The organism is Thalassotalea fonticola, from assembly GCF_032911225.1.
GTDB classification, from domain to species: domain Bacteria; phylum Pseudomonadota; class Gammaproteobacteria; order Enterobacterales; family Alteromonadaceae; genus Thalassotalea_A; species Thalassotalea_A fonticola.
Window position 1 is genome coordinate 865,071 of the sequence record NZ_CP136600.1, and the last position, 57,671, is coordinate 922,741.

General features: G+C 38.0%; 49 protein-coding genes (2 of these 49 cut by a window edge). 25 read left to right on the top strand and 24 right to left on the bottom strand.

The genetic code is table 11. The features are described from left to right. On the bottom strand, positions 1–160 hold the beginning of the coding sequence (gene add / locus RI844_RS03505) for an adenosine deaminase (protein ID WP_348397085.1). It extends 845 nt beyond the left edge of the window; 160 of the gene's 1,005 nt are visible here — the first part of the coding sequence; the start codon lies at positions 158–160; its stop codon lies beyond the left edge, outside the window. A gap of 483 nt (positions 161–643) precedes the next feature. Between add and aroG the strand changes: the two genes are divergently transcribed. The 3 genes from aroG to RI844_RS03520 all read left to right on the top strand — a co-directional run bounded on the left by aroG (position 644) and on the right by RI844_RS03520 (position 2,735). Beyond that, complete coding sequence (gene aroG, locus RI844_RS03510) at positions 644–1,699, top strand: 3-deoxy-7-phosphoheptulonate synthase AroG (protein ID WP_348397086.1); 1,056 nt, start codon at positions 644–646, stop codon at positions 1,697–1,699. A 2-nt stretch (positions 1,700–1,701) separates the two neighbouring features. Continuing rightward, positions 1,702–2,088: a DUF2750 domain-containing protein gene (locus tag RI844_RS03515; protein ID WP_348397087.1), complete on the top strand. Its 387-nt coding sequence runs from the start codon at positions 1,702–1,704 to the stop codon at positions 2,086–2,088. 209 nt (positions 2,089–2,297) lie between these two features. Further along, on the top strand, positions 2,298–2,735 hold the full coding sequence (locus RI844_RS03520; protein ID WP_348397088.1) for a universal stress protein: 438 nt from the start codon (positions 2,298–2,300) through the stop codon (positions 2,733–2,735). Between the two features lie 25 nt (positions 2,736–2,760). On the opposite strand, the gene RI844_RS03525 is transcribed toward RI844_RS03520, so the two are convergent. The 3 genes from RI844_RS03525 to RI844_RS03535 all read right to left on the bottom strand — a co-directional run bounded on the left by RI844_RS03525 (position 2,761) and on the right by RI844_RS03535 (position 6,334). Continuing rightward, the gene (locus RI844_RS03525) at positions 2,761–4,002 is read right to left on the bottom strand and encodes a Y-family DNA polymerase (RefSeq protein WP_348397089.1); all 1,242 of its coding nucleotides are present in this window, start codon (positions 4,000–4,002) and stop codon (positions 2,761–2,763) included. Further along, the gene (locus RI844_RS03530; protein ID WP_348397090.1) at positions 3,990–4,403 is read right to left on the bottom strand and encodes a LexA family protein; all 414 of its coding nucleotides are present in this window, start codon (positions 4,401–4,403) and stop codon (positions 3,990–3,992) included. Before RI844_RS03530 ends, RI844_RS03525 begins: the two co-directional genes overlap by 13 nt. Positions 4,404–4,504: 101 nt before the next feature. Next, positions 4,505–6,334 (bottom strand): SLC13 family permease, encoded by a 1,830-nt coding sequence (locus RI844_RS03535; RefSeq protein ID WP_348397091.1) that lies wholly within the window; start codon positions 6,332–6,334, stop codon positions 4,505–4,507. 273 nt (positions 6,335–6,607) lie between these two features. Here RI844_RS03535 and RI844_RS03540 point away from each other — a divergent pair, with 273 nt between their 5' ends. Continuing rightward, the gene (locus tag RI844_RS03540; protein ID WP_348397092.1) at positions 6,608–7,960 is read left to right on the top strand and encodes a leucyl aminopeptidase family protein; all 1,353 of its coding nucleotides are present in this window, start codon (positions 6,608–6,610) and stop codon (positions 7,958–7,960) included. A 130-nt stretch (positions 7,961–8,090) separates the two neighbouring features. Here RI844_RS03540 and RI844_RS03545 read toward each other — a convergent pair whose 3' ends face one another. Beyond that, the gene (locus tag RI844_RS03545) at positions 8,091–10,229 is read right to left on the bottom strand and encodes a winged helix-turn-helix domain-containing protein (protein ID WP_348397093.1); all 2,139 of its coding nucleotides are present in this window, start codon (positions 10,227–10,229) and stop codon (positions 8,091–8,093) included. Between the two features lie 326 nt (positions 10,230–10,555). On the opposite strand from RI844_RS03545, the gene RI844_RS03550 reads away from it, so the two are divergent. The 5 genes from RI844_RS03550 (at position 10,556) to RI844_RS03570 (ending at position 16,852) form a co-directional block, all read left to right on the top strand. Then, entirely contained in the window at positions 10,556–13,615 is a 3,060-nt protein-coding gene (locus RI844_RS03550) for a TonB-dependent receptor domain-containing protein (protein ID WP_348397094.1), read from the top strand. Between the two features lie 133 nt (positions 13,616–13,748). Continuing rightward, a complete protein-coding gene (locus tag RI844_RS03555; protein ID WP_348397095.1) occupies positions 13,749–14,894 on the top strand; it encodes a metallophosphoesterase in 1,146 nt (381 codons plus the stop codon). A gap of 304 nt (positions 14,895–15,198) precedes the next feature. Continuing rightward, entirely contained in the window at positions 15,199–15,651 is a 453-nt protein-coding gene (locus RI844_RS03560; RefSeq protein WP_348397096.1) for a hypothetical protein, read from the top strand. A gap of 377 nt (positions 15,652–16,028) precedes the next feature. Next, positions 16,029–16,499, top strand: a complete 471-nt coding sequence (locus RI844_RS03565; RefSeq protein WP_348398311.1) for a low molecular weight protein-tyrosine-phosphatase — start codon at positions 16,029–16,031, stop codon at positions 16,497–16,499. Continuing rightward, positions 16,496–16,852 (top strand): hypothetical protein, encoded by a 357-nt coding sequence (locus RI844_RS03570; protein ID WP_348397097.1) that lies wholly within the window; start codon positions 16,496–16,498, stop codon positions 16,850–16,852. The genes RI844_RS03565 and RI844_RS03570 overlap by 4 nt, the downstream gene beginning before the upstream one ends. Positions 16,853–16,925: 73 nt before the next feature. Here the strand turns inward: RI844_RS03570 and RI844_RS03575 are convergent, their stop codons facing one another. Together RI844_RS03575 and ppsR are read right to left on the bottom strand one after the other, a co-directional pair. Beyond that, complete coding sequence (locus tag RI844_RS03575; RefSeq protein ID WP_348397098.1) at positions 16,926–17,972, bottom strand: 3-deoxy-7-phosphoheptulonate synthase; 1,047 nt, start codon at positions 17,970–17,972, stop codon at positions 16,926–16,928. A 101-nt stretch (positions 17,973–18,073) separates the two neighbouring features. Next, positions 18,074–18,883 (bottom strand): posphoenolpyruvate synthetase regulatory kinase/phosphorylase PpsR, encoded by an 810-nt coding sequence (gene ppsR, locus RI844_RS03580; RefSeq protein WP_348397099.1) that lies wholly within the window; start codon positions 18,881–18,883, stop codon positions 18,074–18,076. Between the two features lie 129 nt (positions 18,884–19,012). On the opposite strand from ppsR, the gene ppsA reads away from it, so the two are divergent. The 4 genes from ppsA to ydiJ all read left to right on the top strand — a co-directional run bounded on the left by ppsA (position 19,013) and on the right by ydiJ (position 26,031). Further along, positions 19,013–21,385, top strand: coding sequence for a phosphoenolpyruvate synthase (ppsA, locus tag RI844_RS03585; protein ID WP_348397100.1), 2,373 nt, complete (start codon positions 19,013–19,015; stop codon positions 21,383–21,385). Between the two features lie 236 nt (positions 21,386–21,621). Beyond that, entirely contained in the window at positions 21,622–22,410 is a 789-nt protein-coding gene (locus tag RI844_RS03590; RefSeq protein WP_348397101.1) for a PhzF family phenazine biosynthesis protein, read from the top strand. Between the two features lie 50 nt (positions 22,411–22,460). Further along, positions 22,461–22,886 (top strand): DUF3224 domain-containing protein, encoded by a 426-nt coding sequence (locus RI844_RS03595; RefSeq protein ID WP_348397102.1) that lies wholly within the window; start codon positions 22,461–22,463, stop codon positions 22,884–22,886. A 94-nt stretch (positions 22,887–22,980) separates the two neighbouring features. Continuing rightward, positions 22,981–26,031, top strand: a complete 3,051-nt coding sequence (ydiJ, locus tag RI844_RS03600; RefSeq protein ID WP_348397103.1) for a D-2-hydroxyglutarate dehydrogenase YdiJ — start codon at positions 22,981–22,983, stop codon at positions 26,029–26,031. 63 nt (positions 26,032–26,094) lie between these two features. Here ydiJ and RI844_RS03605 read toward each other — a convergent pair whose 3' ends face one another. Beyond that, positions 26,095–27,138, bottom strand: a complete 1,044-nt coding sequence (locus tag RI844_RS03605) for a Leu/Phe/Val dehydrogenase (protein WP_348397104.1) — start codon at positions 27,136–27,138, stop codon at positions 26,095–26,097. Positions 27,139–27,378: 240 nt separating this feature from the next. Here RI844_RS03605 and RI844_RS03610 point away from each other — a divergent pair, with 240 nt between their 5' ends. Then, on the top strand, positions 27,379–27,789 hold the full coding sequence (locus RI844_RS03610; RefSeq protein WP_348397105.1) for a DUF4826 family protein: 411 nt from the start codon (positions 27,379–27,381) through the stop codon (positions 27,787–27,789). A gap of 56 nt (positions 27,790–27,845) precedes the next feature. On the opposite strand, the gene RI844_RS03615 is transcribed toward RI844_RS03610, so the two are convergent. The 7 genes from RI844_RS03615 to RI844_RS03645 all read right to left on the bottom strand — a co-directional run bounded on the left by RI844_RS03615 (position 27,846) and on the right by RI844_RS03645 (position 33,960). Continuing rightward, positions 27,846–28,319, bottom strand: coding sequence for a GNAT family N-acetyltransferase (locus RI844_RS03615; RefSeq protein ID WP_348397106.1), 474 nt, complete (start codon positions 28,317–28,319; stop codon positions 27,846–27,848). A gap of 53 nt (positions 28,320–28,372) precedes the next feature. Continuing rightward, complete coding sequence (locus RI844_RS03620; RefSeq protein WP_348397107.1) at positions 28,373–29,521, bottom strand: cupin domain-containing protein; 1,149 nt, start codon at positions 29,519–29,521, stop codon at positions 28,373–28,375. Between the two features lie 103 nt (positions 29,522–29,624). Continuing rightward, positions 29,625–30,992, bottom strand: coding sequence for an adenylosuccinate lyase (gene purB, locus RI844_RS03625; RefSeq protein ID WP_348397108.1), 1,368 nt, complete (start codon positions 30,990–30,992; stop codon positions 29,625–29,627). A 21-nt stretch (positions 30,993–31,013) separates the two neighbouring features. Then, complete coding sequence (gene hflD / locus RI844_RS03630; protein WP_348397109.1) at positions 31,014–31,634, bottom strand: high frequency lysogenization protein HflD; 621 nt, start codon at positions 31,632–31,634, stop codon at positions 31,014–31,016. A 31-nt stretch (positions 31,635–31,665) separates the two neighbouring features. Continuing rightward, the gene (mnmA, locus tag RI844_RS03635) at positions 31,666–32,811 is read right to left on the bottom strand and encodes a tRNA 2-thiouridine(34) synthase MnmA (protein ID WP_348397110.1); all 1,146 of its coding nucleotides are present in this window, start codon (positions 32,809–32,811) and stop codon (positions 31,666–31,668) included. 78 nt (positions 32,812–32,889) lie between these two features. Further along, positions 32,890–33,345: an NUDIX hydrolase gene (locus RI844_RS03640; RefSeq protein WP_348397111.1), complete on the bottom strand. Its 456-nt coding sequence runs from the start codon at positions 33,343–33,345 to the stop codon at positions 32,890–32,892. A 24-nt stretch (positions 33,346–33,369) separates the two neighbouring features. Beyond that, complete coding sequence (locus tag RI844_RS03645; RefSeq protein WP_405054473.1) at positions 33,370–33,960, bottom strand: pseudouridine synthase; 591 nt, start codon at positions 33,958–33,960, stop codon at positions 33,370–33,372. 324 nt (positions 33,961–34,284) lie between these two features. Between RI844_RS03645 and RI844_RS03650 the strand changes: the two genes are divergently transcribed. Then, positions 34,285–36,513, top strand: a complete 2,229-nt coding sequence (locus RI844_RS03650; RefSeq protein ID WP_348397112.1) for an NADP-dependent isocitrate dehydrogenase — start codon at positions 34,285–34,287, stop codon at positions 36,511–36,513. A 186-nt stretch (positions 36,514–36,699) separates the two neighbouring features. Here RI844_RS03650 and cspD read toward each other — a convergent pair whose 3' ends face one another. Next, complete coding sequence (gene cspD / locus RI844_RS03655; protein ID WP_348389433.1) at positions 36,700–36,912, bottom strand: cold shock domain-containing protein CspD; 213 nt, start codon at positions 36,910–36,912, stop codon at positions 36,700–36,702. Positions 36,913–37,158: 246 nt separating this feature from the next. Between cspD and clpS the strand changes: the two genes are divergently transcribed. Then, complete coding sequence (gene clpS / locus RI844_RS03660) at positions 37,159–37,479, top strand: ATP-dependent Clp protease adapter ClpS (protein ID WP_348397113.1); 321 nt, start codon at positions 37,159–37,161, stop codon at positions 37,477–37,479. An 85-nt stretch (positions 37,480–37,564) separates the two neighbouring features. After that, positions 37,565–39,829, top strand: a complete 2,265-nt coding sequence (clpA, locus tag RI844_RS03665; protein WP_348397114.1) for an ATP-dependent Clp protease ATP-binding subunit ClpA — start codon at positions 37,565–37,567, stop codon at positions 39,827–39,829. Positions 39,830–39,892: 63 nt separating this feature from the next. Here the strand turns inward: clpA and RI844_RS03670 are convergent, their stop codons facing one another. Next, complete coding sequence (locus RI844_RS03670) at positions 39,893–41,002, bottom strand: arginase family protein (RefSeq protein WP_348397115.1); 1,110 nt, start codon at positions 41,000–41,002, stop codon at positions 39,893–39,895. Between the two features lie 187 nt (positions 41,003–41,189). Here RI844_RS03670 and RI844_RS03675 point away from each other — a divergent pair, with 187 nt between their 5' ends. Continuing rightward, positions 41,190–42,368, top strand: a complete 1,179-nt coding sequence (locus RI844_RS03675; protein ID WP_348397116.1) for a multidrug effflux MFS transporter — start codon at positions 41,190–41,192, stop codon at positions 42,366–42,368. A gap of 229 nt (positions 42,369–42,597) precedes the next feature. Here the strand turns inward: RI844_RS03675 and infA are convergent, their stop codons facing one another. The 5 genes from infA to ald form a co-directional block, all read right to left on the bottom strand. Then, complete coding sequence (gene infA, locus RI844_RS03680; protein ID WP_011043571.1) at positions 42,598–42,816, bottom strand: translation initiation factor IF-1; 219 nt, start codon at positions 42,814–42,816, stop codon at positions 42,598–42,600. 85 nt (positions 42,817–42,901) lie between these two features. Continuing rightward, positions 42,902–43,654, bottom strand: a complete 753-nt coding sequence (locus tag RI844_RS03685) for an arginyltransferase (RefSeq protein ID WP_348397117.1) — start codon at positions 43,652–43,654, stop codon at positions 42,902–42,904. Continuing rightward, on the bottom strand, positions 43,651–44,358 hold the full coding sequence (aat, locus tag RI844_RS03690) for a leucyl/phenylalanyl-tRNA--protein transferase (RefSeq protein WP_348397118.1): 708 nt from the start codon (positions 44,356–44,358) through the stop codon (positions 43,651–43,653). The genes RI844_RS03685 and aat overlap by 4 nt, the downstream gene beginning before the upstream one ends. 15 nt (positions 44,359–44,373) lie before the next feature. Then, positions 44,374–45,336 carry a thioredoxin-disulfide reductase gene (trxB, locus tag RI844_RS03695; protein ID WP_348397119.1) on the bottom strand — a complete coding sequence of 321 codons (963 nt, stop codon included), beginning with the start codon at positions 45,334–45,336 and terminating at the stop codon, positions 44,374–44,376. 184 nt (positions 45,337–45,520) lie between these two features. Then, positions 45,521–46,636: an alanine dehydrogenase gene (gene ald / locus RI844_RS03700; RefSeq protein WP_348397120.1), complete on the bottom strand. Its 1,116-nt coding sequence runs from the start codon at positions 46,634–46,636 to the stop codon at positions 45,521–45,523. 181 nt (positions 46,637–46,817) lie between these two features. Between ald and lrp the strand changes: the two genes are divergently transcribed. The 7 genes from lrp (at position 46,818) to RI844_RS03735 (ending at position 54,976) form a co-directional block, all read left to right on the top strand. Continuing rightward, positions 46,818–47,300, top strand: a complete 483-nt coding sequence (gene lrp / locus RI844_RS03705) for a leucine-responsive transcriptional regulator Lrp (protein ID WP_348397121.1) — start codon at positions 46,818–46,820, stop codon at positions 47,298–47,300. Positions 47,301–47,386: 86 nt separating this feature from the next. Next, positions 47,387–49,927: a DNA translocase FtsK gene (locus RI844_RS03710; RefSeq protein WP_348397122.1), complete on the top strand. Its 2,541-nt coding sequence runs from the start codon at positions 47,387–47,389 to the stop codon at positions 49,925–49,927. A gap of 8 nt (positions 49,928–49,935) precedes the next feature. Continuing rightward, the gene (gene lolA, locus RI844_RS03715) at positions 49,936–50,568 is read left to right on the top strand and encodes an outer membrane lipoprotein chaperone LolA (protein WP_348397123.1); all 633 of its coding nucleotides are present in this window, start codon (positions 49,936–49,938) and stop codon (positions 50,566–50,568) included. Next, positions 50,555–51,913 carry a replication-associated recombination protein A gene (locus RI844_RS03720; RefSeq protein ID WP_348397124.1) on the top strand — a complete coding sequence of 453 codons (1,359 nt, stop codon included), beginning with the start codon at positions 50,555–50,557 and terminating at the stop codon, positions 51,911–51,913. The genes lolA and RI844_RS03720 overlap by 14 nt, the downstream gene beginning before the upstream one ends. After that, positions 51,906–52,283, top strand: a complete 378-nt coding sequence (gene crcB, locus RI844_RS03725; protein WP_348397125.1) for a fluoride efflux transporter CrcB — start codon at positions 51,906–51,908, stop codon at positions 52,281–52,283. Before RI844_RS03720 ends, crcB begins: the two co-directional genes overlap by 8 nt. 23 nt (positions 52,284–52,306) lie before the next feature. Next, positions 52,307–53,587, top strand: coding sequence for a serine--tRNA ligase (gene serS, locus RI844_RS03730; protein WP_348397126.1), 1,281 nt, complete (start codon positions 52,307–52,309; stop codon positions 53,585–53,587). Positions 53,588–53,854: 267 nt separating this feature from the next. After that, complete coding sequence (locus RI844_RS03735; RefSeq protein ID WP_348397127.1) at positions 53,855–54,976, top strand: DUF3083 family protein; 1,122 nt, start codon at positions 53,855–53,857, stop codon at positions 54,974–54,976. A gap of 95 nt (positions 54,977–55,071) precedes the next feature. On the opposite strand, the gene RI844_RS03740 is transcribed toward RI844_RS03735, so the two are convergent. Continuing rightward, complete coding sequence (locus RI844_RS03740; RefSeq protein WP_348397128.1) at positions 55,072–57,297, bottom strand: xanthine dehydrogenase family protein molybdopterin-binding subunit; 2,226 nt, start codon at positions 57,295–57,297, stop codon at positions 55,072–55,074. Position 57,298: 1 nt separating this feature from the next. Next, positions 57,299–57,671, bottom strand: partial view of a (2Fe-2S)-binding protein gene (locus RI844_RS03745; RefSeq protein ID WP_348397129.1) — the 3' portion only. The gene runs 95 nt beyond the window's last position; 373 of the gene's 468 nt are visible here — the last part of the coding sequence; the start codon falls outside the window, past its right edge — the gene reads right to left on this strand; it ends in the stop codon at positions 57,299–57,301.

Consider the following 57,671-nt stretch of genomic DNA (forward strand, 5'->3'; position numbering starts at 1 on the left):
TGGCTTTATCTTGAATGCGCACATGAGGAAGAAAATCTTTAAAATGTTCAACAGGTAAGGCAATACCATTTTGCTCTGCTAAATCCCAAACTGTATCTGGACGAATATTACCGTCTAGGTGTCGATGTAAGTCAATAAGGGGAAGTGTGTCATTAACCATTGTCAGGTCCTATGCATAATTTTGTAAAAGTTATTATATAAAAACAAACCATTATAAATATAGATTAGTTTGCTAATTTATTGATGCTTTTATGATTTATTTGAATTAATTGCCTAATTAGAGCATTTGCGGCAATTTATCATTGGCTTGTTTATAAAACACTGTTAGATTGCACTTATACCAACTCCATTAAATAATTGACCAATTTAGAACTATGTAATAGTCGGGAGAACAAGCCAAATTTATTTTATATAGTTATTTCTATATTAAACCAATTTGGCGCAGTTATCGCGGCTATTACAAGTTCCCAAAGGGCGAGTTTAAAAGGCTTATCTACTGCGTTATTGATTTTGACAAGGGAACAACCATTCTCTGTAATCAATGCCTTGTATATAATCCTTTTAATTCTCGCTAAATGATCAATTATTTAATGGACTTGGTATTAATAACCTAACTAAGACAATTACCCGTAAAGAGAATAACATGCTTTATCAAACTGATGACGTTCGTATTAACAAACTTAAAGAACTTTTACCTCCTGTCGCTTTACTCGAGCGCTATCGTATGAATGAAAAAGTTGCGAAAAGTGTTGTTGGTGGTCGCGACGCTATTAGTAACATCTTAAATAATAAAGACGATCGTTTGTTAGTGGTTATTGGCCCATGTTCAATACACGATCCTATTGCGGCGCTTGAATATGGCAGCCGTTTAAACAAATTACGCAATAAATACAAAGACAGCCTTGAAATTGTGATGCGTGTTTATTTTGAAAAACCGCGTACTACGGTGGGCTGGAAAGGGCTAATCAATGACCCTAATTTAGACGGTAGTTTCCAAATCAATGAAGGCTTACGTATTGGTCGTAAATTGCTACTAGAATTAAACGACATGGGCTTACCAACTGCCGGTGAATACTTAGATATGATCACCCCGCAGTATATGGCCGATCTTATGTGTTGGGGAGCAATTGGCGCTCGCACCACAGAATCACAAGTACACCGTGAATTAGCTTCTGGTTTATCTTGTCCTGTTGGCTTTAAAAATGGTACTGATGGCACGATTAAAGTTGCCATAGATGCGATAGGCGCAGCCAGTGCTCCGCATCACTTTTTATCAGTAACTAAACTAGGCCATTCAGCTATTGTTGAAACCAAAGGTAACCCTGATTGTCACATCATTTTACGTGGCGGTAAAAAGCCTAATTATCAAGCGGAAGATGTTAACGCAATTACTGAACAGCTAGAATCGGTAAATTTACCTGCTAAAATTATGGTAGATTTCAGTCATGCCAACTCAAGTAAAAAGTTTGAGAACCAAATGCTTGTTTGTGATGATGTATGTACGCAAATGACCAGCGGTAATGAATCAATCTTTGGTGTAATGGTTGAAAGCCACTTGGTAGAAGGTCGTCAAGATATTGTTGATAATAAAGTTGAAACTTATGGTCAAAGTATCACCGATGCCTGTATTGGCTGGCAAGATACTGAAGTATTATTAGAGAAACTGGCGAAAGCTTCTACTCAACGTATGCAGGGCTAATTATGGTTCTAATTGATAAAAACAGTGTAAAACTTTCTGATGAGCAACGTTATGAATTGTTCATGCAGAATTTAATGAGCGAGCGTCAAACGTGGATCTTAACCGACGAACACGGCGCGGTAATGCTTACTGAAAATGAAGAAGATTACGTGCCATTTTGGCCGACAGAAGAAACTGCTTCATTATGGGCGACTGACGAATGGGACCACTGTCAGCCAAAACTTATCAGCTTTGATGAGCTAAAAGAAAAATGGTTACCGGGTATGGAAGAAGATGATTTATGTTTAATTATTTTCCCAACCACCCAACTAACCGGGCAAGTATTTTACCCTTGGGAATTCAATCAGGTATTAGATAAAAAACTCACAAAATTAGCTCGAAAGAATTAACCTCACGCAACAATAACTTCCCTAAAGGCGCCATTATAGCGCCTTTTAATTAATATCCTTTTTCATTTGATCTAGATCACATTGAGGGTGTTTAATTAAAAGAAAAGCCTCCTATACCCTATAATTTAAAGTGTAATACCGTTTAAATTTTACGGCTAAAAACACCACTGTTCTAAGCAATTTACTTGATTAAATGAAGGAGTATAGTAATGAATAAAGTTTTATATACTGTTGGTATTGACGGTAGTGAATGGAGTTACAGAGCTGTTGAGCGCGCTATACACCTTGCCGAATTTACTGATGCCAGAGTGAAGCTTGTTTATGTTTTGCAATGGCCACACATAACACCCATTAGTGTGGGCGGCGTGGACCCTTTTGTTTTTAACCGTGAAGATGAAGAAAAACGAATTAATGACAAGGTAATAAAGCCATTAATTGCTAAATTTAGTGAAAAAAATATCCCCCTTGAAAGTGAGTTGATTTTTGGTGAGCCAGTGCACGAATTGAGTAAGCAAGTTAAAAATGAACACGCCAATATGCTTTTTCTAGGGCGTAGGGGGCGTTCAGTCTTTGGAGATTTAGTACTCGGTAGTGTTGCCAATAAATTAGCTCATGTTGTTGGTATTCCCGTTGTGCTAGTGCCTTAATTATTATGGTTTTATCAGATTGTTTCTAGCAGTGTATTTTAGGAATATCTTGCCATTGGCTGGTAAATCTTGGCGACATAAACTCGCGTCGCATATGAAATTTCTCTGTGTTCATTGCGCCAAGTTGTAATGTGCCTGAGCCATAGCGGTTATTAATGGCATCAAGGCACTGCATTAATTCAATATTGTTAGTGTCTTTGGCAAATAAATCAGGCTGATAAATATTGGTATCTAATTCTATTGCGCCAACGCCACAACGATAAAATCTAACTCCAGGGTAGTATATTTTTTGCACCGCGGTTGCTACACAGGAGGCAATGTATAAAGTGTTATCGGTTGGTGAAGCAAACTGCACCTGCACAGCGTTTTTGTAATAGTCATCATCGTGCGGAGAGCTTGAAGCAAAGACACTGATACGTTTGATCAGTGATTGTTGCTCACGGACTTTTTTGGCAACAATGTAGGCGTGAAATACTAATGCCGATCTCAACGCATTAAAATCAGTTAGACGCTGGCCAAATGAACGGGTTGAAAATATTTCTTTTTTAGCCTGCTTTACATCATCCCATGACAAACAACTGATACCATTTAATTCGTTAATGGTGCGTTCCACCAACACTGAAAACTGTTTACGCATTTGTTTCGGATTTTGCTTGGCCAAATCAAACGCCGACTTTACCCCAAGCACGTTAAGCTTAGCGCCAAGCTTTGAACCTATCCCCCAAACTTGTTCAACCGTCATGCGTTGCAAAATATCTTTTTTATGAGTATCGGCTATGGCAACGCCATTAAAGCCACTGAGTTTTTTGGCGGCATGATTCGCGGCTTTGGCTAATGTGGGCGTAGAGCCAAAGCCTACACCCACAGGTAAACGAGTTTCTTTCCAAATAGCTTTGCGTATTTGCTGACCATAATCGTGCCAATCATTAATACAGGCATAATTGTTAAAAGACAGAAATGCTTCATCAATCGAGTAGATATGCTGGTTGTCACAAAATCGCGATATAACATTCATCATCTTTTCTGATAAGTCAGCATATAACTCATAATTTGATGAGCGTACGACAACACTGTGCTTTTCTAAAAAATTTTTTACTTGAAAGTAAGGCTTAAATTTAGGAATGCCAAGCTTTCTGGCAATAGGGCAAACAGCACAAATACAACCATCGTTATTGGTTAGCACCACAACCGGACGGTTTCTTATGCTTGGATCAAAAACCTTTTCTGCCGAAGCATAAAAAGATACCGCATCAACTAAAGCATACATGCGATGATTTCTGGCGCTTGCTGATGTAAGCGAATAGAACGGGTAACGACACCTTCAATTTGAAAGTCATCACCACGGGTAATGGTAACAGGCGAGTGTGTTGATGATGCTGAAACTAACCTTGCTTGTACTTTATCGAGAATTTTGCAAACAAAGCAACCATTGTAGTTAGCGACTATCACATCGCCGTTTTTACAATTCAGTGACCGATCAACAATTAAAATATCACCATCATAAATACCTACGCCTTGCATCGAGTCACCACTGGCTTGGCCAATGAAGGTGGCATCGGGATGATTTATCAATAGTTGATCTAATGATAAACCTAGCTCTTTGTATTCTGCTGCAGGAGATTCAAAGCCAGTAATTCCAGCTTCTGCATATATCGGAATTATTTTCATAAGCACCTATACTGTAAATATGTACAGTATAGGTGCTTTGAAGGAAAAAAGAAACAATCTGTTGTTCAATAAGTAGAGAAAACGCTTGCTAAAATACGTCTCTACAAATACATCCAACTTAAAACAAATGACAAGGTGACCCACATTAAAATAATAAGTGGTATGCCTACACGCATGAAGTCAGAAAACTTATAACCACCTGCATTCATTACTAATACATTGGTTTTGTAAGCCATTGGTGTGGCAAAGCTTAAGTTAGCGCCAAATAATACCGCTAATACAAACGGCTCTACCGGTACGTTTAGCTGATTAGCAACCGATATTGCTATAGGCGTACCTATAACTGCAGCAGCGTTATTGGAAACAATGTTGGTGAGTACAGCAAGCAGCAGCATTAACGCTGACAAAATACCTGCCGGAGGCAAATCAAACGCTAAGGCAACAAACATTTGTGCCATATATTCAGCGCCACCTGTTTTCATCATCGCTGCACCCAGTGCCAGTGATGCCGCAACGATGAGGATCACTTGGCTACTTAATGCTGAAGATGCATCATCCCAGTTAATACATTTTGTTGCTAATAATATCAATACGCCACAGAGAGAGCTTACTGCAATGGGCAATAGCCCTAAAGCCGCGACTAAGATTACAGAGATAAGAATGCCAAGAGCAAGGGGAGCTTTTTTAGAGTAGGGCAAGTTTGCCGCGCCATCAATAATAAGCAAACCACGCGCTGCCTTCAGGACATTTACTTGCTCATCGTCACCTTGAACAAGTAGTACATCGCCTGTTTGAATTGGCACCTTATTTAGACTTCTGCGGCCAAGGTCCATGGCTTTACCATCACGATGCAGAGCTAATACGGCTACACCAAAACGCTCTTTAAAATTAGCTTGCTTTAAGGTTTGGCCATTAAGGCCAGACGATTGTATAACGACAATTTCGGCTAAGGTTTGTTTTTCTTCAACTAAAGGGTGCTCAGAGTCTACTTTATGTTTCTCGGTATGCAATGTCGCGTTTAAAACGGTTTCATATTCTTTTAACCTGTCTGGATAATCTTTAACTTTTAAGCGATCGCCGGCTTTAATTTTTGTATCGGGTAGGGGAATAACATTGCGGTAATCGGGTTTACGTTGAATAAACTCTATCAACATTTGATTATCGGTAAGCTTTCTTATTTCAGCAACGGTTTTACCTACACATGAGCCTTCTTCATTTATATTTAAATATCCGCCAAAGATCCTCGGAGATGTATCAGGTAAAGAAGGCGTACGATCAGGAATAATTCTTGGTGCAATTAGCCACAAATATATAATAGCGATTGCGGCAGCGATTAAAGCCGGCGGGGCAAAGTCAAACATACCAAAACGGCGAAAGCCCATATCACTGGCAACACTGACAACTAAGAGATTGGTCGATGTACCTATCGTTGTTGTCATACCGCCTACCAATGTAGCCAGCCCCATTGGTAATAACATCGGTGAAGAGTCAGTTTTTGTCCGTATCGCGACACTGATTAATATCGGTAAAAATAACACTACAATAGGCGTGTTATTTACAAACGCACTTAATGTTCCGGCAACAAGTAAAGTAACCAATAACGAGAGAGTAGGGCTTATTTTCCAGAGCTTGGCTAAATTACGGCCAATAGGTTCAAGTGCACCTGTTCTTACTAAAGCATGACCGATGATCATTAATCCACAGACGGTTACAAGGGCTTCATGACCAAAGCCATAAAAAAGTGAAGATGGCTCTAAGTGAACGCCATTATCTTCAAACGGAAAGACAGTAAATACCAACGCTAATATAGCGATTACCGCTAAAGAAGAGGTTTGTAGAGGAATATCATCACGACGAAAAAAATATAAGGCGATAATCGTTATTAGCAACATCGCTAAGGCATGATTATTGGGGAGATCAGGTATAGTCATTTAGCACTCTTTGTTATTGGTAAAGTTAACTTAACTGGATTAACTCCAATTAACTATAATCGATTTTTAATAACGTACAGAATTTTGATGCTATATGATCTTAGCTCTTATGCCAATAACTTATTTTAGGTTATTAATTCTTATAAGTTTTTTCTTAAAAGTAGAGGAAGAATAAAAATAGATATAAAAAACAGCTGTAAAGGTTTTAACTAAACCTCTGTTGATGAGATAATTAGTTTAATTGTTCAATCTCTGCATACCTTAAGGAAAGAAATGAGCTTAGTAAACACGACTGAAAACACCACTGTTCCATTGTTTATTGTTTGCCAACAAGACTTTGAAAGTTGGTTGTTGAGTGAAACTAAACAAGTACAAACATGGCTAAAACAAACGAAAGCAAATAATGGCGTATCATTAATTCCTGATACATCAGGAAAACTACAAAAAGTGGTTGTGGTTCTTGAAAATCCCAGCCACTATTTTTCCTGCGGCGACCTCGCTAAATTGTTACCGATTAATCATTACCAATTGCATGCCGATGAAGAATTACAAGAAGCGATTGCCTTTGGTTGGGTAATGGGCTGTTATCAATTTGATTTATACAAAACATCTTCACCAGTTGCTACATTAGTGATAGATAATAAGAGCTTAGTTGAAAAAGCATTAAGATTTGCTAATGCCAGTTCTTTAGTACGTGATCTTGTTAATACGCCTGCAGCAGACATGATGCCAGAAAACTTAGGACAAACAGCGCTTTCTCTAGTAGAACAATATGGTGGTACTGTAGAGCAAGTTATCGGTGACGAATTATTAGCGCAAAATTACCCAACTATTCATGCAGTAGGGCGTGCAAGTGTGCATCAACCTAGGTTGATTGACTTAACTTGGGGCAAAGCTGGTGATCCATTGATTACTCTGGTTGGTAAAGGTGTATGCTTTGACAGTGGTGGCTTAGACATTAAACCGAAAGCGGGCATGCGCAACATGAAAAAAGATATGGGCGGAGCGGCTCATGTGTTGGGGCTAACTCAATTAATCATGTCGCATAATTTACCCGTGCAATTACGTGTACTTATTCCTGCGGTTGAAAATGCTGTGTCGAGTAATGCGTTGCGCCCTGGTGATGTAGTTACTACGCGTAAAGGTTTAACGGTAGAAATTGACAATACCGATGCAGAAGGTCGCTTAGTATTATGTGATGCATTAGATGAGGCAAATAATGACAATCCTGATTTACTGATTGATTTTGCCACGTTAACCGGTGCTATGCGCGTTGCGCTTGGAACAGAGTTACCGGGTTTCTTTGCTAATAACGATGCAATTGCTAATGAGTTAATGAGCTTAGGTTCGAAAATAAACGACCCAGTTTGGCGTATGCCTTTGTATAGGGATTATCGAAGCCTACTCAACAGTGAAGTGGCTGATATCACTAATTGTGCAACCATTCCATTTGCTGGCGCAATTACTGCTGCCTTGTATTTACAAGAATTTGTAAACCCGAAAACTGATTGGTTGCATTTTGATGTGATGGCTTGGAATATTCGAAAACTACCAGGACGACCGTTAGGCGGCGAAGCTTTTGGTATTCGTACGGTATTTGATTATTTGCAATCACGTTACCAATAATAGGATAAAGGTTGTTCCGAATATCTTGTTAAATTTATATAGCTCGTACTTTGAATAAAGGTACGAGCTTTTATTATTGTAGTTTTGTAAGTATTCAACCTTTAATCTACAGTGGAACATGCGCCTTATATTATTGTAATAAGGGATGTTGCAATTTTTTAATATCAGCTTGAGGAAAGCTAGAGCCTGTAAATAGTAAAAGTTGTTGTTCATCGATAAGCGTTAAGCTTGTAGAGCCTGCAACGGCATTTTTAGGTTGAGTTAGAAAGGTGCTGATCTCATCGTTGCTAAAATTATAATACTTCAATTTTGTAGTGTTACTGGTATTTTGGTTAAAATAAATACCATCTTTGCTGAGCCCCCAACTGTATACCGTATTAAATATTTTTTTATCCAGCAATTGCTTCGCTGTTGGGTGGTCAGAACTTAAGTCCATTTTCCATAAACCACCCGAGACTCGAGAATAATACAGTTGATAACCATTACGTAGAACACCTATTCTTGCACCATCAAAAGTTATTCTTTTATTTTCCCCTGAAGTAAGATTAAATTGATGCAAATCAGTATATTTATCAGTATAAACAGCTGAGAGAATATGTTTATCATCAAATGACCACGTTGGACGATTATGTTGATAAAAAGTGCTATTTAATTGTTTTAATTTTTTAGAAGTGAAATCTAAAATATATATATTGTCACCTTTGCCAGTGCGACTTGCCGATAAAAAAGCAATTTTAGAACCATCATTTGACCATTTAGGGTACCTTACCGTATCTTCAATAAAGGTTAGCTGTTGGCGTTGAGTACCATCGACATTAGCAGCCCATAGCTCGTAAAATCCCGATTCATTAGAGACATAAGTAATTTTCTTTACACTATCTGAATAATCCGCGGATAAATGGTTAAATTTAGATTGTATAACAGGAAATGGACTTGCAATTATATCAGGATTAACCGATAAACTAGAGACTTGATAATGCTCTAATCTATGCTGAAAAAACAATTCAAACGATTGACTTGAATACTTTGGGTAGCTAAAGCCTTCTACATTTAAATTAGTGATAATGCCCGAATCCGGTTCAACCATATAACCTTGGCGAATATCAGCTCGTTGTGTAGCGAAAACGATGTAATTGCCATTTGGGTGCCAAGTTAAGCCAACAATGTCTTCTTCAGAAAAGGTCAGTTGTTTTTCTTCTTTAGTCACTAGATTAATTAAGAAAATGTTCTCTTCAAATATGCTGTATCTTCGTGTCACGGCAATAAATTGCCCATCCGGTGAAAAAGACATATCACGGTCGCGGTAGATACAGTTCAATTTACAAGAAAACCTTTGCTTGTTGAAATCTGTAGATGTTAAATCTAAGAAATATATCCCCGAAGAAATATCGTTTGTATCTTTACCATGATAGGCAAGTGTTTTGCCATCTGCAGAGATATCTACGTAGTAGTAACGTCCTTTTAGTGGACATTGACCAATAATTTTTTCTTCATTGGTTCTTACTTTCATCTGGATAATATCGCAACGGTTATTTTTTTTATCCTTTTTGGCAAAGTATAGAAAACTTCCGTCAGGACTCCACACTGAAAAACCTTGCTCGGCATTATCATAGGTAAGTTGTGTGGCTTTTAATTGCGGCTGATTTCTGTCGCGCATATACAAATTTGCTGTACCTTCAGGGGTCATCCATTGATACACTATGTATCGCCCATCAGGTGAAGGCGAAGTAAAAAGTTCATTACCAGGATTTGTAGTAATCTGCTCTAATATGGGGTGTTTTAAACTGTTGTTAGTAAAAAACTGCAAGTAAATCATGAATGTAAGTGCAAATAAAACTAACGTAAATAAAGCGCTCTTGAGCGATAGTAAGCTATAAACATTTGACTTGTGAACATTATTGTCTGCATGTTTATTATTGACGTCTACTTGCTGGTTAGCTTTGCCTTCAAATTCAGGCTTAACGAGTAATCTATAACCACTTTTTCGAATTGTTTCTATTATTTCTGTTTGATTTTCTAGGTGTAACTTTTGCCGTAAGTTCCATATAGCATTGGTTAACGCTTTTTCGCCAACATAACTATTACCTTCCCAAACGTTTTCGATAATTTCTTCTCTTGGCACAACTCTAGGGTACTGACTGGCTAAATATCCCAACACTTCGATTAATTTTGGCTGCAGTTGGATCTTCTCTCCAGTATTAAAAATAATACTGAAATCACTAGGCTGCACTTTGATTGTAGATAGGGAATATGGGTGTTCTTGATACATGGTCAAAAAATCTTGTTGTTTTAGGATACGGGCTATAAGCGACATAAATGATAAGTTTATTTACTGAATAACTCAACTAATTAGAATATTTATTTCAATTAAATGAACTAATTCTTCAATGGTTAATAACTCCTAATGTATTGTTTTATAAGGGATAGATATTTAAAAGATGTAGAAAAGACCCTTAGAAGGTTGAGTCTCTCGGCCTCATTCTTTAAAAATCTCTTACAACATTAATTTTACATTGTTGTGACCGCCTCGTAACTATTGAGGCCTTAAATAATAAAACTATTAGAAATTAAAATTTAATACATAAGGGAGCAGTGATGAAAAAGAATTTAATCACTCTGGCAATTCAATCAGTAATTCTTGGCGGCGCAACGTTAATGGCACCACAGGTACTTGCTGAAGAAGAACAAAGCGTAAACCGTGTAGTACAAGAGAATAAGGTAGCAGAAAATACAGATGCCTTAACTCAAGATGAAGAAGTTGAAAAAATTACCGTAACGGGCTCACGCTTACGTCGTGACAGTTTTAGTGTGGCAACCCCATTGGTTACGGTAAATAAAGAAACTATTTTAGATACTGGCCTAGGGTCATTATCAGAAGTGCTAGTTGATGAAGTACCAGGCATCAGCGAAAGTTCAAGTAATATGAACACCCAATCTTCAGTAAGTGCTACCGGCCTTTCAACGGTTAACCTACGTAATTTAGGCACTGACAGAACATTAACGTTAATCGATGGTCGCCGCGTAGTATCTAATAGTTACAGTGGTAACTATGTAAGTTTAACTACTATTCCAACAGGAATGGTTGAAAAAGTTGAAGTTATTACTGGTGGTGCTTCTGCAGCGTATGGCTCAGATGCGATTGCTGGTGTGGTAAACATTATTACTCAACAAAACAAAGAAGGCTTTGAGTTTCAAGCTCGTGGCGGTGAAACCCCTGAAGGTGGTGGCAGAGAATTCACTTTAGATGCCGACTTTGGTACTGAATTTGGCGATGGCCGTGGTTATATGTTCATTAGTTCAACTTGGGATCGCCAATTTGGTATTGATGTATCAGATCGAGATCGCGCAGCTATTGAAGCAAGTTATGATTATAACACTAGCGAACTTTGTAACGAAATGAACACTGTTGATGGCGATCAATGTATGCGTGATATCACTCAAGCTGATTGGCGTGAACGCAGTGATGGTACTAAAGGTGGTGTATTTGAAGAAGGCAATGACTTCTCTGATGGCGGCTTCTTTTATACCGCTGACGGTTTGCAAACTGGCTGGAAAGAAGAACGAGACGGCATAAATTCGCGTCAATGGGATAAACTTAAAACACCCAATGATCGTTTAGCTACTGCTTTAAAAGTTAATTATGATCTTACTGACGACATTGTTGCTTCATTTCAAGTTCAATACTCAAACAATACCTCTGTAAATGTTAAATCACCTGAAGATGAATATGAAAGTGCTTATGTACCAATTATTGATCCTGAAACAGGCGAACTTGATAGAGTTCGTCCTGGAAGAATATCTACCGATAATCCATTCGCACCAGCAATTATTGCTGATAATGCCGGCAGTAGCATTAGTTGGGATCGCCGTTTTTATGAAGTAGGTAATGTAACTACCGATAACGAACGTGAAACGGTAAGAACATGGGCAGGCCTGCAAGGTACAATGTTTGATGGCGACTGGGATTGGGATGTATCTGTTGGTTACGGTAAGTTTGAACAAAACCAAAAACGTTTAAATGAATTAAATACAGTAAGAACGTCACAAGCCTTAGATTCAGAATATGCAGATGATGGTGTAACCATTCAATGTGCCGATGCTGATGCCCGAGCTGAAGGTTGTGTGCCGTTAAATATTTTTGGTGAAGGCTCTATTACCGAAGAAATGGCGGATTGGATCAGAGCCACACCAACCATTGATACTGAAATTGAACAAATTAACGTATTAGGTTTTATTGCCGGTGATTTATTTGAAATGCCTGCAGGACCTGTTGCTGCCGTATTTGGTGCAGAATATCGTCGAGATGAACAAACGGTAAGTACGGACGAGGGTCATCAATACGGTGGTATCACCTTTAACTTAGTACCTAGTTTTACTGGTGATGTCGATGTATATGAAGCCTTTGCAGAATTGGCCTTTCCACTATTAAAAAATAAAACGTTCGCTAAAAGATTAGATGCAGAAACTTCTGTACGTGTTGCAGATTACAGTCATGAAGGCATTGATTTAATGTCGAGCTATAAAGTTGGTTTAACATGGCAGCCAATTGATGGTTACATGGTACGTGGTAATTTCGCTCGTGCGCAACGTGCACCGAATATTACTGAGTTATTATCACCACCACGTGGTGATTACGATACTTATACCGATATTTGTGATGGTACCAGTGCCACTTCTACCGAAGACGGCCATGCTAATTGTCGCCTAGAGCCAGGCATTGCTGCAGAACTAGCAGCAGATCCTGATTTTGTTTTTGAAGATGACAATAATGGTTACGGTCCTGGTGCGGGTAATGAAAACCTTAAAGAAGAGACTGCCGATACTTATACCTTTGGTGTAACCATGAGCCCGAGCTTTATCGACAACTTTAATATTGCGATTGATTACTACAACATTACTGTTGAAGATGCGATTTCAGAAATTGGCAATGAAGAATTGCTTTCTGAATGTTATAACTCATCTATTGCATTTGGTGATTCAAACCCATTTTGTGCTGACATAACTCGAGATGATGAAGGTCAAATTATTGAGATGCTGCAACGCCAAATTAACGTTGGTGAGTTAAAAACCAGTGGTTACGATGTTGCAATTCAATATTCACTTGATTTAAATGATTATGGTCGTTTGAAATTTAAAGGTGATATGACTCATGTAATTGAGCATACAGAATCGTTTGAAGGTAATGATGGTTTAGTTGAGCTTGATAATAACGGCCAATTAGATACTGGTATATTTGAAGATAAAGCATCGGCATCTGTCGCTTGGTATAAAGACGGCTGGCGTGTGCGCTGGAGTACTAAGTACAAAGGCCCGGTAGTTGATGCTCATGATCGTGTTGATGATTACAAAGAATTGTTCGCTGAAAATGATGCAAATTGTGCTGCAGCTAATGAAGATTGTATCGCTAACCCGGAAACTCCAAAGTACTTGTACTACGGTTCTTATATCAAGCATAACGTTTCTGTATCGTATGCGTTTGATTATAACAACACTGAAATCAGACTATTTGGTGGAGCAAACAACGTGTTTGACAATAAAGGACCATTTATTCCACGTACTGGCGACAACTACGAGCGTGGTATAGGAAACTATGACAGTAAATACGATGGTGGTGTTGGCCGCTTCGTATACTTAGGTACTGAAGTTAAGTTTTAACTTTAAATAAATACTTATAATCTATACTCCCTAGATGGCTAAAAGGATTTAGCCATTAAAAGAAAGTGTTTCTTTAGCTCTATACGGACATGGAGCTTTTTCTTTTTCTGCTTTTTACTTATTCGAGATTTTAATGAAGATATTTCCAAGTTTTGTGTTATTAGGGACTGTAACCTTAATAACATTCATTACATTGCAAACCTCCGGCAATGCGCAGCAAGGTGCTCAAACTAAAGTAGCAAATATTGAAAAAATAAATGACGGTCCTTATGTTTTTATTGATGGAGATTTTGAAATTACCAACATAACTAAGATTTGTGAAAACAATAAATTAAGTCAGAAGTTTAAATGGGAAGAGCAATCAGTGGCAATTACTGACTGTTCTGGTAAAAAAACGCTCACTAACTATCAAATTAGTGATGTGACACTTAAAACAGATATAGAATTTAACACACAGCATCCTATTGCCGCGATTAGTGACTTTCATGGCCAATATGACTTAATGGCCAAAATTTTAAAGAATAACGGTGTAATTGATGAAACTGGACATTGGTCTTTCGCGAAAGGTCATTTAGTGATAACTGGCGATGTATTTGATCGTGGTGACAAAGTAACAGAAATACTATGGTTTCTGTTTAACTTGGAAAAACAAGCCATAAAGCAGGGTGGTAGGGTACATTTATTGCTGGGTAATCATGAAACTATGGTACTTAATAATGATTTGCGTTATTTACACCCCAAATACCGAGCAGTAGAAAAGATACTAGAGCAATCGTATAGTAGCTTGTACGGTGATAATACGATATTAGGGCAATGGTTAAGATCTAAAAATGTATTGGTTAAAATAAACGATACTTTGTTTGCCCATGGTGGGTTTCATCCCGACTTAGTAAAAAAAGAATTAAGCCTTGAAGCACTAAATCAAGAATTTATGGCGAATTTAATTAAACCTTCATTACCTAATGAAAGAACCGTATTAGGCCATTATTTGCACAAAAGCAATGGACCTATTTGGTATCGAGGCTACTTTAAAGAGCCTTTAGCTACCAATGAAGAAATAAACAGTTTGTTAAATTTTTATAACATTAACCATATTGTGGTTGGTCACACTTCTCAAACACACATAAAAAGTCGCTACAAAGGCAGAGTTATAGCAATTGATAGTAGTATTAAAAAGGGAGAATATGGCGAAATTCTATTGATTAGAAATAGTAAGATGATAAGAGGTACTCCTGAAGGGAATAAGCTACCAATAGAAGAGCTATTAATAAAAAAATAAACCCTTCACATCAATAAAGGCCTGTAACCCCGATGAACGACTCCAAGGATGGAGGTATTAAAATATGGATATCGGTGGTGGAACACCGTCGGTAACAAGTACCGAAAGTAAAGCTGGAGCCTAAATCTTAACCCCCTTAAATAAAAATCCTTCGCTCTCAGACATTCAACAGATCGCCTGTTCATTTTTCAGCATCGAAATATTTTGGCCAAAAGTGCAAAATATCAATCCTTATCTATACTATTTGAGCCTTATGCGATTTATGTGGTGCAAAAGGGAGACAATAATTTATGGAGAAACAATAATGAAAAAAATTAGTATATTTATATTAACACTATTTGTAAGCCTGCATGTTGTAGCGAAGGACAGGTTAGAAATTTTTGAAGATTATGAGTTAAGTAAAGAAGTATTGTCAGTAACAACTGTTAAAGTTGACCCAAATATGGAAGATGTTTATTTAGCAGGATTAACAAACAGCTGGATAAAGGCGGTAAAGCTGCAAAAAGAACTTGGCTATATCCAAGACTGGAACATTTGGAGCAGTGAGCTACCGCAAAGCGGTGACTTCAATTTAGTGTTAACTGTAACATTTGCAAGTGCTGAAGACTTAGAGCCCAATAAAGATAAATATGAAGCTTTTATGAAAAAATGGGGCGAAGAAAATCAAAAAATATCACAGGAAACTTCGGCTAAATACCCTGAAGTACGTGAATTAACAGGTGAATATAGATTAAGGAAATTAATTTTTAAATCATAACATTGCCGTATTGCCCTAACTAAGTATGAAATAAGTATTCATGCTTAGTTATGGCACCTTTCAAAATGCTGCTTTATCGCCAAATGAGTCAGAGAAAAAAATTGGCTTGATATAAAACTATGGTCAAATTTAGTTGACGACTACATTATTAATGAGATGCCAATTTAATCTTAAAAGTAAATCAACCTATAGAATTGGGAAGGCTAGACCTGAAATCTGAAAGAAGCAGCGTTAATTTTTAGGGCAAAACATGCTAAAAAGACATCAACGCCTAATGTTTTTATACCTTTTAAAATCTATTTTAGGTAAATTATGATTGTGTTTATAAAAATGCTTAATAACATTGTAAATAAAGGTGTGTAGAGTAAATTATGGAAATTGATAAAATAAAAAGCGTACTGTTTGTCTGCATGGGCAACATATGCCGTTCACCTTCCGCTGAAGCAATATTTCGCCACAAAGCAAAAGAGCAGGGTGTTGATATCGAAATTGACTCTGCTGGTACCATTGGTTATCACGTAGGTCACAAACCTGATGCCAGATCACAAAAAGCTGGTGAAGCACGAGGTTATGACTTTAGTGATTTATTTGCACGTAAGGTGGTGGTTGAGGATTTTGAAAAATATTCATTAGTACTTGCTATGGATAATGATAACTACGATAACCTAGTTGATTTGGCTCCAAAAGAGCATCATCATAAAATTAAATTGTTTTTAGAATATGGAGAAAACTTTAATGAAATTGAAGTTCCTGATCCCTATTACGGTGGTAGCAGAGGCTTTGAGCTAGTGCTTGATTTAATTGAAGATGCCAGTGATGGTTTGTTAGCATCCATTAATAATTTATGATTAAATTTATACCATTCTTTTACTTAACAATTGTTTTTACAAACAATGCTCTAGCAAATACTGAGCAAGTTTATAAAGGAATTTATACTTGGGGGCCTGAAGTTCACAGTTTTAAACCGTGTGATTCAACGACTGATTATTGGGTAAGTTTTGACTGGGCTGGTATTGAAATGCAGAGGTATTATAAAGCCAATAAAACTAACCCTTATCAAGCTATGTATATTGAATTTCGCGGGCAAATTTTAAATGAAAAAGTTGATGGCTTTGCCAATGACTATGCTGGGTTGATACGCATTAGCGAAGTTAATCGCTATTCTTTTGAACTTCCTAGTAAATGCACGATAACTAAGTAATTTAAATTCATATGCCGGTAAATAATTAAGACTCCAAATGGAGCCTCAGTTATTTCAGAAAAAAGTTTAATGATTACCTAGCTTTTATTGCATCTTGCAAAATATTTAAAATTTCTTCACTTTGCTGTAAGTTTACACAAGCATCAGTAATACTTTGACCGTAAATAAGGTCGTTTACGTCAACCACTTTTTGATTACCTTCTACTAGGAAGCTTTCAATCATCACCCCAAAGATATTGGTAGAGCCGCCTTTAATTTGTTCAGCCAAGTCTAATGATACATTAATCTGTTTAGCATGATTTTTTTCACTGTTGCCATGACTACAGTCAACCATAATACTTGGTGTTAATTTGGCATTATCTAATTGCTGACAAGCGTGAGTAACATGTTCTTGCGCATAATTTGGCTCTTTACCACCACGTAATATTACGTGTGCAAATGGGTTACCGGCAGTGCGATAAATACACATTTGCCCAGTTTTATCTGGTGAATACAATACATGCGGCACGCGCGAGGCATGAATAGCATCTATGGCTATTTTTACATTACCGTCTGTACCATTTTTAAAACCAACAGGACAAGACAGGGCAGAAGCCAGTTCCCGATGAACTTGAGATTCTGTCGTTCTAGCACCAATTGCGCCCCAGCTGATCAAGTCAGAAATATACTGACCAGTTACCATATCTAGAAATTCTGTGGCTGCAGGCAAGCCCATGGCATTAATTTTGACTAATAGATCGCGAGCCAGGTGTAAGCCTTTTTCTACATTGAACGATTTATCTAAGTCAGGATCGCTGATTAATCCTTTCCAACCCACCGTAGTACGTGGTTTTTCAAAATAAACACGCATTACAATATATAATTCGTCTTTGTATTGCTCCTGAAAAACCTTTAGCTTTTGGGCATAATCTAACGCCGCTTCGGGATCATGAATTGAACATGGGCCTATCACTACCAATAGTCGTTTATCTTCACCACTAATGATCTTTTCAATGTCTTTACGAGATTGAATAATAAACTCAGCGATATCATCAGTCATAGGAATATCACGTGCAAGTTGTGCCGGTGAAATTAAATGATCGATGAGTGAGGTACGAAATTCATCCGTTTTTATAGTCATGTAAGTACTTTACTTTTAAGCTAATTCTGGCGCTAATATAGGAAAAAACGGCTCCTATGGGAACCGTTTTTTTATAATTTTATGATCTCAGTTAAGTAATTCTAGTATTTATACCGTTGTAAGCCAGTTTCTAATAGAATTTTGGCCGAAATTTCTTCAACAGAAAGCTTAGTGGTATTGATAAACGGAATTTTTTCTTTCTTATAAAGCTTTTCAACTTCACGTATTTCCATTCGACATTGTCTTGCCGAAGAATATTTAGAATTTGCCATTCGGCCATCTCTAATTTCATGTAAACGATCTGGCGCAATACTTAAGCCGAAGATTTTCTTTTTATGCTTTTTCAAAAATGGCGGTAGGTTTAATTCATCCATATCGTCATCAGTAAAAGGGTAGTTAGCGGCTTTAATGCCATATTGCAGGGCTAAATAAAGCGACGATGGCGTTTTGCCAGAACGAGAGACTCCGACCAAAATAACATCAGCATGCTCATAATCAGTCACCTTACTACCATCATCATTTGCCAACGCGAAGTTCACTGCGTCTATTCTATAGTCATAACTATTTTCATGAATTGAGTGAGTACGATGCGCTTTCGGTTTAGCTTGTACGCCAAGTTGTTCTTCCATAGGCGATACAAAGTGCTCCAAAAAGTTATAAATAACACCTTCACAACTATCAATAACTTCACGCGTTTCTGGTATTACAAAGGTATGAAAAACAAACGGTTTTTCACCTGTTCTTTTATAAGTTAGATTAATTTGTTTCTTTACTTCTTCAGCCTTTTCTATAGTTTCAACAAAAGGTATGGTGATGTGCTCAAATTCAAGCGGGAAAAGTGACAATAGGGCATGTCCAAAAACTTCTGAAGTTATTGCTGTACCGTCGGAAATGTAAAAAGCTGCGCGCATTATGTAACCTAATTTAAAAACTTACTAAAGTGGTTTTAGTTTAGCCTTATGCAGTGTAGAATGTCGACGATTTTTGCTGGTTATTATAACCGTTTATTACAATTTGAATATTCTTGTTAGGAGAAACACGTGCAAGAGAATGTACTTTGGTATCAAGATCTAGGTATGGGTGATGTAGAGCGCGTAGGCGGTAAAAATGCATCCCTTGGTGAAATGATAAGTAACCTTTCAAATGTTGGGGTTCAAGTACCGGGTGGTTTTGCGACAACTGCCTTTGCATTTAACGACTTTTTAGAACAATCAGGCGTTAACGACAAAATTTATGCTGAATTAGATAACCTAGATGTTGAAGACATCCAAGCGTTAACTGATTGTGGCGCGAAAATCCGTCAATGGATTATCGACACTCCTTTTCTTCCTGCAATGCAAAAAGATATTGAACAAGCTTACGCACAATTAGCAGGTGAGTTCTCAAGCGAAGCATCATTTGCTGTTCGTTCTTCAGCTACCGCCGAAGACATGCCTGATGCATCATTTGCAGGTCAACAAGAAACATTCTTAAATGTACGTGGTTTAGACGCTGTTATGGTGGCAATCAAACACGTATTCGCATCTCTATTTAATGACCGTGCTATTTCGTACCGTGTTCATTCTGGTTATGATCACCGTGGCGTAGCCTTATCTGCTGGTATTCAGCGCATGGTTCGCTCTGATATAGCATCATCTGGGGTGATGTTCTCAATTGATACCGAGTCTGGTTTTGAAGATGTGGTATTTATCACTTCTAGTTTTGGTTTAGGTGAAATGGTTGTTCAAGGTGCGGTTAACCCTGATGAGTTTTATGTTCATAAACCAACATTAGCAAACAATAAACCTGCTGTCGTACGTCGTAATATAGGCTCAAAAGCAATAAAAATGATTTATGCTGATACGCAAGAGCACGGTAAACAGGTTGAAATCGTTAACATTGAAGAAGCACAATCAAACACTTTTTCAATTAACGATAGCGAAATTGAAGAGTTAGCGAAACAAGCAGTGATCATCGAGAAGCACTACGGTCATCCGATGGATATCGAATGGGCGAAAGATGGTTTAGATGGTAAACTTTATATCGTACAAGCGCGCCCTGAAACGGTTAAGAGTCGAGAATGTGCAAACGTGCTTGAACAATTCCAACTTCAGGATAAATCAAAAGTGATTTGTGAAGGTCGCTCTATCGGTCAAAAAATCGGTAAAGGTGTGGTACGAATACTTAACTCTATTGAAGAAATGGATAAAGTACAGGTAGGTGACGTATTAGTTACAGATATGACGGACCCTGATTGGGAACCTATCATGAAACGTGCATCAGCGATTGTAACAAACCGTGGTGGCCGTACTTGTCATGCAGCAATCATCGCTCGTGAAATGGGCATTCCCGCTGTTGTTGGTTGTGGAGACGCTACTAGCAAAATCGCTAATGGTAGTGACGTTACTGTTTCTTGTGCTGAAGGCGATACCGGCTATATCTATGAAGGCCAGCTAGAATATTCAGTAACGACTTCTGAAATTGATAACATGCCAGACATTCCACTAAAAGTGATGATGAACGTTGGTAACCCAGATAGAGCATTCTCTTTTGCTCGCTTACCTCACGCGGGCATTGGTTTAGCTCGTGTTGAGTTTGTTATCAATAAAATGATCGGTGTACATCCAAAAGCACTATTAAATTTTGATAATGAGTCTGCCGATTTACAAGCCGAGATTAAAGATATTATCGCCGGTTATGAATCACCACGTGAATTTTACGTAACTAAACTTACCGAAGGTATTTCTACGTTAGCTGCGGCTTTCAACCCTGAGCGCGTAATCGTTCGTATGTCTGATTTTAAATCAAACGAATATGCAAACTTAGTGGGTGGCGATATATACGAGCCTGAAGAAGAAAATCCAATGATAGGTTACCGCGGTGCTTCTCGTTATATTTCTGAAGACTTCCGTGAATGTTTTGCCATGGAATGTGACGCAATAAAACGTGTTCGTAATGACATGGGCTTAACAAACGTTGAAGTAATGATCCCATTCGTGCGAACCTTAGGTGAGGCTGAGCAGGTTATTGAAATTTTGGCTGAGAACGATTTAGTTCGTGGTGAAAATGGCCTTAAAGTGATTATGATGTGTGAATTACCATCAAATGCTTTATTAGCGGACCAATTCCTAAATCACTTTGATGGTTTCTCTATTGGCTCAAACGATTTAACTCAGTTAACACTTGGTTTAGACCGTGACTCTGGTTTAATCGCTCATTTATTTGACGAACGTAACCCGGCAATCAAGGCGTTATTGTCTATGGCAATTAAAGCCTGTAAAGCGCGTGGTAAATACGTAGGTATTTGTGGTCAAGGTCCTTCCGATCATAAAGACTTTGCTGCATGGTTAGTAGAACAAGGCATTGATAGTGTGTCGCTTAACCCTGACTCAGTATTAGATACTTGGTTATACTTAGCAGAGCAAAACAAATAAACATAGTTTATGCTTGAATAATGAAGCCGGCTAAATAGCCGGCTTTTTAATTCATGGAAGAATTAACTTAGAATTTCCATGGATGGCTTAAATTCTGTTTTCTTCCTGCTTAAAAATCGTCTTTACATTTGGTGAGTAAATTACATTCCATTGAATTAGCTGAACAAACTGCTAAGCAAATGGAATTTACCTGAAATAAAAATGCCTAACAGCTACTACTGGAGTATTAAATTTTAATGCAACTCAACATTCAATTCATAAATGCCTTTACTGATACCTTATTTAAAGGAAATTCTGCAGCGGTTATTATGTTAGAGCAATGGCTTAACAATGATTTAATGCAAGCAATAGCAACTGAAAACATGCTTGCTGAAACGGCATTTATTATTAAGTTATCTGATGGGCGATATCATATTCGCTGGTTTTCACCTTTAACTGAAATAGATTTTTGCGGCCATGCATCACTTGCCAGCGCTTATGTGCTTTTTAACAAAAATAAATCATTATCCTCATTAGTATTTCATGCCGATGCAGTGGGCGATTTTAATATTGAAAAGGAAGGCGATTTCATCACGATGAATTTTCCATTAATGATGCCTGAGCCAGTTGCAGAAATTCCCGACTTATTATTAGATGGTTTATCAATTAAACCGGCGCAAGTTCTTAAAAATACTCAAGCCTATTTTGCCGTTTATGAAAATGAAGAAGACGTAATCAACGTGATGCAAAATGTTGATAAGATTAAGCAGCTAGCACCACTAGATGTAGTGGTTACAAGTACCTCTAAACGCTATGATTTTATTTCACGCTATTTTTGGCCGGCTAATGGCGGTGATGAAGATCCAGTAACAGGCTCTATCCATGCAGGCCTTGCTCCTTACTGGTCTAAAAGGTTACGCGTTACATCGCTATTGGCTCGACAGGCATCATATAGAGGCGGTTTGCTAAAGTGCACTGTTTTAAACGAACGAGTTCTAGTAAGCGGTAAAGCGGTTAAATATTTAAGCGGCACTATAGACGTTTAATAAAATTTTTACTATAAAAGGGTGTTATCACCTAAAAGTTGAGAATTAAAATGAGTAAAAATCTGACCGGTCTTTTTCAAATTACCCAATGGAATGAAGAATGTCATCTAGTGTTTGATGAAGGTGGGAAACAATGCTGTGCCCAAATAAAGCAAACTTATAGTGGTGATATTGAAGGTGATTCCTCGCTTAAATATTTGATGAACTACAGAACTGAATCGACAGCGTGTTTTGTCGGCTTTGAAGTGATAAATGCGACAATTGACGGCAAAAAGGGGCGTATAGTATTAAGACACGACGGTGTGTTTGAACAAGGAGTTGCCAGTAGCCACTTTAAAATTATCAGTGAAAATTGCAGCGATGATTTTAAAGGTATTCATGGCAGTGGCAGCTTTGCTTCAGCTGAGAATGGCCAGGCAAACTATCAGTTTGAATTAGGATTTGATGATAATTCAGTGAAAGTTATCGGTATATAGCTATTTTCTATAAAATGTAAGCAGAAAGCATTTGTTTTCGTAACAAATATTTAGCATCATAGTGCTCTCTACATTCTTAGTTCAATAGAGCACTATGTTACCTCGTTTAGACATCACAGACGTTATTGCACCAGTATACCAGCAATATATTAAAGCCCTGAAAAAATCCACTTTTTCTGGTGACATTTCTTGTCACTATAGTTCGCGACTTGCCGTTGCTACCGATAACAGTATTTATCAACAATTACCGCAAGCTGTTTTACATCCAAAAACAGTGGAAGATATCAAGCTTATCACTCAACTATCTAATCTAGCTGAATTTAATGAAATTAAATTTAGTGCTAGGGGTGGTGGTACAGGTACCAACGGACAATCGTTAACCCCAGGTATCGTTGTTGATTTATCTAAACACATGCGAAAAATTCTTGATGTCAATGTCGAAGAGCGTTGGGTAAAAGTACAAGCAGGGGTAATAAAAGATCAACTCAATGAATATTTAAAACCGCTTGGTTATTTTTTCTCGCCAGATTTATCTACCAGTAATCGTGCAACCATAGGTGGCATGATTAACACTGATGCTTCAGGTCAAGGTTCATTGGTATACGGTAAGACCTCAGATCATGTATTAGGCTTACGCTGTATATTGGCAAGCGGTGATGAATTTAGCACCAAAGCTAAAAGCGTAGCAGAAACGCAAACCTTAATGGCGCAAACCAACCCTATTGCAGATATTTATAAAACCGCTTATGCGAGTTGTTTGGACAATCGTGACAAGATCATTGCCAAGTTTCCCCGTTTAAACCGATTCTTAACTGGCTATGACCTTGAAAATGTATTTAATGAAGATTTATCTGAATTTGACTTAGGTCGTTTAATTACCGGCTCTGAAGGCTCTTTAGCCATTGTTGCTGAAGCTAAATTAAACATTACGCCAATTCCAAAAGTTAGGGCCTTGGTAAATATAAAATACGACAGTTTTGAGTCAGCGTTAAGACATTCACCTGAACTGGTTAATGCTAAGGCTTTATCTGTAGAAACTATTGATTCAAGAGTGCTTAATCTGGCCAAACAAGATGTTGTTTGGCATTCAATAAGTGACTTAATTACCGATGTGCCTGAGCGAGTCATGGATGGCATAAATATTGTTGAATTTACCGGAACTGAGCTTACTGATGTCGAGCAGAAAATAAATGCCTTAAGCAAAACTTTACAAACGAATATTGATAATCAAGAACTGGGTGTTATCGGTTTTCAACTTACTTATGATCTGGCCAGCATAAATAAACTTTACGGTATGCGTAAAAAAGCGGTCGGATTATTAGGAAATTCGAAAGGACAGGCAAAACCTTTAGCATTCGCTGAAGATACAGCTGTGCCGCCAGAAAATTTAGCTGATTTTATCCTAGAGTTTAGAGCCTTGCTCGATAGTTATGAGCTTGATTATGGTATGTTTGGCCATATAGATGCAGGGGTTCTTCACGTAAGGCCGGCCCTAGATATGTGCGACCCACAACAAGAAATAACACTTAGAGAGATATCTGATCAAGTGGTTGCTTTAACTGCCAAATATGGCGGATTAATGTGGGGCGAACATGGCAAAGGTTACCGTAGTGAATATGGGCCGAAATTTTTCGGTGATGACTTATTTACCGAATTAAGACGGATTAAAACAGCGTTCGATCCACTTAATAAAATGAATCCTGGTAAAATTTGTACTCCTATTGACAGTAACGAACAACTTGTCAGTGTAGATGCGAAAAAGCGCGGCGCATATGACCGCGAAATTCCAATCGAAATTAGAGAGGCTTTGCCTTCAGTGATGAACTGTAATGGTAACGGTTTATGCTTTAATTTTGATAGCAAGAGTCCAATGTGCCCATCGAGTAAAATTACCGGTGATAGAAGGCATTCTCCAAAAGGGCGTGCTGGGTTAATGCGTGAATGGTTACGTTTACTCGCAGATAAAGGTGTTGATTTTAAGCAGTTGCAACGTGAATCTGCGCAAGTGTCAGTAAAATCTATGGCATTAAGAACCTTTAATACCATGAAAAGTAAAGTTGGCAGTTACGACTATTCTCATGAAGTTATGGATGCTATGAGTGGCTGTTTGGCTTGTAAAGCCTGTGCTAGTCAATGTCCTGTCAAAGTTGATGTGCCAGATTTTAAAGCACAATTTGCCCAAGTTTATTATTCAAGATACTTAAGACCGGTTAAAGATCATTTTGTCGGACAAATAGAAAATCTTGCGCCATTGATGGCAAAACTGCCATCTTTAATAAACTTCTCAATTGATAACCGTTTATTTAGTTGGTTTGGTAAGCATGTTTTAGGCTACGTTGACACGCCTTTATTGTCTGTGCCTACATTAAGCACCCAGTTAAAGTCGCAAACCTATGATACATTTGATTTAGCTAAATTAACTGGTTTATCAGTAGAAGAGCGGCAACAGTATGTAATTGTTGTACAAGACCCATTTACTTCTTATTACGAAGCAAACCTTGTTAGTGATATGATGGAAGTTATCGATAAACTTGGTTTTAAGCCTGTATTGTTGCCATTTATGCCCAATGGTAAGCCACAGCATGTAAAAGGGTTTTTAAGCCAGTTTGCCAAAGCCGCAAATACGGCAAGTGAGTTGTTGAATGAAATTCATCAGCTAAACATTCCTATGTTAGGTATGGATGCCTCATTAGTGCTCTGTTATAGAGATGAGTACAAGCAAATTTTAGCTGAAAAACGTGGTGATTTTGAAGTAATGCTTAGCCATGAATGGTTAAAGCAGATAATTACCAACGGTCAACCTAATGAACCTAAGTATCTGCCTATTTATCAACTATTTAGTCATTGTACTGAAAAAACAGCATTGCCAGCTGCTGAAACTGATTGGCAGTCAATATTTGACTATTTTGGCTTAAAGTTAACAGCAGTTAGTGTTGGCTGTTGTGGTATGGCTGGCACTTATGGCCATGAAAAACAAAATCAAGCTAACTCTAAGGGGTTATACGAATTAAGTTGGCAACAACCGATTGATACTGGTGATACCGCGTATCAATTAGCAACTGGGTTTTCATGTAGAAGTCAGGTTAAAAGGTTAGGACAGAAACAGTTGAAACACCCGATACAAGCATTATTAATGCACCTGTAAAAAAGAGGGTCAGAGTGAGGTTATTAGCAAATAACCTGACTCTGACCCTCATTATTTAAGCGTTTACTTATGGTCGTTGGCGATAATATCTCTTGCCATTTGATCCGCTACAACACCTGTAGGCAAGTTATCTTGCGCTGCTTTTTCAAATACTTGCATTAAGGTATTATAAATATTCTCAACTAAATTAGTCGCTGTTTTAGCGCAATATTCATCTTCATATATTTCTAAAGCGACATTAATAATACCGCCGGCATTAATTACATAATCTGGCGTGTATAAAATACCCAAATCTTTTAAGACTTGATCATGACGTGCTTCTGCAAGTTGGTTATTCGCACACCCAGCAACGATAACAGCTTTTAATTGCTTTATTGTCTCATCATTAATGCTTGAGCCTAAAGCACAAGGGGCAAAAACATCAACGTCTTGGCTATAAATGTCATCTAAACCAACAATGCTTGCATTTAATTCATTAGCTGCTTTATCAAGGGTTTCTTGATTAATATCGGTAACAATTAATTCAGCACCTTCGGCGTTTAGTTGTTCACATAAAGAATAACCTACGCTACCTAAGCCTTGGACTGCAACTTTTACACCTGACAAAGTGTCTTTACCAAGTTTGAATTTAACTGCTGCTTTGATGCCTAAAAGAGTTCCATAAGCAGTAAAAGGCCCAGGGTTACCACTTTTTCCTTCGAGACCAGAAACAAAGTCTGTCTCTTGATGGGCTATCGCCATATCTGCCGTAGTAATGTTCACATCTTCAGCGGTGTAGTAGCGACCGTTTAGATTGTTTACTGCACGCCCAAACGCTTTTAATAATTCTGTTGATTTAAGTTTTTTAGGGTTGCCGATAATTACAGCTTTACCACCGCCTAGTTTTAAGCCTGCCATGGCATTTTTATAGGTCATACCTTTTGATAAACGTAACACGTCTTTTAATGCATCTGCATCGTTTGAATAATCCCAAAAACGACAACCACCGGCAGCTGGGCCTAAGTTCGTATTATGTATTGCAATTATTGCTTTTAAACCAGATTGTTCGTCTGAACAATAAACAACTTGCTCGTGGTGATCAAAATCGACTAAATCAAAATAGGACACAGTTTTCTCCAGAATTTAACCCGTTGTTAATAATATTATAACAACCAATTTTTTATGTAATTATAGTGGACGCAACATAGCACTTTAAACGGTCTCAGGGCTAGTAGTTTATGAATATAAAACTACTCGTGGTTGTTAAGAATTAGTTACAGTTAATTGATAATTATTTCCATAATTTGTGCTTGTCATTAGGTGGTTTTTCAGCGAGTATTGATTCAACCTATTTTGATGAGAAGTAATATGTCAGAGCAAATAAACTTAACCGAAGAACAACAAACCGCTTGGGTTAAAGAACAATACCAAAAAGCAACTAAATACCTAGCAGAAAAAGGTTTAGTGACTGAAAATGTAGCACCAAAAGATAGCCGTTATTTAATACCTGTAGTTGCCGTATGGAAACTTAACACATTAGACAAAGAGTCAGTTTGGGTAATAAGTGGTGACTTGCCTTGTGATCATATTCCTACATCTGCAGCTGAAAATGTGCGCGAAGCCTTACGTAACTTTTCATTGAAGTGGCAATTACAAGCTCAAAATATCGAAAATAATGCTACCGATGAAACTCAGCTCAATTTTGCTAAATTACTTATTGGTAAGGCAGAAGGGTTGTATCAATTATGTGAAAAAGATGAATTATGGGCTGAAGGTTAATTTATCTCAACTTAATGAATTGCCCAATTGTGCTGGCTATCCATTAAATTAGCAAACTAATGGGACAAGTAAAATCGTTTAAAGTTTATTTGTCCTAATGAACACGTCATGCGCTGCCTTGGCATGCCAGCTTCCATAAATACTGAACCTACGGTTTCAAAACCATGGCGTGCAAAATAGCCCACCGCGTCTAGTGAGCTATTAATATATACTTCTGAAAGGTTGTTGTTTCTAGCTATGTTGAGAAGGGCATCGATGACTTCTTTGCCCACTGGTGATTTGCGTTTTGACATGACGACACAAACTCTAGAGATTTCACCATGGCTAGTGATCCGCCCTGTTGCAATAGGCTCTTCGCTTCCTTGTTCAATGACTAAAACGTGATAAGCTTTTCTGTCATGACGATCAAATTCTACGTTATAAGGTATCCGCATTTCATAAACAAACACCTTTTCTCGTACTGATTTTAATTGTTGTTTTGCTTGTTTCCAATCGACAACATTTACTTGATACACCACAACAATAGACACCTACAACGTTCTTAAAAATTAAGTAAAGCAACTTAATTTAACAAGAATAAATCTTAGTTACACTCAAAACACCAGAGCCCCTTATTAATAACTTTAGTTAACAACTGCTGGTTTTTCAAACAATCCATTGAACTTTCTAGTAAATCTTTCGTAAGAGGTTTTTTGCTAGCTAACAATTTTGCCAACTCCAGGGTGTCAGTATCTACAGGGTAGTTTTCACCATTAATAAATAAGATTTTGATTTTCGGTTGGTTTACCAAAATGCATTTTAAACCTAGCACTGGATAAAGCTCTTCACCATCAGCTAAAATTTCTTTTATTAACTCTATTGATAAAGGTTCGACTGGCACTAATAAATTTAAGGTGTGATGCACACTTGTTAAGTACTTACCTAAAAAGTCTTGCATAACAGTTTCATTTTTAAACGCTGAATTCATTACTGAATTCAAAAGTTCAAAGTCAGCTTCATGCATCTCTTCAGGTGTTTCTGTTACCACTCTTTTGCTGTCATCAAACCTTTGTTCAAATAAATGATTATCTAATTGATAATCAGCAAATGCAGAAATTAGCTCTTGTGCACTTGGCGCTTGAAAACCAACTGAGTAATTAATTGAATTATCTAACGCAACGCCGTCGTGTGGATGATTTGGCGGAATATAAAGTAAATCGCCTGGTTCTGTTATTTCATCTATTACTGCACTGAACATCGATACTTGTTTTAAGTCTTCATGAGGTGTTAGGTTTTCCAGTGTTGAGTCTGGCTTGCCAACTTGCCAGCGTCTTTTTCCCTCACCTTGTATAATAAATACATCGTATTGATCTAAATGCGGACCTACGCCGCCGCCAGGTGTTGAAAAACTTACCATTACATCATCAATACGCCAGTTTGGAATGAATTTAAATGGCTCAATTAGGGCATTTACACCACTTGACCAATGGTTAGTCGCTTGTACTAACAGTGTCCAGTTTTTTTCGCCAAAGCTACTAAAATCATCAAATGGACCATGTTTAACATCCCAGTTAGCATTTATGTTACTAATGATCCTAGATTCAATGAAATCCTCCATGGCTAAACCGGCTAACTCATTGGCTTCTATTGGATCTTCAAAATTAGCAAAAGCTCCTTTGATGATTAACGGTTTTTTTTGCCAATATTCTGCTAAAAAAGTTTCGGGAGTTAAATCTTTAAAATCTATTATCATGTTGGTTCTTATTTAAAAGTGTTAGTTTGATTCAAGTTTAGTTAAGTGTGAACAAAATAAAAGGCGCTAACGCGCCTTTCAAAACAGTTTGATTAATGAAACATTAAATTTCGTTAATAAACTCAATAGCACGCCCAATGTAGCTGGCCGGGGTCATTGCTTTTAATTCATCTTTTGCACTTTCTGGCATAGCTAAAGTATCTATGAAAGCACGCATAGAGTCGGCGTCAACTCGTTTACCACGAGTTAATTCTTTAAGTTTTTCGTAAGGCTTTTCAATGCCGTAACGACGCATAACTGTTTGAATTGGTTCAGCTAAAACTTCCCAGTTTTTGTCCAACTCGTCTAATAATGCTTGCTCGTTTACTTCTAATTTACTAATACCTTTTAACGTTGACTGGTATGAAATTAGTGAGTGTGCAAAACCAACACCTAAGTTACGAAGAACTGTAGAGTCAGTTAAATCACGCTGCCAGCGAGATACTGGAAGTTTCTGCGCCAAGTGGTTTAAAATTGCATTAGCAATGCCTAGGTTACCTTCTGAATTTTCAAAATCAATAGGGTTAACTTTGTGTGGCATTGTTGAAGAGCCAATTTCACCAGCAATAGTTTTTTGCTTAAAGTGACCTAATGCAATGTAACCCCAAACATCACGATCAAAGTCGATTAGTATTGTATTGAAACGAGCTACTGCATCAAATAATTCAGCAATGTAATCATGCGGTTCAATTTGAGTAGTGAATGCATTCCAAGTTACACCCAAAGACGTAACAAACGTTTCTGAAAACTCATGCCAGTTAACTTCAGGGTAAGCAGATATGTGAGCATTGTAGTTACCAACAGCGCCGTTAATTTTACCTAACATTTCAACGTTGGCAATTTGATCACGTTGACGCTTCAAACGAACATAAACGTTAGCCATTTCTTTACCCATAGTACTTGGGCTAGCAGGTTGGCCGTGAGTACGACACATCATTGGCATTGATTGATATTCTAGCGCTAAATTTTTAATCTCAGCTAAAATCTCATCCATAACTGGTAAAAGCACAGTTTCACGACAGTCAGTCAGCATCAATGCGTGTGATAAGTTATTGATGTCTTCAGAGGTGCAGGCAAAATGGATAAACTCAGAAACCGCTTCAAGTTCAGGGTAAGCGGCTACTTTTTCTTTTAATAAGTACTCTACAGCTTTAACATCATGGTTTGTTGTTGCTTCAATTGCTTTCACACGGGCTGCATCAGCTTCTGAAAATTCAGATACAATCGCGTCTAATACGGCATTAGCATCACTTGAAAATGCCGGTACTTCCGCAATTTCAGCTGTTGCCGCTAATTTTTGTAACCAACGAACTTCTACAGTTACACGGTATTTGATCAGACCAAACTCACTAAAGATTGGGCGTAAGGCTTTTACTTTACTGCCATAACGACCATCTACTGGTGAAATTGCACTAATGCTTGAAAGTTCCATAAATTTTCCTAAGTTTTTAATTTAAATTTGTTTAAGTAGTTGTTGTGCCGTGCTAACAAAAGTACCACGTCTAAATAAAATTGTTCTGCGTTTACCGCCCATTTGTCGCCATAAAACTGTGGCTCTAATACCTGCAAGTAATAACGCTCTGATGCGATGTTGATTGCCAACTTGTTTTAAAATGTTTGGATCTCCGGCAATTTGAATTTTTGCACCTAAAGGGCTAATTACATCGGTATAAATACTGGCCAGTGAATTGCGCATATGCTCACTGTTAAGCTCAAAGTGATCAAGCTGACGAATACATTGGTCGATACGAGAGCCTAGTTCAGCCATTACTTTTGGCTTGTTTTGTAATCGTCGCTCTAAATTTAACAGACTAACGATGTAACGGGTGATTTCAGGATCTTTTTTCGGATTTTTGTCACCCAACTGTGCAACTATCATCATTAATCCATCACTGATGTTAGCAAGCTTATCGTCATATACGTTTAAACAATTTGCCGGGTTGGTGTTCACAATGCTACGCATCATTACGTTAAATAATTCGTCATCGCAATGATTTTTGCGAGCAATACCTTGTACCATCATCGCTACTTGGCAAATTCCGGCAAAGGTTAATGTTTGATCTTTAATGCTCATAATGGCTTTAATTCTTTTCTATCTAGCTTTATTATCTGATCAGGGTGTCGATAATACCGCCACCTAAACAAATTTCATTTTGATAAAATACCACTGACTGTCCAGGTGTGACTGAACTTTGTTGCTCAGCAAAAATCACTTGATGATTATCATCGTCTAAACGAGTAATGGTACAAACTACATCATCTTGTCTATAGCGTGTTTTAACCGTGCATTGCATTTGTTGATTTATTTCTAAATCGAGGCGCGATACCCAATGTAATTGTGATGCAATTAAACCTTTCGAAAACAGACGAGGGTGTTTGTTACCTTGGCCGACAATTAACACATTGCGTTGCATGTCTTTATCAACGACATACCATGGCTCTTCACCTGCGTCTTTTAAGCCGCCAATGTGTAAACCTTTACGTTGACCAAGGGTGTGATACATCAAACCTTCGTGTTTACCAACTTCCACGCCCTCAGCAGTTTCAATTACTCCAGGCTGCGCAGGTAAAAACTTGCCCAAAAAGTCTTTAAATTTTCGCTCGCCGATAAAACAAATACCGGTAGAATCTTTTTTATTGTGAGTAATTAAACCCTCACGCTCGGCAATGGCACGAACTTCTGGTTTTTCAATATGACCAACGGGGAATAAAGTTTGACCAACTTGCTTATGGCTTAGTGTATATAAAAAGTAACTTTGGTCTTTATTACTATCTAAACCGCGCAGCATTTCAAATTTGCCGCTAGCATCAGTTCTACGTTGTACATAATGGCCGGTAGCAATGTAATCTGCGCCTAAGTCTTCACAGGCAAACTCAAGAAATGCTTTAAATTTAATTTCTTTATTACACATGATATCTGGATTAGGTGTGCGGCCGGCTTTGTATTCTTCTAAGAAGTACTCAAAAACATTATCCCAATATTCTGCGGCGAAGTTTATAGTATGTAATTCAATACCAAGTTTTTCACACACTTGTTGAGCGTCTTTAAGGTCATCGGCTGCCGCACAATATTCATCATCATCATCTTCTTCCCAGTTTTTCATAAACAGGCCTTCAACCTGATAACCTTGTTCTAATAACAAGTAAGCCGAAACAGATGAATCAACGCCGCCAGACATGCCGACGATCACTTTAATATCTTTATTTGCAGTGTTTTGCACGATATGTTGCCCAGTTTTCTCAGTACTCAAAGACTTTAAATTCCAAGTAGGTGTAAAAATGGCGCAAATTGTAGCACGTATAGTTAAATCTAACAGTATATATTGCGTCTAATATATATTTGTTTTTAGTATTTCTAGAGGGTAGTGATTACCATTTAAGTGATCATTCAAACACTCGATAACTAAAGGACTTCTTATTTGGTCGCCTTTAGCAAGCAATTGTTCTTTTGTTAACCATAACGCTTGCAAAATCTCAGGGTCTTGAGGAGTTGTCTGTGCGAACTCATCAAGCTCTACAACAAAACAAAATCGTAAGAAATGTAAATTTAAATCTTCTCGGTAGTGATAATAAATACCACTAATATGATCTGGTGTAACATGTAAGCCTGTTTCTTCTTTAACTTCACGTTTAAACGCTTCGATTAAATTTTCTCCGGCTTCAACATGACCTGCTGGTTGATTGTAAACAATGTTTCCTTCATCGACTTCTTCTACGATTAGAAACTTATTCTTATGGAAGATGATCCCGGCAACTGTAGTATTGGGCTTAAATTGATCAGTCATAGTAGCTCTTTTAAGACAATGTGATTAAAGGATTCGGTATTCACCAGGTTGTAAATCACTTAATGTATATTTACCAATAGAGTAGCGTATTAATCGTAAAGTAGGGTGACCAATATGAGCGGTCATCCGGCGAACCTGTCTATTTTTGCCTTCACTAATGATAATTTCTAGCCAAGTTGTCGGGATATTTTTACGCTCTCTGATCGGCGGTATTCGTTGCCAAACCTTAGGTTCATCAATTACTTTAACTTTAGCTGGTTTAGTAAGCCCATCTTTTAGTTTCACCCCTGATATTAAAGACTTAATCGCCTCAAAACTAGGTTCACCTTCAACTTGTACCCAGTAAACCTTGCTTTTATTGTTTTTTGGATTAGCGAGTTGATGTTGTAATTTACCATCGTTGGTTAACACCAATAAACCTTCAGAATCCTTATCTAACCTACCAGCTGCATACACATGCGGTACATCGATAAAATCTTTTAATGTTTTGCGTTTTTGGTCATCGGTAAATTGAGTCAGAACATCAAAGGGCTTATTGAAAATCAGTACTTTTGTTGGGCCTGTATCAGGTTTGTCCGGCTTTATTTTTCTATAAGCTTTACTAGCCAAACCCAGAGGCTTTTGTCGGTGTTGTTTGGTTTTCGTTCCATGTCGGTTTTGACCACTTTTATCAACTAAATTAGACAATTACATACTCTCATTATCAATGCATCTGGATTTTAAAAATTTGGTAGTTATTAAATAAATACCAAGTATAAATTACATGAATGGTATATACCCTGTAGTCGACTATTTTAATCAATTACATGCTGATATACTACCGCCCGATCAGAAATACCCTCGTGTTCGTTGTTATTTTTTAATTTATTTTAATAATACAACAACGAAACAATAAGACTTACACCACAGTTAAGTGGTAAGCATACTATAGGAATCGAAATGACAACTGATAACTCAAAAATCATTTATACCATTACAGATGAAGCACCTGCATTAGCAACTCATTCATTTTTACCAATTGTTGAAGCTTTTACTGCTCCTGCTGGTATAGAAATGATCACTAAAGATATCTCTTTAGCAGGTCGTATTATTGCAAACTTAGCAGAGTTTTTACCTGAAGAGCAACGTATTGGCGATGCACTTGCCGAGTTAGGCGCTTTAGCTAAAACACCTGAAGCTAATATTATTAAGTTACCTAACATCAGTGCTTCAATTCCACAATTACAAGCTGCGATCAAAGAACTGCAAGCTAAAGGTTATGCCTTACCTGAGTTTCCTGAAGATCCTAAAAATGATAAAGAGAAAGCAATAAAAGCGGCATACGCCAAAGTATTAGGTTCAGCGGTTAACCCTGTATTACGAGAAGGTAACTCTGATCGTCGTGCGCCAGGTTCTGTTAAGCAATTTGCTAAAAATAACCCTCACCGTATGGGTGCTTGGGCAAAAGATTCAAAGTCTCACGTTTCACACATGAGTGGCGGTGACTTCTATGGTAGCGAGCAATCAGTAACTATTTCTGATGCAACTGATGTTAAAATTGAATTCACAGCTACTGACGGTTCAGTTAATGTATTAAAAGCTTCTACGCCTCTATTAGCTGGTGAGATCATTGATTCATCGGTAATGAATTCAAAAGCATTACAAGCATTTTTAGCTGAGCAAATTGCTGATGCTAAAGCACAGGGTGTTTTATTCTCTTTACACATGAAAGCAACGATGATGAAAGTTTCTGACCCAATCATTTTTGGTCAATGTGTATCAGTATTTTACAAAGCTGTTTTCGATAAGCACGCTGCAGTATTTGCAAACCTTGGTGTTGATGTTAATAATGGTATTGGTGATGTTTACGCAAAAATTGGTTCTTTAGATGAATCATTACAAGCTGAAATCAAAGCTGATATAGATGCTGTTTATGTTGATGCTCCAGCTATGGCTATGGTTGATTCAGATAAAGGCATTACTAATTTACACGTACCTTCAGATGTGATCATTGATGCTTCTATGCCTGCAATGATCCGTGGCGGTGGTAAAATGTGGAACACTGCTGGTGAAGAGCAAGATACTAAAGCTGTAATTCCTGATCGTTGTTATGCAACGTTATATTCTGAAACAATTGCTTTCTGTAAAGAAAATGGCGCATTTGACGTAACAACTATGGGTACTGTACCTAACGTTGGTTTAATGGCGCAAAAAGCTGAAGAGTACGGTTCTCACGATAAAACATTCCAAATGGCAGCTGATGGTGTCGTTAAAGTTATCGATGCATCTGGTACTGTTCTTATGGAACAAAATGTTGAATCTGGCGATATCTTCCGTATGTCTCAAGCGAAAGATTTACCAATTCAAGATTGGGTTAAGCTTGCTGTAAACCGTTCTCGTTTATCAAATACACCAGCGATTTTCTGGTTAGATGAAAACCGTGCACACGACGCTGAAATGATTAAAAAAGTTAATGCTTATTTACCACAGCACGATACAACGGGTTTAGATATTCAAATTTTAGCGCCAATTGACGCAACTAAAGTAACACTTCAACGTGCTAAAGATGGTTTAGATACCATATCTGTTACAGGTAATGTGTTACGTGATTACTTGACTGATTTATTCCCAATTTTAGAATTAGGTACGTCAGCTAAAATGCTTTCAATCGTGCCATTAATGAACGGCGGTGGTTTATTTGAAACTGGTGCTGGTGGCTCTGCGCCTAAGCATGTTCAACAGTTTGAAAAAGAAAACTATTTACGTTGGGATTCATTAGGTGAATTTTTAGCACTAGCGGCTTCTTTAGAACACGTTAGTAATTTTGCTAATAACCCTCAAGCGCAAGTTCTTGCAGATACTTTGGATTCAGCTACAGCCACATTCTTAGCAGAAAACAAATCTCCAGCACGTCGTGTAGGTCAAATTGATAACCGTGGTTCTCACTTCTACCTTGCTTTGTACTGGGCACAAGAATTAGCTGCACAAGATACTGATGCTGCCCTTAAAGCCAAGTTTACAGCTCTTGCTGCAACGTTAACTGAAAACGAAGCTAAAATTGTAGATGAACTAAATTCAGCTCAAGGTGTTGAAAACAATATTGGCGGTTACTTCCAAGCTAATGTTGAATTAGCTGCAAAAGCAATGCGTCCAAGTGCAACATTAAATGCGGCGTTAAGCGCACTTTAGTTCGCTTTTTTAACGCGCGAATACAAATCGTATAAATAGATTTCTATGCGAAGCATTCATTCACGCCAACCAGGTTTTCAATAATTTGGTTGGTCCGAATTTATTCGGACGTTGTTTGCATTTATATTTTACAGACACAAAAAAAAACACCTACGGGTGTTTTTTTGTTTTACACATCTTTATGTGTTATTCGCAGTCTGTCGGTTTTATACTTGCTGCATGGTGACCCTTGGGACCCTGATTTAGCTCGTAATCAACGTGTTGACCGGCCTTTAACGTTCGGTATCCATCCATAACAATTGTTGAGTAGTGAGCAAATATATCTTCACCACCTTCTTCAGGACATATAAAACCAAAACCTTTGGCGTTGTTAAACCATTTCACTGTACCGTTTGCCATATTTCTAACTTCCTTCTTTATGAATCGGTATTTTGTTATATTTACTGGCCTAAGCATGATTAAATATTAATTCACACTTCGTTTTTCATTCTTTGCAATAAATACGAACAATTTGTGTCTAAAAATTAGTCACTTATAAAAATTTAGATAATTTTGTAGAATAGTCAAGTTAAATCGTTGGTTATTTTTGCATTTTTTTTACAAAAAGAGTTCTACAGATCGTAAAGATAAGGCTATTATTTGAGTATGGGTAAGACGAGAGAAGAGATCGAGGGCGATCTTAAAACGCTTGAAGTTGAAAAAGAAAAATTTAAGCGTCCATCCATGTATCGGGTGATTTTATTAAATGATGATTACACCCCAATGGATTTTGTTGTTGAAATATTAAGTAAGTTTTTTGGCATGAATAGTGATCAGGCAACTGACATCATGCTGACAATCCATTATAAAGGTAAAGCAAGTTGCGGTATTTTCAGTGCTGAAGTTGCTGAAACAAAAGTTGATTTGGTGTGTCGATATGCTCGTGAACATCAACATCCGTTAATGTGTACCATGGAAAAGGTATAGCGAAGACAAAAATAGTTTTAAAAATATATTGGTTTTTTCCCGTGTTAGTACTAGTTTAGAAGTATAGAGTGTCAGGAGTGTGCCTATGTTGAATAAAGATTTGGAAATCTCGTTAAATTTAGCTTTTCGTCAGGCGAAAGATTCTCGCCATGAATTTATGACGGTAGAGCATTTGTTGTTAGCACTATTAGAAAACCCGGAAGCGGTTGATGCTATAAATGCTTGTGGTGGTGACATCAACAAGTTAAAAATGGAAATTCTAAACTTTATTGGTGAAACCACCCCGGTAATTCCACATGGTGATGAAGACAGAGAGACACAACCTACATTAGGGTTTCAACGTGTTTTACAACGTGCAGTATTTCATGTGCAATCTTCTGGTAAAACCGAAGTTAATGGCGCCAATGTATTGGTCGCGATTTTCAGTGAACAAGAATCACAAGCGGCATATTTCCTGAAAAAATCGGATATTACTCGTCTAGATATTGTGAATTATATTTCGCACGGTATTGCTAAGAATCTACAACCTGAAGAAATTAATCCAAGTCTAGAGCAACCGGTAACCGCTGAAGATGATTCTAAGAACCTTGATGCCTATGCTGATAATTTAAATGTATTGGCCGCTAAAGGTGAAATTGATCCGATGATCGGTCGAGCAAATGAACTAAACCGGGCTGTTCAGGTATTAAGTCGTCGCCGGAAAAATAACCCCTTGTTTGTTGGTGAGGCAGGTGTTGGTAAAACGGCAATAGCTGAAGGGTTAGCTAAATTAATTGTTGAAAACAAAGCGCCTGACGTATTGGCTGACGCAACCATCTATTCATTAGATATGGGCGCATTACTTGCCGGTACTAAGTATCGAGGTGATTTTGAGAAACGTTTTAAAGCATTATTAAAAGAATTACAAAAAGATAAACACGCCATTTTATTTATAGATGAAATCCATACCATTATTGGCGCAGGAGCTGCATCTGGTGGCATGATGGACGCGTCTAATCTAATCAAACCGTTATTATCATCTGGTAAGTTGCGCTGTATGGGCTCAACCACATTCCAAGAATTTAAAACTATTTTTGAAAAAGACCGTGCTTTGGCTCGTCGTTTCCAAAAAATTGATATTCATGAGCCTAGCATCGATGAAACGACTAAGATTCTCATGGGCTTAAAAGATAAATATGAACAACATCATAGCGTTAAGTATTCAAACAAAGCATTAAGAGCGGCAGCAGAGCTTTCTGCAAAATACATTAATGACAGGTTCTTACCAGACAAGGCCATAGATGTTATTGATGAAGCCGGTGCAAAGCAGCAGCTTGTAGAAGTAAAAAAACGTAAAAAAGTGATAAACATCGGTGATATTGAAGCGATTGTTGCCAGTATAGCGCGGATCCCTGAAAAGTCGGTTTCATCAACTGAAAAAGATAACTTGATGAACATTGACCGTAATTTAAAAATGGTGGTATTTGGCCAAGACGAAGCTATTGATGGCTTAACCTCGGTGATCAGACTAAGTAGAGCAGGACTTGGCGCTGATGAAAAGCCAATCGGTTCATTTTTATTCTCAGGCCCTACTGGGGTTGGTAAAACTGAGGTAACGCAGCAATTGGCCAAACAACTAGGCGTTGAGCTATTACGCTTTGATATGTCTGAATACATGGAAAAACATGCGGTTAGTCGTTTAATTGGTGCACCTCCTGGTTATGTTGGTTTTGAGCAGGGTGGTTTATTAACTGATTCAGTAATAAAACACCCTCATTCTGTGGTTTTACTTGATGAAATTGAAAAGGCTCATTCTGATATTTACAATATTTTGTTGCAAGTAATGGACCACGGTACTTTAACTGATAATAATGGTCGTAAAGCTGATTTTAGAAATGTTGTTTTAGTGTTAACAACTAATGCTGGTGTACAAGAAACACAACGTCAATCTATTGGTTTTAAGCAGCAAGACCATAGTCACGATGCGATGAGTGAAATTAACCGAGTTTTTTCGCCTGAATTTAGAAATCGACTTGACTCAATAATTTGGTTTAACCATTTAGAAAATGAAGTGGTGGAGCAGGTTGTTGACAAATTTATTGTTGAATTACAAGTACAACTAGATGGCAAAGGTGTTTCTTTAGAAATGTCAAAAGAGGCGAGAACATGGTTGGCCAATCATGGTTACGATAAATCAATGGGGGCTCGGCCTATGGCTAGACTCATTCAAGAGAAGTTGAAAAAGCCGTTGGCAAATGAACTTCTGTTTGGTGATTTAATGCAAGGTGGTGTTGCTAAAGTCGGTGTAAACAAAAAATCAGACAGTCTGGATATCACTGTAGAACCTAAAAAAGAACTTGTTTCACATTAATAGTTAAATTATCGTCCGAATAAATTTAGACCGACCATTGGTTGGTCTATTAACCTTCTTTAGCTAGTTGTTTGATATTTTAGTTAATAAAAATTCAGATAGCTCTGCGGCAACCGCTAATGTTTGTTGTGAGCTTTTAATACCTTCACCGCTTGTATCGGTAAACGGGGCTATTTCCATCATATCGGCGCCAGTTATTGGATACTTGGCTGATAATGCTTTTAAGACATTCATAGCTTCACTTGGTGTCAGCCCGTCAGGCTCTGGCGTGCCAGTAGCTGAAACAAAACTCGAATCAATGGCATCTATGTCAAAACTCACATAAAGCTCATCAATTTCCTCCTCATCCAATTGCAGTAATATTGTGTTAATAATATGTTCAACGCCAAGTTCTTGTACTTCATTAGCCCAATGCTGGGTAACACCAAATTCATTCTCCCAATGTGATTTTGGTTTACCACTAGAGCGAATACCTATTTGAATTAAATGTGAAGGACTGTGCAAGTATTTCAAAATATGAGTGCACCAAGAGCCAAAACACAAATCAATACCAAGACGCTCTACTAATAAATCGGTGTGCGCATCAAAATGAATAATGGCCACCTTTTTGCCTTGTTGTTGTTTCGCTTTAAGGTACGCTTTTGTTAATGGATAACTTATAGAGTGATCGCCGCCAATACCAAATAAGCCTTTTTGGGGGTAGGCAGCATAAAAGACATCAGCGACCAGTTCAGTGATAGATAAAGGACTGACCGGGTATTTGGCCGTATCATCTTGATAAAAGGCATTACGACAATTACTGATAGTGGCTTGATTCAAGTATTTGTCGTGTAATAAGTGTGGGTTGACTCTGACATCGCCAATATCAAAGTAACTAAGCTCTTTGGCCTTTTCGTGCAACGTAGCTCGTAAAAATAGTGGCCCCCAGTTTGCACCTCTTAAAATGCCGCCGCCACAATCAGAAGCTATGCCAAGCATAACTGCATTATCGCTATTCGGTAAACTTGCAAGGGATTGTTTCCAGGCTGAGTTAACTTGCTCAGTACCAGGGTAAATGCTTTGTTGGAGTTGTTGCTTGCGCTCTTTTGCCGTATTTACCGTATAAACACCGTCGCCGGGAGGACATAAACATGCTTTGACCGTTGTTAGTAAATTATCTTGTAATTTATTCATAATGAACTCCGTGATTTAATATTCATTAATATTAGGCTATCTGAAATTTAATTCATCCATAGCTCATTTTATCAACGCTTATTATTCAAATAATGTTCACATAACCTGCTTGTTAACTATTGTAATTAATGAATTACGAGAAGCTTTTACTATATAATAAAGCATATTTTTATCTTCAGGTTATTTCATGCAAAAACTTAAAATGCTACCAGTATTAATGTTAATGGTTATATTCAGTCCACTAGCTATTGATATCTTTTTACCTGCATTACCGCTGATGGCAGATAATTTTTCTGTTTCATTACCGACCATGCAATGGAGCATTTCAATATTCATGTTAAGCATGGGAATAGGGCAATTATTTACTGGCCCATTAACCGATAAATATGGCCGTAAACCGATAGCACTCGTAGGTATCGTTATATATGCTTTATCCTCATTATTAACTGTTTATGCTGCATCTATTGAATTACATCTTATATCGCGATTGCTGCAAGGTTTTGGGACATGTGCTGTTGCCGTTGCTGCATTTTCGGTGGTCAGAGACAAGTTTGATGCCATTCAAAGTGGCATCATGTATAGCTATTTAAATGGCTTGATTTGCTGCATACCAGCGTTAGCACCGATTTTAGGGAGTTGGTTGACTCAAACATTTAACTGGCAAAGTAACTTTGTGTTTTTAATTTTATACGCTGTTGTTGCAGGGTTTCTAGTAGCATATTATTTAACAGAAACGAATCAAACGACTGTTGAACAAAGACGTTTAATCAACCCATTTAAAATATCCCGTTATAAAAGTGTCATTACCAACAAGGTGTTTTTATTTCATGGTGTTGTCGTAATGATTGCTATGGGAGTAATTCTTGCCTATGTAAGTAGTTCTCCTGCGTGGTTAATGGTTGAGCTTAAATTAAACCAAAATGAATTTGTATTTTGGTTTAGTCTTAATGCGGTAATTAATATAATTGCTTGCGTTACCGCACCTAAAATATTAATTCGAAAAGGAGCTGCCAGAACTATTAGTATAGGATTGATAACATTATTTAGTGGTGGTTTGTTAATGTTAGTTTTACAACCTTTACATACACCTATCGCTTTTATGTTTCCAGTAATGTTGAGTTCAATTGGATTTTCTCTGGTAATGGGAACATGTGCAGGACAAGCATTAGCAGCATTTGGTGATAAAGCTGGAACGGCCTCTGCGTTACTTGGTTTTTTACAAATGAGTGGTGCAGCGTTGTTAGCGGGTGTAGTTCAAATGCTACCAATTAGTATCAGTGAACAAATTTCATTACTTATGTTGATGTTTGCTCCCTTGATGTATATTTGGTTCTCTAAAAAAGGTAGGCAGACAGTTCTGGTTTAATGTTTAAACAGTACAAACTTAGACAAATTATTTGACTTGGGATAAGTTTCGCTTCGTGAATGACGTCCGAATAAATTCGGACCAACCACTGGTATAGAAATTCTGGTTGGCGTGAATTTATTCGCGCGCTATCAAAAAAAAGCCCTGCTAAACTTAGCAGGGCTTTTAAATTCTTATATGTTTCATAAGATAATCGGTTAATGATAACCGATCACCTTTAAAGTAACTATTATCTGGCGCGGAAAATAATGCGACCTTTTGATAAGTCGTAAGGCGTTAATTCAACAGTAACCTTATCGCCAGTTAAAATACGAATGTAGTTTTTACGCATTTTGCCAGAGATGTGTGCTGTAACAACGTGACCGTTTTCTAATTCAACACGGAACATAGTATTAGGTAGTGTATCTAATACCGTACCCTGCATTTCAATATTTTCTTCTTTCGCCATTGGGCGTTAAACCTCTATAAATTGTACTATAAAATTTTGCTGCCGAGATAATGCCGAAAAGTGGAGTGATTGTAAAGATAAACCACTATTTTTTTGGATGTTTTTGCAAATTTGAATCTAGCGATTGCTTGTTTGCTGTGCGTTGCCATTTATCATCTTGGAGACGTTCGTGTGGGAAGTATTGATTTTTGTAGTTCATTTTCGCGCATTGATCAATTTGATAGCCCAAATAGAGAAATTCTTTATGCATTTTTTTGCTTAATTCTATTTGTTTTAATATGGAAAATTTACCTAATGAACGTTTAGATAAATCTGGATCAAAAAATGTGTACAACGCGGATAGGGCGGAAGGTAAATTGTCACATACGGCGACAGAAACGAGTTCTTCTGCTAAGTACAACTCTAAAAATAGTTGATCTACTCGTGAACTAAAAATAAAGTTTTCGTATTGTTCGAAGTTAGCCGGATACATAGCGCCATCTTTATGCACATTATCAATGTAGCGCTGATACAGATTAAAATACTCTGGACGGGGGGAGCTAACTACTCGTACAGTTAAATCTTTATTCATTGAATTAATGCGCTTTTGGCTCTTAGAAGGGGAAAAATCATTAACGGGTAAACGAATAGATTCACAACTTTTACAATGTTCACAATGGGGGCGATACACTTGTTCACCACTACGACGAAAACCAGCTAATAGTAGGCGTTCATAGTTTTCACTGTTTAACTCTTCAACATTTGTTACAACAATTAAGCGCTCTTTTTCGGTCATTAAATAATTGCATGGAAATGTTTTGGTTAAGCCAAACTGAAAATATTTTTTAGGTTCGTTCACTCGCTTAGCTCTCTTTGTTGCCAAAATCTATTTTCAACAGGGCGGTTTAATTCATTGCTTTTTAATTGCAGAAACTCATCTCTAGTTATTTCAATCGCGCCCATACTTTCTAAAAATGGGTTTTGAATTTGACAATCAATAAACTGTACCCCTATTAAGTTTAGCAAATTAATGAGTGAAACAAGCGCAATTTTAGAAGCATTTGTTTGTGTATAAAACATTGACTCACCACTAAAAAAACCGTTTATGGCTACCCCATACAATCCGCCAACCAATTCTTCGTTTTTCCACACCTCTATTGAATGAGCAAAACCCTGCTGGTGCAATACTTTATAAGCATTAATCATGTCTGGAAGGATCCAGGTGTCGTCGCTTCTAAAAGGAGCGTCTGCACATATATCAATGACTTGGTTAAAACAGTTATTTACTGTGATTTTGTAAGGAGACTTATTGATAAATTTTTTTAAACTGCGGTTGATTTTTAAATCTGCAACTTTTAGTACTGCTCTTGGGTTGGGAGACCACCATAACAACGGATCGCCATCATTAAACCAGGGGAAGATGCCATTCGTGTAGGCTTGAATTAATCGCTGTGGAGATAAGTCACCGCCCATGGCAATTAATCCGTTAGGATCGTTAAGGGCAAATTGGTGTGGGGGAAAGGCCAGCTCTTTATCATCTAACGTGTAAAGAAACTGGCTCATAGTATTGTGCTTTGGCTATACGTTAGAATTTAACGCATCTAGATACCGTTCGGCATCAAGAGCTGCCATACAACCAGCACCAGCTGAAGTAATGGCTTGACGGTAGATATGATCAGCTACATCACCCGCAGCAAAAACGCCTTCTTTACTGGTTAATGTTGCATTACCCACAGTACCACTTTGAATCGTTAGGTAACCATCTTTCATATCTAACTGACCGGCAAAAATATCTGTGTTAGGTTTATGTCCAATGGCAATAAAACAGCCTGTTACATCAACCTCTTCTGTAGCATCTGAATTAGTGTGTTTTAAACGTAAACCGGTTACGCCCATATTGTCACCTAATACCTCATCTAATGTACGGTCCGTATGTAAAACGATATTACCGTTAGCTACTTTATCCATTAACCGTGCGGTTAATATTTTTTCACTACGGAAAGTATCACGACGGTGAATTAAATGAACTTCAGAAGCGATATTTGATAAGTAAAGCGCTTCTTCAACTGCAGTGTTACCACCGCCAACAACCGCAACTTTTTGGTTACGATAAAAGAAGCCATCACAAGTGGCACAAGCAGAGATACCTTTACCCATAAATGCTGTTTCAGATTCTAAGCCAAGGTATTGAGCAGAAGCACCGGTACAAATAATTAATGCATCACATGTATACTCACCAGAGCTGCCTTTTAATTTGTAAGGCTTTTCAGAAAAGTCTACTTCATCGATGTGATCAAATATAATTTCGGTATCAAATTTTTCTGCATGCTTTTGCATACGTTCCATTAATGCTGGACCGGTTAAATCATCGGCGTCGCCTGGCCAGTTTTCAACTTCAGTGGTTGTTGTTAATTGGCCACCTTGTTGCATACCAGTGATCATTACTGGTTTTAAGTTAGCACGTGCTGCATAAACCGCGGCAGTATAACCTGCAGGTCCTGAGCCTAAAATAAGAAGAGGGCAATGTCTTACATCACTCATGAAAAACTCCAAGTGTATTTGTTTATAGCTGTTGCGCTATTGATTCATTATTTATTATTGATTGGGATGATAGGCAATTAATGCAAGGGCATCAACAAAAAAAACGCAGTCATTAATGACTGCGTTTCTTATTAAGTTGGTTTTTGTAAACTAAGCGGTACTTAGAATATACTAATCGAGTAAATTAGCTTAAGGCAACTTTCGGTTCAACAAATTCGAAACCTAGGTTCTCAGCTACTTCACGGACAGTTACTTTACCGTCAACAACGTTCAGGCCGTTTAAGAAATGGCTATCTGATAGTAACGCTTCTTTGTAACCTTTGTTTGCTAAGTTAATGATAAACGGTAATGTTGCATTGTTTAATGCAAAGGTAGACGTACGCGGTACAGCACCTGGCATGTTAGCGACACAATAATGAACAACGTCATCTACGATGAATGTTGGTTCTGCATGAGTTGTTGCGTAAGACGTTTCAATACAACCACCTTGGTCAATGGCAACATCAACGATAGCAGAGCCTGGTTTCATATTTTTGATATGTTCTTTGGTAACTAGTTTAGGAGCAGCTGCACCTGGGATAAGAACACCACCGATCACTAGATCAGCTTCTAATACATGTTTTTCTAACGCATCAGCAGTAGAGTACACAGCTTTTATTTTATTACCAAATTGCGCATCTAAACGACGTAATACGTTGATGTTACGGTCAAGAATGACAACTTCAGCGCCCATGCCTACAGCCATTTGTGCTGCGTTGTTACCAACCATACCACCACCAATAACAACAACTTTAGCTGGTTCAACACCAGGAACACCACCAAGTAGCATACCGCGACCAGCGTTAGATTTTTCTAGTGCTTGTGCGCCAGCTTGAATCGACATACGGCCAGCAACTTCAGACATAGGAGCAAGAAGCGGTAAGCCACCGTGACTATCAGTAACTGTTTCATAAGCGATACAAATTGCTTTTGATTTTACTAAGTCTTCTGTTTGAGCAAGATCTGGGGCTAAATGCAAGTAAGTGAATAATATTTGACCTTCACGGAGCATTGCACGCTCTACCGCTTGTGGCTCTTTTACTTTTACAATCATTTCAGCTTTAGCGAAAACTTCACTGGCAGTATCTAAAATTGTTGCGCCAGCAGTTACATAATCAGCATCGGCAAAGCCAATGCCGTTACCTGCATTAGTTTCAACGAATACGTCATGGCCGTGTGCAATTAATTCACGAACGCTTGCTGGAACCATACCTACGCGGTATTCATGGTTTTTAATTTCTTTAGGTACACCGATAATCATAATTAAAATCTCGCTATGTTTTGTTGTAATGTAAATTTCATAGCGATATTTGCTACGAATTGTTATTTGTTTTATTTAAAGCTAGTATATATAGGCATTTGAAGAATTACATATCGTTATATTTTAAATTGTAGTTTAAAATATCGTAAAGTCTTATTATTTTGGAGTTAAAACCTATATCATGATATCTGATAGTAAAAAACTTGATCGAATTGATAAAAACATTCTCGTCGAGCTTCAAAATAATGGCCGTTTATCAAACGTTGAATTATCTAAGCGAGTAGGGTTAAGCCCAACGCCCTGTTTAGAACGTGTTAAAAAGTTAGAACAAGAAGGCGTCATCACGGGTTACAGTGCTAACCTAAACCCACAGGTGTTGAATGCGGCATTATTAGTCTTTGTTGAAATATCTTTAATTAGGACAGGACCCGATGTGTTTGAAGAGTTTTCAAAAGCGGTAATGGATTTGGATGTAATTCAGGAATGTCATTTGGTTTCTGGCAGTTTTGATTTTTTATTAAAAACTCGAGTATCTGATATGCAAGCATATCGAAACTTACTTGGTGATGTGTTATTAACCTTGCCATCTGTAAGTGATAGTAAGACCTATGTTGTCATGGAAGAGGTCAAATCGGGTAATAAACTACCAGTTAGCTATAGATAGTGATAAATAGGCTGTTTAAACATTTTATCTAACTTAATTTTCTGCTATTTTGGTAGGTATAAAACAATAATTATAATTACAAATTCATGGATGCGACTTTGGCAGCTAAAGAATCTATAAAACTCACTGGTACACAACGCTTATTAGAGGCGGGGTTAATCTTCACCAGTATTTTCTCCTTGTACTTGATTATCGCTTTAATTAGCTTCGACCCTGCCGATCCTGGTTGGTCGCAAACTGCTTATCATGCCACTGTTAACAATGCTGGTGGAGCTTTCGGAGCTTATTTATCTGACATCTTTTTATTTGCCTTTGGCACTGTAGCTTATAGTCTACCTTTTGTTATTGCCATTATTGGTTGGTTGTTATTTCAGCGCATTCATTATCTATTAGAAATTGAGTTTTTTACTTTAGGTTTAAAATTCATCGGCTTCATGATGTTTTATATTGGCTTAACCTCAATAGCCAGTATGAATTTTGATGATGTGTTTGACTTTTCTGCCGGTGGCATCGTTGGCGATTATATTTCTTATTCATTATTACCATACTTCAACTTCATTGGCTCAAGTCTCTTATTTCTAGTGTTAACTTGCTCAGGGTTTGTGTTATTAACTGGCTTATCTTTATTTACCATAATCGACTTTATTGGTGAGCATGTGATAAAGCTTGTTTTACTGATTAAGTCATTGCTTATTGGCTTTAAGCAGCATTTTAATTCAACGCCGGTCGTCAAAGGTAAAGTTAAAAAGAAAACTGTAGTTACGGATGAAGAATCTACAACTACAGATAATAGCCCCCAATCTGACGTTGACAGTACTTTAGATAGCGCCTTTGATGACCAAGCTGATTTGGCTGCGCAATTATTTGGTAGTGCTAATAGTACTCTCGATATTGATAAAAACGGAAGATCTGAGCCGGTAATTGCTGATGATGGTTTTGTTGAAATTGATGATTTGATCGATGAGCCGATGATCGCCAATCTAGATGAGAATATTGGTGAGCACGAAGTAGATGCTGCGTTTAAATCTGTCGATAAAATAGATGTTGAAGATGACGACATTATTGAAAGCAAATCACTAAGCACTGTAAATAAAACAGACAATGTAGAGCAAGAAAATCCTCTTGAACGCTACAAAGGCATGCCAACTATTGATTTGCTGGATAAGCCAAATCGAACGAAAAATCCGATATCACAAGAAGAGCTGGATTTAGTAAGTCGTTTAGTTGAAACCAAACTATTAGATTATGGTGTTATTTGTCAGGTTGTCGATGTCTATCCAGGTCCTGTTATTACTCGCTTCGAACTGGATTTGGCGCCAGGTGTTAAAGTAAGTAAAATTACCAACTTATCAAAAGATTTGGCTCGTGCCTTATCTGCGGCCAGTGTGCGTGTTGTTGAAGTCATTCCTGGAAAGTCAGTGATTGGAATCGAAATTCCAAACAAGCATCGCGAGATGGTGCGATTAAGTGAAGTGATTGAAAGCGACATTTTTGTTAATTCAAAATCTTCATTAACTATGGTGCTGGGTAAAGATATTGCTGGCGATCCCATCATTGCTGATTTAGCCAAAATGCCACATTTGTTAGTTGCTGGTACTACAGGCTCTGGTAAGTCGGTAGTGGTGAATGTAATGATTGTTAGTATGTTATATAAATCAACACCTGATGATGTACGTTTCATCATGATCGACCCGAAAATGTTAGAGCTGTCTGTGTATGAAGGTATTCCGCATTTATTATCTGAAGTAGTAACTGATATGAAAGATGCTGCCAATGCCTTGCGTTGGTGTGTAGGGGAGATGGAGCGTCGATATAAATTAATGTCAGCGCTTGGCGTTCGTAACTTGACGGGTTATAACCAGAAAATTTTAGCTGCTAAGGATAAAGGTGAAGCAATTGTTGATCCGCTGTGGAAGCCAGGCGACAGTATGGAAGAAACAGCACCAGAGCTAGAGAAATTACCTAGTATTGTAGTTGTAGTTGATGAGTTTGCTGACATGATCATGATTGTTGGTAAAAAAGTTGAAGAATTAATAGCCAGAATTGCACAAAAAGCTCGTGCTGCCGGTATTCACCTTATTCTCGCAACTCAGCGGCCATCCGTAGATGTTATCACCGGTTTAATCAAAGCCAACATTCCAACTCGTATGGCGTTAACCGTACAATCAAGAATTGATTCAAGGACTATTCTTGATCAACAAGGTGCAGAACAATTACTCGGTAACGGTGATATGTTATTCTTACCACAAGGCACCAGTGTGCCATTGCGTGCTCAAGGCGCTTTTGTTGACGATCATGAAGTACATGCTGTAGTTAATGACTGGAAGGCTCGTGGTAAACCAAGATATATTGAAGAAATATTATCTGGCGATACCTCTGAAGAAATGCTTTTACCGGGCGAAGTTGCAGAAGGTGAAGATCAAGAATCCGATGCTTTATATGATGAAGCGCTAATGCACGTAACAGAATCTCGTCGTGCATCAATTTCGGGCGTACAAAGAAAATTCAGAATTGGTTACAATAGAGCGGCAAGAATTATTGAACAAATGGAAGCCAATGGCGTCGTAAGTAGTCCAGGCCATAATGGTAATAGGGAGGTAATAGCGCCTCCACCAGTGAAAAATTAAGAAGTGATATGTCGAAACTAACATTCGTTACAAAATTATTGCCAGCAACCTTGCTGGCTTTATCTTTAGGCTTTGCCAATGCAGTCGAAACTGACCCTAAAGTGGTTTTAAAAGATAAACTCAATACAGTAAAAGGTTTTAGCTCATCGTTTACTCAAGACGTAATAGACACTGATGGTAATGTATTACAAAATTCAAGTGGTACCTTAGCGGTTAAACGACCTAACCTTATTTATTGGGAAACCCGAGCACCTGATGAAACCCTAGTGGTTAGCGATGGTAATACCTTATGGTTTTATAATCCGTTTGTAGAACAAGTTTCAGCATTTAATATCTCAAATGCAGTAACTAATACGCCGATTTTATTATTGTCGGGATTAAATGATGAAGCTTGGCAAGATTATGGCGTAGCTAGGATCAATGAAAACGAATTTCGCATCACCTCATTGAATGAAGATGCACAAGTTAAAAGCTTGCACTTAGTATTTTCGGATAATGATTTGATCAAGTTTACGGTTAGCGATGCAACAGGGCAGTTGAGTCATTTTAATTTGACAAACTTAGTCTCAAATCCATTACCAGAGGACTCAATGTTTATCTTTACCTTACCTGAAGGTGTGGACTTTGATGACCAAAGATAATGGTAGCCTGTCGTTAGAGTTTGACCACCAATCATCATTTGCGCCACTAGCGGCAAGAATGCGCCCCGAAGTGCTTGCTGATTACATTGGTCAAAAACATTTATTATCGGACGGCAAACCGTTAAAAGTTGCGATTGAACAGGGGCTTTGTCATTCCTTAATATTTTGGGGCCCGCCAGGTACGGGAAAAACCACTTTAGCTGAGCTCATTGCAACGTATGCTAACGCTGAAATAGAGCGTATTTCAGCGGTAACTTCTGGTGTTAAAGAAATACGCGCATCCATAGAAAAAGCCAAATTAACTGCGCAAGCAAGAAACCGTCGTACTATATTATTTGTTGATGAGGTTCATCGATTTAATAAATCACAACAAGACGCGTTTTTGCCTTTTATTGAAGACGGTACCATAACTTTTATTGGCGCCACCACTGAAAACCCATCGTTTGAGTTAAATCAGGCTTTACTGTCTAGAGCACGAGTGTATTTATTACAAAAGCTTTCTGACGACGATTTAAACACTGTATTAGGGCGAGCACTTGCAGATAAAGATAAAGGCTATGGTAACTATGACATTTCATTAGAGCCAAAAGCACAAGTATCATTATTGGCACTAGCCAACGGTGATGCAAGAAGGTTGCTTAACCTGTTAGAGAACTGCTTTGATATTAGTGAACAATCTAACTCTAAGGTCATTATCAGCCTAGATATCGTTAATATGGTTGCCGGTGAAAAACAAGCCTTATATGACAAAGGCGGTGATCATTTTTACGATTTAATCAGCGCTTTTCATAAATCAGTACGCGGCTCTGATCCTGATGCAGCTTTATACTGGTATTGTCGAATTTTAGAAGGTGGTGGTGATCCTCTATATGTTGGCCGACGTTTACTAGCCATTGCCAGTGAAGATATTGGTAATGCCGATCCACGTGCCATGCAATTAGCCATAAATGCTTGGGATACTTATCATCGAGTTGGTCCAAGTGAAGGTGAAAGGGCGATAGCACAGGCGACTGTGTATATGGCATTGGCACCTAAAAGTAACGCAGTATATACGGCCTTTAAAAAGGCAAGAGAATTAGCCAAAGATACTGGTCACTTAGAGGTTCCATTGCACTTGCGAAATGCCACCTCAAAATTAACTAAAGAATTAGGTCATGGCAGCGATTATCGATATGCTCATGATGAACCGGGCGCCTATGCTGCAGGTGAAAGCTATTTTCCCGAGTTAATAGATCATGCTAGTTTCTATCAACCTACCGATCGCGGATTAGAAAAAAAACTGCAAGAAAAACTCAACTATTTGCGTCAACTAGACCGTATGGAGGCTAATAAACGTTATGAATAACGCGATGATATATTTGTTTATTGCCATTGGTGGTGCAGGCGGCGCATGTTTACGTTTTTTTATTGCGCAATTAGTCTTAAATTTGCTCGGAAAAGGTTTCCCTTTTGCGACCTTGATCGTTAATATAACGGGCTCGCTCATTATGGGTGTTTTATACGGATTAATAGAACAAGGTGTCATCGAAGTCGTTTTGTACCGAACATTATTAGGTATTGGATTTCTTGGTGCTTTCACCACTTTTTCAACGTTTTCATTAGATACATTGTTGTTATTACAACAAGGTGAGATAATGAAAGCCATGTTAAACGTTCTTTTAAATGTGGTGCTATGTGTATTAGCGGCAGGTTTAGGAATGTTTTTTACAAAATAAATTATATATTACAGTGACAGATCATGCTTGACTCAAAACTGCTTAGAGCAGACTTAGATACAATTGCAGCAAAACTAGCCGGTCGTGGTTATGTTTTAGATACTGCAACGTTTAACGCTTTAGAAGACGAGCGTAAAGATTTACAAGTTCGTACTCAAGAACTTCAAAGTGAACGTAATACACGTTCAAAGTCTATCGGCCAAGCGAAAGCTCGTGGCGAAGACATTCAACCATTATTGGCTGAAGTAGGCCAATTAGGTGCTAAATTAGATTTAGCTAAAGAAGAGTTAAACGTATTACTTGCCAAGATTGATGCAATTGTTTCGGCAATGCCAAACATCCCTGATGACTCAGTTCCACAAGGCGCAGATGAAGACGATAATGTCGAAATTCGTCGTTGGGGAACACCTAAAGAATTTGAATTTGACGTGAAAGATCATGTTGATTTAGGTGCAGCAATAAACAAAGGTCTAGACTTTGAAAGTGGCGCTAAATTAAGTGGTACTCGCTTTGTTGTTTTAAAAGGGCAAGTTGCTCGTTTGAACCGTGCGTTAGGTCAATTCATGTTAGATCTGCATACCGATAGCCACGGTTATACTGAAGCGAACGTACCATTATTAGTTAACCATGACTCGTTGTTCGGTACTGGGCAATTACCTAAGTTTGGCGAAGATTTATTTCATACTGATTTAGGCAATAAAAAATTCTCATTAATTCCAACGGCTGAAGTACCACTAACAAACTTAGTGCGTGATGAAATTGTTGATGAAGATGAGTTACCAATAAAATTAACGGCTTTATCTTCTTGTTTTCGCAGTGAAGCGGGTTCATCAGGACGTGATATTCGTGGTTTAATACGCCAGCATCAATTTGATAAAGTTGAATTAGTTCAACTCGTTAAACCTGAATCATCGTTTGATGCATTAGATGAATTAACAGGTCATGCTGAAAAAGTTCTACAACTTCTTGAATTACCATACCGTACTGTAACCTTGTGTACCGGTGATATTGGTTTTAGTGCGATGAAAACCTTCGATATTGAAGTTTGGTTGCCTGCGCAGGAAACTTACCGAGAAATTTCTTCATGCTCCAACATGGGTGATTTCCAGGCGCGTCGTATGCAAGCACGCTTTAGAAACAAAGAAACTAAGAAAACGGAATTGCTGCATACCTTAAATGGTTCAGGTTTAGCAGTTGGGCGTACTCTTGTGGCTATTCTTGAGAACTACCAACAAGCAGATGGCTCTATTACAGTACCAGCGGTATTACAGCCATATATGGGTGGATTAACCAAAATTGGTTAATTAGATTCTGCATATATATTATCCCTTCAAAAGCGCCTCAACGGCGCTTTTTTAATTCATGGCTTAAATTCTGTTACTTTAGGGGCGAAGGAATGCCAACCTAATGCTGGCTCAATTTATGAGCAAACGACTTTACTGAACAATAGTAAATGTAAATACTTTTATCTTAAATGTACTAAACTTTGTTCTAGAACAATAGCCATAAACATCATATGGATATATAATGCCTGCACGTAAAAAACGTACCAATTTAAATAAGGTTTCAACATGCCAATTCGTCGTAGTAGAAGTAAAGGAAACACCATATTTTTACCCTCTAATTCACGTTATAATCAGTATTTACTTGCTGAATTTAAGATCACTGATGAATTATTAGAGCATTTAAAGGCAGATGAAAATGCTGACAAATTAAAACCTTGGCAAAATTTTTATCAAAATATCTCTGAGCAGTTGTTCACTATTTGTGAAGATGAAGAGATTGATAATGTACATTTTATTGCTAATGACAAATTACCACGCGTTAGGTTTAACCAAGAAATTCGTCATTGGGAAACAGAACAACAAATGTTGATATTCTACAACCCTGAATTTCATCAGTTTTATAAAGCCCATTTTGATCCAACAGTGCGTGCTAAAAAGATCTCAATCTTATTTTTAGCTGCTGGGGATTCTATTCGTACTAGTGCGGCTGGCTATCACACAAAAGTTCGTAGTGTTGTAGCAAGATTGATAGAAAAACTTGGCGTAAGTGCTGAAAGTGTACGTTTACGTGATCATCAACATTTAACTTACGATTTGTTTGCTAAAGATAAAGGCGTTGAAGGCACAAATAGCCATAAATTACGTTTAATAAATAACCGTTATAAAGCATCAAATGTAATTTTACCTAAGAAAAACGACACCATTAGTTATGTAGTTGCCAGCTTAACTATCTCTCGTCGTTTATTACAACGTGCTAATGTGAAGTTGGTTGGGCAAGGATCTTATACAGATTTTTATCAGATGCTTAGTGATTCATGTACGAAAGCGGCTAAAAAGAATGGTTTAACCAATGGTGCGTTTATTGCCAATGGACTTACACCAATTATTCGCAATAGTTCAACAGTACCTGAACAGAAAGTTGGAGAGTTGCAGTTATTAGGTTTCGACCCTAAAGAGGCTAATGATGAATTTTACAGCAGCTGGAAAGATGACCGCTTAGTTGATTATGTGCAAGTTGTATTTGCCGCAACAGAGCAAGATGTTGAAGACAATGGTTATAGTGAGTTTCTTAAAAGAGTCGATCGTTCTTTAAGTTTGTTTGCCAAAGATCTTGATATGACCCCCAAGCATGAAGAGATAGCAATTCGTTTCCACCAACACCTTGCCTATCATTTTAATGAAGAATAATTAGATAGCTCCAATAATAGACAAGCAATAAAAAAGAAAGGCTATATAAAAATATAGCCTTTTTAGTTTTTATAGAAAACTTATACTGTTTGCTATTAAACAGCCATAGGTTTCATTGGCAGGTCTCTATATCGTTTACCTGATGCGGCAAATATAGCATTACTTAATGCCGGTGCAAATGGCGAAACACCAGGCTCACCCAAGCCTGTTGGCTTTTCATCTGAATCGATAATATGCACACGAACATTTGGCATATCTGAAATACGCATAACAGGGTAGTTATGGAAGTTTGAATTAACCACCGCACCATCTTTAAAAGAGATTTCAGTAGCTAGCGCCAGTGACATTCCCATAACAACAGCACCTTCCATTTGTGCCGTTGCGCCGTCAGTATTGAGTACTTGGCCACAATCAATGGCGCAATCAACATTCAGCACTTTAATGTTATCGCCATCAACTTTTACATGCACAGCCATTGCCACATAACTACGAAAACTATGATGCACGGCAATACCCATACCTTCACCTTTAGGTAATGTTTTACCAAAGTCGGAGTGTTTTGCTGCTAGTGCAAGGGTCGCCTTCGAGCGAGCTACTTGTTCAGCCTGCTTTGGATCTTCATTAGCATCATAAATATTGTTAAGCATAGTAAATGTATCTTTTCCTGCCGCAACTGCTAATTCATCAGCAAAAGTTCCAAAGGCGAAACCATAAAATATTGCATAAACGGCACGATACCAACCTATACGCGTATGAGCAGGAGCAAGGCCTGTCTCACTTCTATAATTCTTAATACCAAATGGGTGGTTATCTACATCACCTAGTGTTTTCGCTGGTGCACGGTCAAGACCTTCTTGAAACAAGGAATTAATGGAAGGAAACGCAGCGCGATGCAACCAACCGGTAACTTGACCATCTGCATCTAATGACGCCTCAATATGTTGAGCATTAATCGAATGATAGAATCCGGTGCGCATATCTTCTTCACGTGACCAAATAAGTTGTACAGGCGCTTTTATTTGCTGTGAAATTACCGCTGCTTCATGCACGTAGTCACATTTGAATTTACGACCAAATGCACCGCCAGCCATCATTACATTTACATAAATGTCTTTTTCTTCACGGCCAAGTACTTGTGCTAACACTTTTTGAATATCAGCTGGACTTTGGGTTGACGCCCAAACTTCACAACTTGTGTCTGTCACTGAAACTACACTGGCATTAGGCTCCATTGGTGCGTGGGACAAATGCCCGCCGGTATAAGTTGCTTTAATTAATTTATCTGCAGATTTAAAAGCACCATCTAGATCACCTCGTTGTTTGGCAAGTTCGGCTGGTTTTTCAACATTGTTAACCAACTCTGCTTTATATTCTTTGGTGTTATAAACTTTATTCGGACCAAGATCCCATTCAACCACTAACTGTTTCACAGCCTGCTGAGCTGTCCATGAATTGTCGGCAACGACGGCAACTGCACCCACTGAACTAAAGGGATGTTTAATCGGACTGATTTCGACAACATCGATTACGCCAGAGATTTTAAGTGCCGCGGTTTTATCTAATGACTTTAATTTTCCACCAAGTACCGGGCAATGCGTTACTGCCGCATATTTCATTCCAGGTAGTTTTGTGTCAACGCCATAGGTACGTGTGCCTACAACAACTTTACCTTGATCGTGTCTGTCTAGGGCTTTACCAATGTATTTGAATTGTTCTTTTGTTTTTAGTACTGGTTCTTTGGGGGGGGCAACATTAGCAGCTAAACTGGCTAACTCGCCATAAGCTAATTTTTGTTTATTAAGCTTATTAATGACAAAGTGGTTTTGTGCAAAACAATCACTCGCGTTAACATTCCATACTTTTGCGGCAGCGATAATTAACATTTCTTTTGCCGAGGCACCAGCTTTACGCATTGGCTCGTACATTTTACGAATACTCGCAGAGCCGCCTGTTGCTTGACTGCCGTATTTAGCTTCATTTCCTTCGCCTTGCTCAATTGTCACTCTTGACCAGTCAGCTTCCATTTCATCGGCTACTGCCGCAGGTAATGCTGTTGAAATACCTTGGCCCATTTCACAACGGCCACAAAATAGTAATAAGTCACCATTGTCGCTTAAATGTATAAAGGCATTAGGGTTAAATTCAGATGCTGTGGATTTTGCTGATGTAATATTTGGTATTGAAACGCCTAATACTAATCCTCCAGCAGTTATGCCGGTTGCTTTTAAAAAGCCGCGACGACTCATTTTTGTAATTGTACTAATTGCTGGAGTGTTGTTTTGATAATATGCCGAAAGGGCTTCAGTTACATGCTTGTTCATGTTAAACCTCCTTAGCTAAATCGTATGCGACAGACTTGATGGCTTTCTTAATCCGCTGATAAGTCCCACATCGGCATATATTACCTTGCATGGCATTATTTATTTCTGCATCGGTTGGTTTTTCGTTGCTTGCTAAAAAGCTGGCGGCATTCATAATTTGACCGGCTTGGCAGTATCCACATTGTGGTACGTTATTATCTAACCAGGCTTTTTGCAGGGGATGGTCACCATTTTTTGATAAACCTTCTATAGTAGTAACTGACTTACCTACTAATGAGCTAACCGGCAATATGCATGAGCGTGTAGCCACACCGTCAACATGAACAGTACAAGCGCCACATAATCCACTACCACACCCAAACTTTGTGCCAGTG

Bases quoted from the DNA above. Each gene is read 5' to 3' on its own strand.
- RI844_RS03640 (WP_348397111.1), bottom strand. From the start codon at position 33,345: ATGACTGATCAATTTAAGCCCAATACTACAGTTGCCGGGATCATCTTC.
- RI844_RS03570 (WP_348397097.1), top strand. From the start codon at position 16,496: ATGATTAAATTTATACCATTCTTTTACTTAACAATTGTTTTTACAAAC.
- infA (WP_011043571.1), bottom strand. From the start codon at position 42,816: ATGGCGAAAGAAGAAAATATTGAAATGCAGGGTACGGTATTAGATACA.
- purB (WP_348397108.1), bottom strand. From the start codon at position 30,992: ATGGAACTTTCAAGCATTAGTGCAATTTCACCAGTAGATGGTCGTTAT.
- RI844_RS03575 (WP_348397098.1), bottom strand. From the start codon at position 17,972: ATGACTATAAAAACGGATGAATTTCGTACCTCACTCATCGATCATTTA.
- RI844_RS03740 (WP_348397128.1), bottom strand. From the start codon at position 57,297: ATGAACAAGCATGTAACTGAAGCCCTTTCGGCATATTATCAAAACAAC.
- RI844_RS03620 (WP_348397107.1), bottom strand. From the start codon at position 29,521: ATGATAATAGATTTTAAAGATTTAACTCCCGAAACTTTTTTAGCAGAA.
- RI844_RS03720 (WP_348397124.1), top strand. From the start codon at position 50,555: ATGACCAAAGATAATGGTAGCCTGTCGTTAGAGTTTGACCACCAATCA.
- RI844_RS03670 (WP_348397115.1), bottom strand. From the start codon at position 41,002: ATGAATAAATTACAAGATAATTTACTAACAACGGTCAAAGCATGTTTA.
- RI844_RS03650 (WP_348397112.1), top strand. From the start codon at position 34,285: ATGACAACTGATAACTCAAAAATCATTTATACCATTACAGATGAAGCA.
- lrp (WP_348397121.1), top strand. From the start codon at position 46,818: ATGATATCTGATAGTAAAAAACTTGATCGAATTGATAAAAACATTCTC.
- RI844_RS03675 (WP_348397116.1), top strand. From the start codon at position 41,190: ATGCAAAAACTTAAAATGCTACCAGTATTAATGTTAATGGTTATATTC.
- trxB (WP_348397119.1), bottom strand. From the start codon at position 45,336: ATGAGTGATGTAAGACATTGCCCTCTTCTTATTTTAGGCTCAGGACCT.
- crcB (WP_348397125.1), top strand. From the start codon at position 51,906: ATGAATAACGCGATGATATATTTGTTTATTGCCATTGGTGGTGCAGGC.
- RI844_RS03610 (WP_348397105.1), top strand. From the start codon at position 27,379: ATGTCAGAGCAAATAAACTTAACCGAAGAACAACAAACCGCTTGGGTT.
- clpA (WP_348397114.1), top strand. From the start codon at position 37,565: ATGTTGAATAAAGATTTGGAAATCTCGTTAAATTTAGCTTTTCGTCAG.
- aat (WP_348397118.1), bottom strand. From the start codon at position 44,358: ATGAGCCAGTTTCTTTACACGTTAGATGATAAAGAGCTGGCCTTTCCC.
- RI844_RS03515 (WP_348397087.1), top strand. From the start codon at position 1,702: ATGGTTCTAATTGATAAAAACAGTGTAAAACTTTCTGATGAGCAACGT.
- ald (WP_348397120.1), bottom strand. From the start codon at position 46,636: ATGATTATCGGTGTACCTAAAGAAATTAAAAACCATGAATACCGCGTA.
- RI844_RS03550 (WP_348397094.1), top strand. From the start codon at position 10,556: ATGAAAAAGAATTTAATCACTCTGGCAATTCAATCAGTAATTCTTGGC.
- serS (WP_348397126.1), top strand. From the start codon at position 52,307: ATGCTTGACTCAAAACTGCTTAGAGCAGACTTAGATACAATTGCAGCA.
- RI844_RS03560 (WP_348397096.1), top strand. From the start codon at position 15,199: ATGAAAAAAATTAGTATATTTATATTAACACTATTTGTAAGCCTGCAT.
- aroG (WP_348397086.1), top strand. From the start codon at position 644: ATGCTTTATCAAACTGATGACGTTCGTATTAACAAACTTAAAGAACTT.
- RI844_RS03525 (WP_348397089.1), bottom strand. From the start codon at position 4,002: ATGTATGCTTTAGTTGATGCGGTATCTTTTTATGCTTCGGCAGAAAAG.
- RI844_RS03530 (WP_348397090.1), bottom strand. From the start codon at position 4,403: ATGAAAATAATTCCGATATATGCAGAAGCTGGAATTACTGGCTTTGAA.
- hflD (WP_348397109.1), bottom strand. From the start codon at position 31,634: ATGAGCATTAAAGATCAAACATTAACCTTTGCCGGAATTTGCCAAGTA.
- RI844_RS03595 (WP_348397102.1), top strand. From the start codon at position 22,461: ATGAGTAAAAATCTGACCGGTCTTTTTCAAATTACCCAATGGAATGAA.
- ydiJ (WP_348397103.1), top strand. From the start codon at position 22,981: ATGTTACCTCGTTTAGACATCACAGACGTTATTGCACCAGTATACCAG.
- ppsR (WP_348397099.1), bottom strand. From the start codon at position 18,883: ATGCGCGCAGCTTTTTACATTTCCGACGGTACAGCAATAACTTCAGAA.
- RI844_RS03555 (WP_348397095.1), top strand. From the start codon at position 13,749: ATGAAGATATTTCCAAGTTTTGTGTTATTAGGGACTGTAACCTTAATA.
- clpS (WP_348397113.1), top strand. From the start codon at position 37,159: ATGGGTAAGACGAGAGAAGAGATCGAGGGCGATCTTAAAACGCTTGAA.
- RI844_RS03520 (WP_348397088.1), top strand. From the start codon at position 2,298: ATGAATAAAGTTTTATATACTGTTGGTATTGACGGTAGTGAATGGAGT.
- RI844_RS03545 (WP_348397093.1), bottom strand. From the start codon at position 10,229: ATGTATCAAGAACACCCATATTCCCTATCTACAATCAAAGTGCAGCCT.
- RI844_RS03590 (WP_348397101.1), top strand. From the start codon at position 21,622: ATGCAACTCAACATTCAATTCATAAATGCCTTTACTGATACCTTATTT.
- RI844_RS03710 (WP_348397122.1), top strand. From the start codon at position 47,387: ATGGATGCGACTTTGGCAGCTAAAGAATCTATAAAACTCACTGGTACA.
- lolA (WP_348397123.1), top strand. From the start codon at position 49,936: ATGTCGAAACTAACATTCGTTACAAAATTATTGCCAGCAACCTTGCTG.
- cspD (WP_348389433.1), bottom strand. From the start codon at position 36,912: ATGGCAAACGGTACAGTGAAATGGTTTAACAACGCCAAAGGTTTTGGT.
- RI844_RS03540 (WP_348397092.1), top strand. From the start codon at position 6,608: ATGAGCTTAGTAAACACGACTGAAAACACCACTGTTCCATTGTTTATT.
- RI844_RS03535 (WP_348397091.1), bottom strand. From the start codon at position 6,334: ATGACTATACCTGATCTCCCCAATAATCATGCCTTAGCGATGTTGCTA.
- RI844_RS03735 (WP_348397127.1), top strand. From the start codon at position 53,855: ATGCCAATTCGTCGTAGTAGAAGTAAAGGAAACACCATATTTTTACCC.